The 57,671-nt window shown below is 67.5% G+C and carries 53 protein-coding genes (1 of these 53 running past the window's edge); 17 read left to right on the plus strand and 36 right to left on the minus strand.

Going from position 1 to position 57,671, the window contains the following annotated elements; all coding sequences use genetic code 11:
• Positions 1-712: 712 nt before the first annotated feature.
• The 3 genes from IE231_RS08890 to IE231_RS08900 all read right to left on the minus strand — a co-directional run bounded on the left by IE231_RS08890 (position 713) and on the right by IE231_RS08900 (position 4,672).
• The gene (locus IE231_RS08890; protein ID WP_189693607.1) at positions 713-2,119 is read right to left on the minus strand and encodes a metallophosphoesterase family protein; all 1,407 of its coding nucleotides are present in this window, start codon (positions 2,117-2,119) and stop codon (positions 713-715) included.
• A complete protein-coding gene (locus IE231_RS08895; protein ID WP_189693608.1) occupies positions 2,116-3,282 on the minus strand; it encodes a hypothetical protein in 1,167 nt (388 codons plus the stop codon). The genes IE231_RS08890 and IE231_RS08895 overlap by 4 nt, the downstream gene beginning before the upstream one ends.
• A gap of 649 nt (positions 3,283-3,931) precedes the next feature.
• Positions 3,932-4,672 (minus strand): helix-turn-helix transcriptional regulator, encoded by a 741-nt coding sequence (locus tag IE231_RS08900; RefSeq protein WP_189693609.1) that lies wholly within the window; start codon positions 4,670-4,672, stop codon positions 3,932-3,934.
• A gap of 150 nt (positions 4,673-4,822) precedes the next feature.
• Between IE231_RS08900 and IE231_RS08905 the strand changes: the two genes are divergently transcribed.
• Genes IE231_RS08905 through IE231_RS08935 form a run of 7 tightly spaced genes read left to right on the plus strand, consistent with a single transcriptional unit; the run spans position 4,823 to position 11,558 of the window.
• The gene (locus IE231_RS08905; RefSeq protein WP_229866604.1) at positions 4,823-6,193 is read left to right on the plus strand and encodes an MFS transporter; all 1,371 of its coding nucleotides are present in this window, start codon (positions 4,823-4,825) and stop codon (positions 6,191-6,193) included.
• A gap of 40 nt (positions 6,194-6,233) precedes the next feature.
• Complete coding sequence (locus tag IE231_RS08910; RefSeq protein ID WP_189693610.1) at positions 6,234-6,626, plus strand: RidA family protein; 393 nt, start codon at positions 6,234-6,236, stop codon at positions 6,624-6,626.
• 27 nt (positions 6,627-6,653) lie between these two features.
• Positions 6,654-7,967, plus strand: coding sequence for a type III PLP-dependent enzyme domain-containing protein (locus IE231_RS08915; protein WP_189693611.1), 1,314 nt, complete (start codon positions 6,654-6,656; stop codon positions 7,965-7,967).
• Between the two features lie 28 nt (positions 7,968-7,995).
• Complete coding sequence (locus tag IE231_RS08920) at positions 7,996-9,564, plus strand: N-acyl-D-amino-acid deacylase family protein (RefSeq protein ID WP_189693612.1); 1,569 nt, start codon at positions 7,996-7,998, stop codon at positions 9,562-9,564.
• Between the two features lie 6 nt (positions 9,565-9,570).
• A complete protein-coding gene (locus tag IE231_RS08925) occupies positions 9,571-10,503 on the plus strand; it encodes a sugar kinase (protein ID WP_189693613.1) in 933 nt (310 codons plus the stop codon).
• Between the two features lie 18 nt (positions 10,504-10,521).
• Positions 10,522-11,151 carry a bifunctional 4-hydroxy-2-oxoglutarate aldolase/2-dehydro-3-deoxy-phosphogluconate aldolase gene (locus IE231_RS08930; protein WP_189693614.1) on the plus strand — a complete coding sequence of 210 codons (630 nt, stop codon included), beginning with the start codon at positions 10,522-10,524 and terminating at the stop codon, positions 11,149-11,151.
• Positions 11,152-11,153: 2 nt separating this feature from the next.
• Positions 11,154-11,558 carry a rhodanese-like domain-containing protein gene (locus IE231_RS08935; RefSeq protein WP_229866605.1) on the plus strand — a complete coding sequence of 135 codons (405 nt, stop codon included), beginning with the start codon at positions 11,154-11,156 and terminating at the stop codon, positions 11,556-11,558.
• 68 nt (positions 11,559-11,626) lie between these two features.
• Here IE231_RS08935 and IE231_RS08940 read toward each other — a convergent pair whose 3' ends face one another.
• The 17 genes from IE231_RS08940 to IE231_RS09020 form a co-directional block, all read right to left on the minus strand.
• On the minus strand, positions 11,627-12,079 hold the full coding sequence (locus IE231_RS08940) for a hypothetical protein (protein ID WP_229866606.1): 453 nt from the start codon (positions 12,077-12,079) through the stop codon (positions 11,627-11,629).
• Between the two features lie 334 nt (positions 12,080-12,413).
• Positions 12,414-14,129, minus strand: a complete 1,716-nt coding sequence (gene mhpA, locus IE231_RS08945; RefSeq protein ID WP_189693616.1) for a bifunctional 3-(3-hydroxy-phenyl)propionate/3-hydroxycinnamic acid hydroxylase MhpA — start codon at positions 14,127-14,129, stop codon at positions 12,414-12,416.
• A complete protein-coding gene (locus tag IE231_RS08950) occupies positions 14,105-14,887 on the minus strand; it encodes an HpcH/HpaI aldolase family protein (RefSeq protein ID WP_189693617.1) in 783 nt (260 codons plus the stop codon). The genes mhpA and IE231_RS08950 overlap by 25 nt, the downstream gene beginning before the upstream one ends.
• Positions 14,884-15,357, minus strand: coding sequence for a nuclear transport factor 2 family protein (locus IE231_RS08955; protein ID WP_189693618.1), 474 nt, complete (start codon positions 15,355-15,357; stop codon positions 14,884-14,886). The genes IE231_RS08950 and IE231_RS08955 overlap by 4 nt, the downstream gene beginning before the upstream one ends.
• A 10-nt stretch (positions 15,358-15,367) precedes the next feature.
• Positions 15,368-16,171, minus strand: a complete 804-nt coding sequence (locus IE231_RS08960; RefSeq protein WP_189693619.1) for a 2-keto-4-pentenoate hydratase — start codon at positions 16,169-16,171, stop codon at positions 15,368-15,370.
• Entirely contained in the window at positions 16,168-17,067 is a 900-nt protein-coding gene (locus tag IE231_RS08965; protein WP_189693620.1) for an alpha/beta fold hydrolase, read from the minus strand. The genes IE231_RS08960 and IE231_RS08965 overlap by 4 nt, the downstream gene beginning before the upstream one ends.
• Complete coding sequence (locus tag IE231_RS08970; protein WP_189693621.1) at positions 17,064-18,005, minus strand: 3-carboxyethylcatechol 2,3-dioxygenase; 942 nt, start codon at positions 18,003-18,005, stop codon at positions 17,064-17,066. The genes IE231_RS08965 and IE231_RS08970 overlap by 4 nt, the downstream gene beginning before the upstream one ends.
• Positions 18,006-18,104: 99 nt before the next feature.
• A complete protein-coding gene (locus IE231_RS08975; RefSeq protein ID WP_189693622.1) occupies positions 18,105-19,475 on the minus strand; it encodes an MFS transporter in 1,371 nt (456 codons plus the stop codon).
• A gap of 290 nt (positions 19,476-19,765) precedes the next feature.
• A complete protein-coding gene (locus IE231_RS08980; protein ID WP_189693623.1) occupies positions 19,766-20,326 on the minus strand; it encodes an HtaA domain-containing protein in 561 nt (186 codons plus the stop codon).
• A complete protein-coding gene (locus tag IE231_RS08985; protein ID WP_189693624.1) occupies positions 20,319-21,563 on the minus strand; it encodes an acyl-CoA dehydrogenase family protein in 1,245 nt (414 codons plus the stop codon). Before IE231_RS08985 ends, IE231_RS08980 begins: the two co-directional genes overlap by 8 nt.
• Before the next feature lie 128 nt (positions 21,564-21,691).
• A complete protein-coding gene (locus IE231_RS08990; protein WP_189693625.1) occupies positions 21,692-22,534 on the minus strand; it encodes a class III extradiol dioxygenase family protein in 843 nt (280 codons plus the stop codon).
• A complete protein-coding gene (ligA, locus tag IE231_RS08995) occupies positions 22,527-22,898 on the minus strand; it encodes a protocatechuate 4,5-dioxygenase subunit alpha (protein WP_189693626.1) in 372 nt (123 codons plus the stop codon). Before ligA ends, IE231_RS08990 begins: the two co-directional genes overlap by 8 nt.
• Positions 22,898-23,269: a hypothetical protein gene (locus IE231_RS09000; RefSeq protein ID WP_189693627.1), complete on the minus strand. Its 372-nt coding sequence runs from the start codon at positions 23,267-23,269 to the stop codon at positions 22,898-22,900. The genes ligA and IE231_RS09000 overlap by 1 nt, the downstream gene beginning before the upstream one ends.
• Entirely contained in the window at positions 23,256-24,608 is a 1,353-nt protein-coding gene (locus tag IE231_RS09005) for a Rieske 2Fe-2S domain-containing protein (protein WP_189693628.1), read from the minus strand. The genes IE231_RS09000 and IE231_RS09005 overlap by 14 nt, the downstream gene beginning before the upstream one ends.
• Entirely contained in the window at positions 24,605-25,591 is a 987-nt protein-coding gene (locus tag IE231_RS09010; protein ID WP_189693629.1) for a fumarylacetoacetate hydrolase family protein, read from the minus strand. The genes IE231_RS09005 and IE231_RS09010 overlap by 4 nt, the downstream gene beginning before the upstream one ends.
• Entirely contained in the window at positions 25,588-26,805 is a 1,218-nt protein-coding gene (locus IE231_RS09015; protein WP_236663542.1) for a VOC family protein, read from the minus strand. Before IE231_RS09015 ends, IE231_RS09010 begins: the two co-directional genes overlap by 4 nt.
• Before the next feature lie 127 nt (positions 26,806-26,932).
• Positions 26,933-27,619, minus strand: coding sequence for an RraA family protein (locus tag IE231_RS09020; RefSeq protein WP_189693631.1), 687 nt, complete (start codon positions 27,617-27,619; stop codon positions 26,933-26,935).
• Positions 27,620-27,835: 216 nt separating this feature from the next.
• Between IE231_RS09020 and IE231_RS09025 the strand changes: the two genes are divergently transcribed.
• The 5 genes from IE231_RS09025 to IE231_RS09045 are packed head-to-tail and all read left to right on the plus strand — an operon-like array spanning position 27,836 to position 32,736.
• Positions 27,836-28,459: an RraA family protein gene (locus IE231_RS09025; RefSeq protein WP_189693632.1), complete on the plus strand. Its 624-nt coding sequence runs from the start codon at positions 27,836-27,838 to the stop codon at positions 28,457-28,459.
• Positions 28,456-29,106, plus strand: coding sequence for an RraA family protein (locus IE231_RS09030; protein WP_189693633.1), 651 nt, complete (start codon positions 28,456-28,458; stop codon positions 29,104-29,106). Before IE231_RS09025 ends, IE231_RS09030 begins: the two co-directional genes overlap by 4 nt.
• Before the next feature lie 2 nt (positions 29,107-29,108).
• Positions 29,109-30,089 (plus strand): PDR/VanB family oxidoreductase, encoded by a 981-nt coding sequence (locus IE231_RS09035; protein ID WP_201896965.1) that lies wholly within the window; start codon positions 29,109-29,111, stop codon positions 30,087-30,089.
• Between the two features lie 23 nt (positions 30,090-30,112).
• Positions 30,113-31,156 (plus strand): amidohydrolase family protein, encoded by a 1,044-nt coding sequence (locus IE231_RS09040; protein ID WP_189693635.1) that lies wholly within the window; start codon positions 30,113-30,115, stop codon positions 31,154-31,156.
• A complete protein-coding gene (locus IE231_RS09045; protein WP_189693636.1) occupies positions 31,153-32,736 on the plus strand; it encodes an FAD-dependent oxidoreductase in 1,584 nt (527 codons plus the stop codon). Before IE231_RS09040 ends, IE231_RS09045 begins: the two co-directional genes overlap by 4 nt.
• Before the next feature lie 74 nt (positions 32,737-32,810).
• Here IE231_RS09045 and IE231_RS09050 read toward each other — a convergent pair whose 3' ends face one another.
• Positions 32,811-34,247 carry an MmgE/PrpD family protein gene (locus IE231_RS09050; protein ID WP_189693637.1) on the minus strand — a complete coding sequence of 479 codons (1,437 nt, stop codon included), beginning with the start codon at positions 34,245-34,247 and terminating at the stop codon, positions 32,811-32,813.
• A gap of 543 nt (positions 34,248-34,790) precedes the next feature.
• Between IE231_RS09050 and IE231_RS09055 the strand changes: the two genes are divergently transcribed.
• The gene (locus IE231_RS09055) at positions 34,791-36,035 is read left to right on the plus strand and encodes a cytochrome P450 (RefSeq protein ID WP_189693638.1); all 1,245 of its coding nucleotides are present in this window, start codon (positions 34,791-34,793) and stop codon (positions 36,033-36,035) included.
• 149 nt (positions 36,036-36,184) lie between these two features.
• Positions 36,185-37,231, plus strand: a complete 1,047-nt coding sequence (locus IE231_RS09060; RefSeq protein WP_189693639.1) for an ABC transporter substrate-binding protein — start codon at positions 36,185-36,187, stop codon at positions 37,229-37,231.
• Between the two features lie 56 nt (positions 37,232-37,287).
• Here IE231_RS09060 and IE231_RS09065 read toward each other — a convergent pair whose 3' ends face one another.
• From IE231_RS09065 to IE231_RS09130, 14 genes are all read right to left on the minus strand, one after another.
• Complete coding sequence (locus IE231_RS09065; protein WP_189693640.1) at positions 37,288-38,664, minus strand: MmgE/PrpD family protein; 1,377 nt, start codon at positions 38,662-38,664, stop codon at positions 37,288-37,290.
• Between the two features lie 301 nt (positions 38,665-38,965).
• Positions 38,966-40,138 (minus strand): ABC transporter ATP-binding protein, encoded by a 1,173-nt coding sequence (locus tag IE231_RS09070; protein WP_189693641.1) that lies wholly within the window; start codon positions 40,136-40,138, stop codon positions 38,966-38,968.
• A 19-nt stretch (positions 40,139-40,157) separates the two neighbouring features.
• Positions 40,158-41,915: an ABC transporter permease gene (locus IE231_RS09075; RefSeq protein ID WP_189693642.1), complete on the minus strand. Its 1,758-nt coding sequence runs from the start codon at positions 41,913-41,915 to the stop codon at positions 40,158-40,160.
• A 204-nt stretch (positions 41,916-42,119) separates the two neighbouring features.
• Positions 42,120-42,641, minus strand: coding sequence for a flavin reductase family protein (locus IE231_RS09080; protein ID WP_189693643.1), 522 nt, complete (start codon positions 42,639-42,641; stop codon positions 42,120-42,122).
• A 29-nt stretch (positions 42,642-42,670) separates the two neighbouring features.
• On the minus strand, positions 42,671-43,852 hold the full coding sequence (locus IE231_RS09085; protein ID WP_189693644.1) for an acyl-CoA dehydrogenase family protein: 1,182 nt from the start codon (positions 43,850-43,852) through the stop codon (positions 42,671-42,673).
• A gap of 15 nt (positions 43,853-43,867) precedes the next feature.
• Entirely contained in the window at positions 43,868-44,269 is a 402-nt protein-coding gene (locus tag IE231_RS09090) for a YciI family protein (RefSeq protein ID WP_189693645.1), read from the minus strand.
• A gap of 197 nt (positions 44,270-44,466) precedes the next feature.
• Entirely contained in the window at positions 44,467-45,699 is a 1,233-nt protein-coding gene (locus tag IE231_RS09095) for a multidrug effflux MFS transporter (RefSeq protein ID WP_189693646.1), read from the minus strand.
• 44 nt (positions 45,700-45,743) lie between these two features.
• Positions 45,744-46,952, minus strand: coding sequence for a cytochrome P450 (locus tag IE231_RS09100; RefSeq protein ID WP_189693647.1), 1,209 nt, complete (start codon positions 46,950-46,952; stop codon positions 45,744-45,746).
• 173 nt (positions 46,953-47,125) lie between these two features.
• Positions 47,126-48,175 (minus strand): ABC transporter substrate-binding protein, encoded by a 1,050-nt coding sequence (locus IE231_RS09105; RefSeq protein WP_189693648.1) that lies wholly within the window; start codon positions 48,173-48,175, stop codon positions 47,126-47,128.
• A gap of 160 nt (positions 48,176-48,335) precedes the next feature.
• Complete coding sequence (locus IE231_RS09110) at positions 48,336-49,793, minus strand: aldehyde dehydrogenase family protein (RefSeq protein ID WP_189693649.1); 1,458 nt, start codon at positions 49,791-49,793, stop codon at positions 48,336-48,338.
• Entirely contained in the window at positions 49,790-50,728 is a 939-nt protein-coding gene (locus tag IE231_RS09115; protein WP_255430066.1) for an NAD(P)-dependent oxidoreductase, read from the minus strand. Before IE231_RS09115 ends, IE231_RS09110 begins: the two co-directional genes overlap by 4 nt.
• Before the next feature lie 259 nt (positions 50,729-50,987).
• Complete coding sequence (locus IE231_RS09120; protein ID WP_189693651.1) at positions 50,988-51,596, minus strand: PadR family transcriptional regulator; 609 nt, start codon at positions 51,594-51,596, stop codon at positions 50,988-50,990.
• A gap of 106 nt (positions 51,597-51,702) precedes the next feature.
• Positions 51,703-52,287 carry a nitroreductase family protein gene (locus IE231_RS09125; protein WP_189693652.1) on the minus strand — a complete coding sequence of 195 codons (585 nt, stop codon included), beginning with the start codon at positions 52,285-52,287 and terminating at the stop codon, positions 51,703-51,705.
• 410 nt (positions 52,288-52,697) lie between these two features.
• Positions 52,698-53,411 (minus strand): enoyl-CoA hydratase/isomerase family protein, encoded by a 714-nt coding sequence (locus IE231_RS09130; RefSeq protein ID WP_306341563.1) that lies wholly within the window; start codon positions 53,409-53,411, stop codon positions 52,698-52,700.
• A gap of 342 nt (positions 53,412-53,753) precedes the next feature.
• Between IE231_RS09130 and IE231_RS09135 the strand changes: the two genes are divergently transcribed.
• Both IE231_RS09135 and IE231_RS09140 read left to right on the plus strand, forming a co-directional pair.
• Complete coding sequence (locus tag IE231_RS09135) at positions 53,754-54,407, plus strand: TetR/AcrR family transcriptional regulator (RefSeq protein ID WP_189693654.1); 654 nt, start codon at positions 53,754-53,756, stop codon at positions 54,405-54,407.
• Positions 54,407-55,120, plus strand: a complete 714-nt coding sequence (locus tag IE231_RS09140) for an SDR family oxidoreductase (RefSeq protein ID WP_189693655.1) — start codon at positions 54,407-54,409, stop codon at positions 55,118-55,120. The genes IE231_RS09135 and IE231_RS09140 overlap by 1 nt, the downstream gene beginning before the upstream one ends.
• A gap of 16 nt (positions 55,121-55,136) precedes the next feature.
• Here the strand turns inward: IE231_RS09140 and IE231_RS09145 are convergent, their stop codons facing one another.
• The gene (locus IE231_RS09145; protein WP_189693656.1) at positions 55,137-55,817 is read right to left on the minus strand and encodes an IclR family transcriptional regulator; all 681 of its coding nucleotides are present in this window, start codon (positions 55,815-55,817) and stop codon (positions 55,137-55,139) included.
• Positions 55,818-55,941: 124 nt separating this feature from the next.
• Here IE231_RS09145 and IE231_RS09150 point away from each other — a divergent pair, with 124 nt between their 5' ends.
• Positions 55,942-57,671 carry the 5' portion of a flavin-containing monooxygenase gene (locus IE231_RS09150; RefSeq protein WP_189693657.1) on the plus strand. The gene runs 253 nt beyond the window's last position, so 1,730 of the gene's 1,983 nt are visible here — the first part of the coding sequence; it begins with the start codon at positions 55,942-55,944; its stop codon lies off the right edge, out of view.

The raw sequence follows: 57,671 nt of genomic DNA on the forward strand, positions 1-57,671 counted from the left end.
CTACTCTTGTACACGGCAGCCCAGACAGCATGCTGAACACCGCCACCACGCCCAAAGTGGAAGACCCGCTATAGGAGATTAACGATTGGACCAAGCGGCGACGGGTGGCTGGTTAGCTGGCGCAGGCCAGACTCGCCCCTGGGAGGAGGATGCGATTACGGCTTGGCTCGCCGGGCAGTCGGGCCCGATCGCTTGTGGGCTCGATACCAGCCCGAGGCCAGCCTCAGGGGTTCGGCCTTCGATAGCCTTGACCTCGCAGAGGGCAAGTGCGATGTCGCCGCCCGTGGAAGCTCCAGCGACGTTCTGGTGCACAGGGTGAAGACCGGTGCCCGGCATGCGATCCAACTGGCCAGGCTGCTGCGCTCGGACGACCCCACAGTCGGGAGGAGCCCGCACGCGACCTTGCCGCATGCGCGAGACGACTGCCGCACGGACCTGATGCAGGCTCTCGAACCTGCTGCTGCGGCACGGCAGCGGCTTTCAGGGCCCGGCCGCCTGAACCGGCGCCCATGATGCACGTCTGTGTCGGGAAGGAGCAGCGTGCTTGGCCTCGACGGCGACGAGGATGGGCCTCGACTCGGACCACGAGGCGGTGCTGACGGTTGAGACCCACCGCGCAAGCCGTGACCCGGATCGACGCCGCGATTACCACCCGGCGTGCCACATGGCCATCCACCCGAAGTTTCGGAGGACTCTTCCTGTGCTACGGCGATCAAGCACAGAAGTCCCAAAGCAGCTTTGGCTTGATGACCGGCGTGTACCGAAATACACGGACTCGTAGTCGACCATCGTCTTGTGGGAGGTAGTGCGCGAATGAATTTTCCGGCATCTCTCCGCCGAGGCGATCCGCGCGAGCGCCCGCGGAACCTGCTCCCAGAATAAGAACATCAGTGCGGTTCCCGGGCGACGGCGTCGGTCCGTCCTCGCTTATCTCTGCCAGACGCGATGTGGTTCCTACAAAAGGAAGGTGTTGATGGCCGTGAAGGATAGCCCTTACACCATACTTCTGGGCGAACGAGATGATTTCTCCCGAATCTAAGGTCAAGCTCACTGGACGATCATCTTCCAAGAATTCCAGAACAGGTGCCGGCTGGACGTGATGATGGAGAACAAGGAATCCTGGGCAATCATTGGCTCTTGTCTTCTCGCTCATTTCGCGCATAACTGGCTCACTTCTGTCGCGTCCCACGTAGCCATAGTCCATGTTCGCTCGGGTACGCGGGCGAGACGAGTTTAGAACGCCGAACACAAGGCGCTGCGAATCGCCGCGGATAACATGTACGCGTTCCAAGCCTGTGTGACGATCATAGAACAGGCGAACCATGTCTCTATAGCACTGTTCGTTACTGAAATCTAGGTGCCTGTCGGGATCGTCGATCAAGATATCGTGGTTGCCGGGAGCAATAATAACGCAGGCTCTAGGGACCTTGAGCCTTTCGGCGAGGCGCTCAATAAAGAGACGCGCGCTACGCATACCCCCATCATCGCCGCGCGTCGTCAGGTCCCCCGACACGACGACAGCCAGCGGGGGTTCCTCGAGCGACTCCACAATGCACTCTAGGAGGTCATTCCTCTTCCTGATCCCCGGGTCATTCGTGAAGGCGAAATCGTCCCCGAAGTGGAGGTCGGAGATGTGAAGAATGCCCGAACGATTCCCGGGCACATCCACCTCCATGACATCAACGCCGTGCGTGTGATCGTTGTAGAAGAATGTTTCGTCGCCTTGAGGGACTGGTCCGAACTCGCGCGACCACTTTGCAGGTTCAACCTCGTTAATTGAGCGAAACTTCAGCCACATCGGCCATGGTCGATCCCGGTAATATTGCGGGGTCCTTTCGGGGTCCGGGGTTGGTATAGGAGTTGGTATAGGATCGGCAGCTTCGCAGGTGACTTCTTCGCATTCGGCGACATAGAACCTTTCCGCCTGCCGCTCGACGAGGCCGATTCGAGCTGGAGAATCCTGAGAACAGGAGGTGGCCAATCGGTTGATTTGACTACCGGGCCATGGTTCATGCTGCTTCTTCCACCAGCCCCAATATGCGTAGCCTTTATCGCTGATGACCTGCTGGTGCTCGCCGATGGTATCGAAGTCATAGTTTGAAAAGCGTAGAACGATCAATTCGATAGCTCCAGTTGAGAGACGACACGCTCGAAGACGTCTCGGTCTATGCGGTTCAGCGAGCGTGGATCGCGGCTTAGCAGCTGTTTCAAGGCGGCGGCATCTGAGCAGACGGCGGCGGTGTTCTCGGAGGTCCAGACGTTTGCGCGCTTTACGCGTTGATCGCGCCGACTGACAGTGTCGAGCTGGAAGGACTCCTCTGGTCCGAAGCCTGACAGCGTCAGATCGCCAGCGTCTGTGTTAGTGCTGCCGTGTTGCCCGCCGCGTACAGCTATAATTGAGTTGCCTATCCTGAAGTCGATCCATTCTTCATTGAGGGATGGAGTGCGTTCTGGGGCGTTGGCTCGATTGGCGTTCGATATTATGAGCAGATCGGAATATCGCCACGGAGAGGTTAGGACTACGCCTGATCGTTCTAGGGCTAGTCGTTCGAATCTGGGGGTTTCGTACGCCACACAATTCGGACGCACCGTCCATTTTCCTATTTTGGAGGCGGTCGCGGTGATTAGGGCTCGGTCTGCCTCTGCAGATGGCCGTGTGAGCGCTCCTAACAGCGGGATAAGAATCGTCCCACCGGTCTTTACCGCGCTAGAGGCTAGGCGCAGCCAGTTAGTCAGTGCTGGGAAATACCACGGAGGATCTAGTATCGCTGAATCGTACTGCGCGTCTAGCTCGACAGATTCGACTCTAGTGCCGAGTCGCACGTCCGCGTGTGGTTCCGACAGTCCGAAGCGTTCTCTTGCCCAAGGGCTGACGTCGATGAGGGTGACCGGGTCGCCTGCGCGGGCCTTAATCGACGCTACGGAGGGTGTTCCTAAGCAAAGGGCTCTTCCCGGGAGGTGCTCCGCGAGGGTGCTTGCCGTCTCATCGGTAAAGAACCATTCTGAAGTAGCGGGCGACGGGTGAGGTTTGGTGTCGGTCGCGCAGTCATCGGGTTTGGTCATGGCTATGTCAACGTGGGCGGAGCGGGCGGCGCGGAGGACGTCGGCCGGATACAATCCTTGGCTCATTCGAACTAGCCTGTCGAAGGTGACGTCTGGAATCGTGGTAGTCAGGTTTAGTACCAATGCCTGTGCCTGCTCCTCGTAGCGTGAATTCATCTTTAACCGTTCGCTCGGGGCCACTGATGTAAAGTCCTTCAGGAACGATGCGAACAGTTCCACCCTGGTTCATCGTAGGTCTCGACACTCGCTCGGGCGAGTGCAAGCGTGAACTAACTGCATTAGGTCGTGCGGGCGGTAGTGGCTAGCTCGATGATTCCGATGGCGGCATGTGGTCTGCCGTGGGAGTGGACGGTGTAGAGACGCTCCGGTCTTGGCGCGTTGGTGTGCTTCGCTGTTTCGGTGTATGGCGTTGGCGTTGGACTCTTGCCGTTGTGTAGCCTGTGCTCGCGCGGGGTCGTAAGCACCGCCGCGCGATGCTCCAGACCAGCTCGTTTCCCCTCTACGTCTACCCGGCGGAGCGGTGCATGGCGCGCCTGCGGGACAGGCTTCGGGGGTGCGTGGCGGTGCGCCGGCTAAGTCTGGGTTCAATCCTGATCCGGATTATGGACGAGTTTGGGATCCTCTGGGTGTTCATCGCCGTCGCGGGGATCGCGCGGCTCGGCAACAGCGTGACCGAGGCAAACGCCGACCACATGGCCGCCAATGCGTAGAGGCCCCTTCTGGCGGTCATCACGCGTGTGGCCGAGGAGGGGCAGGCCCAGCGACGGCTGTGACGCCGCGCTGGGGCCCCTGTTCACGGCCCGTTCGTGGACTTCGAGCTGCGGTGCTACCGGGCGCAGGGCCTCGGTGCACGGCGGCTGCGGCGCCGTCACGCGTCCGCGCCGTGGTTCCGCGCCTCATCCAGGTACGAATACGCGGTCACCCGCGAGATCCCGAGCCGTGCCGCAATCCGGTCGATCCCCTTCCGCATCTGCAGCACGCCCTGCTGGTCGAGCTTGGTCAGGATGGCGATGCGGTCGTCGCGGCTCATCTGGTCCACGGGCTTGCCGACCTCGCGGATGGCCTCGGTGACCATCGCGTCCATCACGGCCACGAGGTCGCGGCCGAAGAACTCGTTCGGCTGCTCGGGGGAGTCGGACGCGGCCGCCGGTAGCAGGCCCTGGAGGAGGGACTGCAGGCGCTGGATCGTGCTGACGTCGAAGTTGATGCAGAGGGCGGCGATGATCCGCCCGGCCGAGTTGCGGAAGTACACGGAGGAGCACCGCAGCTCGCGCCCGTCGGCCGTGAAGCCGCGGTAGCCGAACGCGTTGTGGTCTGCGCCCTGGTTGTGGAGCACGCCCGCGCCGAGGCTCGACGACGGGCCGCCCACCTCGCGCCCGGTCACGTGCCCGTTCTCGATCGCGGCGATCGTGTGGCCCAGGTCCACATCGGGCGCCGAGAGGTCGTGGAGCACCACCTCGCACGTGGGGCCGACGGCGGCCGCCATCGCGTGCATGGCCGGGCGGAACACGGCGAGGATCTCGTCCACGGACTCATACGTTCCCATGCGGGCGAGCGGGTGGTCCGCCGCCGGCTGGGCGGAAGTCAGGGTCATGTCTACCTCGCTCATGGGTCAGTCCTACGCGCCGCGACGGCCATAGACAAACTGTATTAGCCGTAGACAGACTGTTCAAGAGGGTGCTAGCTTCGTCACCGAAGGGCGGAACGAGTCATCGCCCGCACTCACCGCATCTGCACACATCGGGGCAAGGAGGCTCTCGTGGCACAGGCATACCAGGTACCGCAATCGGGGTGGCGCTCGATCTCAGCGAAGCAGCGCCGCACGGTCGCTGGCGGCGCGATCGGCACGCTCATGGAGTACTTCGACTACTACCTCTACGGGCTGGCCTCGGCCACAGTCTTCCCCGCGGTGTTCTTCCCGGGCGACAACCCCGTGGTCGGAACGCTCTCCTCGTTCGCCAGCTTCGCGTTCGGCTTCCTGCTCCGGCCGATCGGCGGCCTGGTTTTCGGCCACATCGGCGACCGCATGGGCCGGAAGACCACCCTGATGATCACCGTCATCGGCATGGGCATCTCCACGGCGGCGATCGGCCTGATCCCCTCGGCCAGCACCATCGGGATCGCGGCACCGATCCTCCTGCTCTTCTTCCGGATGCTGCAGGGCCTCTTCGTCGGCGGCGAGATGGGCGGCGCGGCCGCGCTCGTCGTCGAGCACGCCCCGGCCGGCAAGCGCGGACTCTACGGCGCGCTGCTGATCAGCGGCGCCGGCATCGCCAACGTCGCCTCGGCCGGCCTGATGGCGGCCTTCGGTGCCGGGCCCAAGTCGTTCTTCATGGAGTGGGGCTGGCGCGTTCCCTTCCTCCTCGCACTGGTCCTGGCCATTGTGGCGATCGTGCTGCGGTCCAAGCTGGAGGAATCCCAGGAGTTCAAGGAGCTGTCGGCGAACCGCGAGTCTGCTGGCGCCAAGCGGAAGTCCCCGCTCCGCGAGGCCTTCCGCCACCCGAAGAACGCCATCCTCGGCATCCTGATCGGCCTTCCGCAGAGCATCGCCGGGTACATCGTGCTGACGTTCGGCCTCGCCTACATGGTCTCCAAGGGCACCCAGGCTCAGGTGGGCTTCATCGGCACCATGATCGTCGGCGTCCTGCAGATCTTCGTCGCGCCGATGTGGGGGAGCCTCTCGGACAAGATCGGCCGCCGCAAGGTCTACATCGGAGCCTGCATCGCTTTCGCCCTGCTCGTCTACCCGACCTTCGCGCTCTTCAGCACCCAGACCGCGATCCTGATCTGGCTCGGCATGATCGTCGGCTTCGTGATCCCCGGCGTGGCCATGCAGGGAACCCTCCAGACGATGCTGGTCGAGATGTTCGACGTCGAGGCCCGCACCACCGGGGTCAACATCGGCTACCAGATCTCGAACACCATCGGCGGCGGCTTCGCCCCGCTCATCGCGACCGCCCTCTCCGCCGCCTTCGGCAGCGTGTGGCCCGTGATCATCTACGTTGCGGTGATCGCCCTCATCGGCGTCATCGCCACCGCCTACGCCTCCTTCCGGCCGGACACCGAGGACGCAGGACGGCTGTACGACTCTGCAGCCGAGGCAACCGCAACCGAGCCCTCCAGCCACTAGACCCAACTACTGAGACTTCACCAGAGAAGAGGAACACCTTATGACCGTCACGACCAAGACCGCCTTCCGCACCACGAACGCTCCGCAGCCAGCCGGCCCCTACAGCCAGGCGATCGAGGCAAACGGATTCGTCTACACCGCCGGTTTCGGTCCGCAGGACCCGACCACCGGTGCCGTCGCGGACTCGGTCGCCGAGCAGACCCGCCAGGTGCTGCGCAACATCCAGGCGATCCTCGCCGAGCGCGGCCTCACGCTGGACGACTGCGTCAAGACCACCGTGCACCTCGCCGACCTGGCCGACTTCGCCGCCTTCAACGAGGCCTACCAGGAGTTCTTCTCCGAGCCCTACCCGGTCCGCACCACGGTCGGCTCGCAGCTGGCGAACATCCTCGTCGAGATCGACGTGGTCGCCGCAGTGCCCGAGGGCCGCTGAGCACCGCCTGAGACTAGAAGGGAAGACATGCCAGGCCAGCTGCGACTGGGGGAGCTGGGCGATACCCGCCTCTCCGCACGCGACAAGGGAATCCCGGCGCGCGCCGTCGGGATGAGTGTGGCCGAGTTCCTCGCCAGCGGGCCGCGGCTCTCGGAGTTCTGGACCCCGATCGTCGTCCTCCACGACGAGCTGCTCAGGCACAACGTCGACGTGATGGCCCAGTGGTGCGCGGGCCGCAGGCTGGAGCTGATGCCGCACGGCAAGACCACCATGGCGCCCTCGCTGTGGCAGCGGCAGCTCGACGCCGGGAGCCTCGGCATCACCCTCGCGACCATGGGCCAGGTCCGCACCGCGCGCAGCTTCGGCCTGGCCTCGATCATGCTCGCCAATTCCGTGGTCGACGAGCGCTCGCTGGCCTACCTCGCCGGCGAGCTGGCGGACCCGGAGCTCCGCTTCGTCTGCTGGGCCGACTCGATCGCGACGCTCGAGGCCATGGAGCGGGGGCTCCGCCGCGCCGACACGCCCCGCCCGGTGGACGTGTGCGTCGAGCTGGGCGCCCCCGGTGGGCGCACCGGGGCGCGGACGCTCGCCGAGGCGCACGACGTCGCGCGGCGGGCTGCCGCTTCCGACGTCCTCCGCCTCGCAGGGGTCTCCGGCTACGAGGGCGCCCTCGCCCACGACCGGTCGGACGAATCCCTCAAGGCCGTGCGCGCCTATGTGGAGCGGCAGGTCGAACTGCACCAGGCACTGGGTGATCTGTACGACAGCGAGGGCGACCTCTACGTCACCGCGGGCGGAAGCGCCTACCCCGACGTGGTCGCTGACGTGTACGGCGCCGCGATGGCCGACGACTCGCGCACTGGCGATTCGCGCACGCGGTGGACGCTGCGCAGCGGCGCCTACATCACGCACGACGACGGGTTCTACCGCCGGATCTCCCCGTTCGACGAAGGGAGCGCCCGAGCCGCGACCCCGACAACGGAAAGCCGACTGCGCTCGGCGATGCGCGGCGTCGCCCGCGTGGTGTCCCACCCCGAGCGCGGCCTGGCGCTGCTCGACGGCGGGAAGCGGGACTTCCCGTTCGACGAAGGGCTCCCGGTGCCCCGCGCCGTTGCGGCCGACCTGGACGGCGAGTGGGCGCCCCTCACGGACGCCTCCATCCTCGCCATGAACGACCAGCACAGCTATCTGGGGCTGGCGGGCGACGACGTGCCGCTCGGCTCGGTCGTCGCGCTGGGGCTCTCCCACCCCTGCACGACGTTCGACAAGTGGCGCTACCTGCCCGTCGTGGCCTCGCAGGTCGACGACCGCGTCGTCGACCTCGTCCAGACCTTCTTCTGATCCATCTCTCCACTGAAAGGGCGCACGAATGCGGTTGCTCCTGCGCGGCGGCACCCTCGTCGACAGCACGGGGATGCGGAAGGCCGATATCGCCGTCGAACGCGAGCTGATCACCGCGATCGGTGAGATCGCCCCCGAACCCGGCGACGAGGTCCTCGACTGCGCGGGGCGGTACGTGCTGCCCGGATTCATCGATGCCCACTCGCACGCCGACGGCCTACTCGAGGACGAGGCGGTGCAGCGGGCCCTGCTCAGGCAGGGGGTGACCACCGTGATCGCCGGGCAGGACGGGGTCTCCTATGCCCCGGGGGACGGCGCCTACGCGAGCGACTACTTCGCCGCCATCAACGGCCCGCACCCGCGCTACGCAGGCGGCGGCGTGGCCGCCTACCTCGCCGGGGCGGACGGCCGGTCGCGGCTGAACTCCGCCTACCTCGTCCCTGCCGGGACGGTGCGCTGGGAGGTCTGCGGGCGCTCGACGGCCCCTGCCGACGAGCAGCAGCGCGCCGCCATGGCCGCCCTCGTCGAGGACGGCATGCGCGACGGCGCGGTCGGGCTTTCCACCGGGCTCGACTACGCCCCCGGGATCTTCGCCACCACGGACGAGATCGCGGCGCTGTGCGCGCCGGTGGCCGAGGCCGGCGGCGTCTACGTCACGCACATGCGGGGTGGGTACGAGGCCAACTCCGCCGCGGGGATCGAGGAGATCGCCCGCATCGCGGAGGCCTCCGGCGCCCGGGTCCACATCTCGCACTTCCACGCCCAGGCGCACATCGTCGCCGCGCAGCTCGAGGCGCTCGCGCGCGCCGGCGTGGACGCCACCTTCGATGCCTACCCCTACACGCGCGGCTGCACGCTGCTGGCCATGCCGCTGCTGCCGCCGGACCTCTCGCTGCTGCCCGCGGAGGCCGTCGTCGAGATCATCAGCGACCCTGCCCAGCGGGACCTCCTGCGCCGCGAGTGGTTCCCTCGCGTGGAGCGCAACGCGAGCCTTGGGCCCGAGTGGCCCTCGATGATCACGCTGGCACACATCGCCGCCCCCGAGTTCGCCTGGGCGCACGGCCTCACCCTCGAGGCTGCCGCCGCCCGGAACGGCTGCGATCCCATCGACTTCGCCCTGGACGTGCTGGCCGCCTCCCGCCTGGAGGTCAACGCCATCATGGCCGTGCGGCACGAGCGGCCGACCTCCGAGCTCGCGGCCATCTTCTCCAGCCCCGGCCACATCGGCGGCTCCGACGGCATCTTCGTCGGCGCCCATCCACATCCCCGGGCCCGCGGGACCTTCGCGCGCTACCTGCGCGAGTTCGTGCGGGAGACACCGACGTGGTCCTGGCCCGAGGCGGCCGGTCACCTGTCGGGGGCGCCCGCTGCGCGATTCGCTCTGGGCCGCCGGGGGAGAGTGGCGCCGGGCTGGGTCGCCGACCTCATCGTCGTCGACCCCCAGACGGTCGCGGACGCCGCCACCTATGAGGAGCCGCTCGGCGAAGCGGTGGGCATCGACGACGTCCTCGTGGCCGGCCAGCCCGTGCTCGCGCGCGGCGCGCTCGTTGACGGCGCGCCGGGACGCGGCCTCAGGCGCGAGCAGATCGGAGAATAGGGAGTCATGCTGTACACCTCGAACCCACGCCTGATCACCGTCGGGGAAACGATGATGATGGTGACTCCCGCCCATGCGGAGTCCCTCGCGACGGCCGACGACGTGCGCCTCCACCCGGGCGGCGCCGAGTCCAACGTCGCCTGCCACACCGCTTATTTGGGGGTGCATTCGGCCTGGGTCAGCGCCGTCGGCGACGACGTCTTGGGACGCCGGATCGTCCGGTCCATTGAGGAGCGTGGCGTCGACACGCGCTGGGTCACCTCTGACCCGGGGGCGCCCACCGGGGTGTACTTCAAGGACCCCGGCCACGGCGTCCTGTACTACCGGCGGGGGTCGGCGGCGTCCCGGATGAGCCCTGACACCCTTGCGGGTGTCCCGCTCGAGGATGCGGAGGTGGTGCACCTCTCGGGCATTACCCCGGCGCTGTCCGCGACCTGCGCGGCGCTGGTCGACGCCGCGATCGAGCGCGTGGCTGCCAGCAGGGCGAGGCTGAGCTTCGACGTCAACTACCGGCCTTCCCTCTGGCCCGACGGCGAGGCCGCACCCGTGCTGCGCGAGCTGGCCGACCGGGCCGACGTCGTCTTCGTGGGCCTCGATGAGGCGCAGGCCCTGTGGGGCTGCACGACGCCGGAGGACGTGCGGGCCCTCCTGCCGGGGCCCGGCAGGGTCGTGGTCAAGGACGGCGACGTCGGGGCCACCGAGCTGGGCAGGGACGGGACCGTGTTCGAGCCGGCGATCCCGACCGAGGTCCTGGAGGCGGTCGGCGCCGGCGACGCGTTCGCCGCGGGGTACCTTGCAGCCGACCTGAACGGCGCGGGCGCCTCCGGTCGGCTCCGCGCCGGGCATGAACGGGCGCGGCTGGTCCTGCTCTCGATGAGCGACTTCGTCGCAGATCCTCCCGCTGCCGCCGCGGCAGCGCTCACGCAGTCCACCGATTGAAAGGACCGACCCTTGGCGATGATCGACAACTCTGAGTTCAGCAGCATCTTCGGCGGGGCGCCGCTCATGGCGATCCTCCGCGGCATCGGGGTGGAGAGGAGCCTCGCTGTCTCGACCACTGCCTGGGACCTGGGCATCGACGTGGTCGAGCTGCCCATCCAGACCCCCGACGACGTCGAGGCCCTGCGCGTCGTCGCCGCGGCTGGGCGCGAGAAGGGCAAGGTCGTGGGTGCGGGCACCGTCGTCACGGCAGAGCATGTGCAGCAGGCGATCGACGCCGGCGCCCACTTCACCGTGAGTCCGGGGTTCGACGTCGAGGTTGTCCGTGCCTCCGCGGAGGCCGGGCTCCTGCCGCTGCCCGGCGTGGCGACGCCGAGCGAAGTCCAGATCGCGCTCAAGGAAGGCCTGACTTGGCTCAAGGCCTTCCCCGCCTCCGTGCTGGGCACCGAGTGGATCAAGGCGATGAAGGGCCCCTTCCCCGCGGCGAAGTTCGTCACTACCGGTGGAATGCACGCCGGGAATGCGGCCGATTTCCTCGCCGCCGGCGCGAAGGTCGTCGCGGTAGGATCCGCCCTCGAGGACCCGAACCAGCTCCCCAAGCTTGCGGCACTGATGGGGACCTCCGGCCGGCCGGTGGCGGCGGAGTAGCGGTGGTCTCACGGAGCGACCTGCTGGCGTTCGTGGAGGCGAAGCTGGCCTATGAGATCGACGTCGTCGCGGCCGCCGAGGCGCAGGCCGACGGTACCGCTCTCATCATCGACACCCGCAGGCGATCATCGTGGGACCAGGGCCACGTTGCCGGCGCCCTGCACCTGCCCAACGATGATTTCGACGATCGCATTGCGGGTCTGCCGTCCGGCCGAACCCTCGTCGTCTATGGGTGGGGCCCCGGCTGCAACGGTGCCACCCACACCGCCCAACGGCTGCTGCTCAAGGGCTTCGACGTCCGCGAGATGATCGGCGGGTACGAATACTGGGTGCGGAACGGGTTCGCGGTGGAGCGTGCAGACGGAGTGAGGAAGGCGGCGCCGGACCACCTCGTGACCCACGTGTGAGGGGTCCAGCCGGTACAGGGCAGAAACCCCGGCAGGCCTTGGCTCACCGGGGTTCCCCTGCCGTGGTTCTAGCTCTTCTTCAGCTTGACCGTCGTAGTTGTTCCCAGGGCGGAGACCTTGTAGCTAATGGCCCCACCCTCGTACGTGAAATCCTTCGTGGCATCGGAGGAGGCGAGAAGCGCGGAACGGGTCGCTTCGACATCGCGCGTCGAGGTCCACGCGTTGGGTTCTCTGGCGTCCGTCGGCGCCTTGTACGTGCCGACCCAATAGGTCGAGGTCGTGTTGCCGCCGTCGGAGACCCACTCGATCGTCATCTTGTCACCGGTGATAGTGGCCTGCTGATAGGACGTCTTATTGGCGAAATCTTCCTGCTTCCAAGAACCGCTCAAAACGGGAGGCTTCGGCGCTTCTTGTGAGGGCTGGGGGCTGGCAGTGGCGGCAGTGCTGTTTGCGGTCGTACCGCTGCATCCGGTTAGGGCGAGGATGGCGGCAAGCGCAACAGGAGCAATATTTGTCTTCACTATCGCATTCTCGCGTGCGAATGACCTCATTTAACCCAGTTCCCGCACTGCGTTGATGTGAATAGCGTCACGCCACCACCCTTGGCCGCCGCCGCCACTCAGCGGCGAGCGCAACGGGCAAGATGAGTGGCAACGGCGGCTGGCCAGCGGTCGTTCGCTCACGGCTGGTTACGAGGGGCCGCCGTGCGATGCGTCCGGCTCCAGCGTGTCCCGGATCTGCAGGGCGAACCGTAGCTGCGCGCGAAAGAACTCATTCGGCTGATCGGCGCGGCGGAGCCGATTGCTGGTTGCCTCCAACCGGTCACGATCTTGAGGGCCAGCAGGGCCTGAAGCCTCAGCCGACGGGTGCAGCTTCGGGGGCCTCGCCGGCTAGGCCAGCGAGACTGGTCGCCTCTGGCCCTCGGGCGAGGTCGGCTGCTGCCGGCCGAATGACGCGGGCTGCGGCGAGGACCTTCTGCAGGGTCTCGTCGAGCTCTTGAGCCAGACATTCGGCTGCAATCACATGATCGGGTCTGACCACAAGCGCGGAGAACGGCCGAACATCGAACCAGCGCTTCACCTCCCCTGCAGGGTCACCGACGACGGTGACACCGGCGGCCGCGTGCGAAGTCGCCCAAGGGAGCTGCGCAGCGGGCACGACGTGCACGAGCGTGGCGCCGAGGACAGGCAGCAGCTCGGCGGTGGAGCAGGAGATGAGCGCGGCCGGGTCGTTGTTCCACACGATGACGCGCCAGTCGGTACCGGTCGCGTCGTCGAGCAGCTTCTCGGCACCGTCCGCAGTGCGCACCACCGGCTGTGGGAACAGTGTGCCGACCGAGAGGGGAGAGTCGGCGGTGACCGGCACCGATTTCGAGTGCGGGAGCGACGAGGGCACGACGACGCCGCGTTCGTACTGCGGCATCGGCTTGAAGCCCTGCGACGAGACCTTTGCCTTGAGCTTCGGCAGCTTGGAGATCACTGCGGCGCTGAGGTCGCGCGCGGCCGAGGCCAGGCGGCTCTGGTTCGTCATCAGCCGGGACATGTTCAGGGACAGGCCGATCATGGCCGCGACATGGTCCCGGCGCTCCTGGTCGTAGGTGTCCAGAAGTGTGGCCTCCGCACGGCCGTCGACCACGGCGGCGAGCTTCCATCCGAGATTGACCGCGTCCCGGATGCCGGAGTTCCAGCCCTGGCCGGCGACGACGGGCATGACGTGGGCGGCGTCACCGGCCAGCAGCACTCGACCCTTCCGGAAGGTTCCCGCGATCCGGGCGTTGAAGGTGTAGACCCTTCGCCGAATGATGTCCAGAGAGCTCGGATCGGAGACGTGTTCGGCGAGCATCTCGTGGACGAAGGCATCCGTTTCCGCACGGTCTTCCTCGCCCGGGAGGACATTGAACTCCCAGCGGCGGATGCCGTGCGGGAGCGAGAGCGTGGCCCACCCGCGCTTCGGGTCGCCACCGAAGACGGCGTGGGGCGTCCCGATCGGGTCGTTCGCGACGTCGATGACCAGGCCCGGGGTCTTGCGGGTCTCTCCCTCGAAGGTGATGCCGAGCGCTTTTCGCGTGCCTGAGCTCCCGCCGTCGGCCGCCACCACCCATTTCGCGCGCACCGCGCTCTCCTGGCCGCCGGGCGTGGAGTACTGCACGGTCACGCCTGCGCCGTCCTGCCTCACCTCCGTCATCCGGGTCTCGAACTGGACCCGGACGTTGGCGAAGCGGTCCAGGCCGTCGAGCAGCACCCGGTCGACGAGAGGCTGGACGAAGCCGTTCCGTCTCGGCCAGCCGAAGACCCGGGTTGTCGGGTCGATGACACCGATGACCTTTCCCCGTCCATTGACCATGCGGATCTGCTGGTCGGGCACCGTGTGCGGCAGCACCTTCTCGACCAGGCCGATGCCCTGCATGACCCGCATGGCCTCGTCGTCGATGCCCACCGCTCGCGGGTAGTCGATCAATTCGCGGCCCGCCTCGAGCACGACGACGTCGATCCCACGCAGCCCGAGCAGGTTGGCCAGAGTCAGGCCGACAGGGCCCGCCCCGATGATCACGACGTCGGTGTCGTAGCCCATTGTTCGCTCCTTAGCGCCTTGATGGCAGACCGTGCCATGGTGTTCAGAAATACGAGGTCGATGCCGAGGCCGACGTAGTCGACCAGCCCGTCGTCGAGGAGTTCCCTCGCATACTCCGCGGAGGCGCAGTAGATTCCGAGGGTGAGGCCGGCGAGGCGCGCCTTCGCGGACAGTTCGATGATGGCGTCGCGCACCGGACCGTCGGCCCAGTCGCCGCGGCCGGGAAGTCCGTAGCTCACGGCGAGGTCCGCTGGCCCGATGTACACCGAGTCGATTCCCTCGACCGCGAAGATCGCGTCGGCATTCTCGAGTCCTGCGCGTGTCTCGATCTGGACCACCGCCGAGACGGCGCGGTTGCCGGCTGCTGTGTAGTCGTGTCCCGGGTAGAGGGCGGGGCGGGAGGGGCCGAGGCTGCGGCTGCCCAGTGGTGGGTATTTCGTGGCGGCGACCAGCCGGGAAGCTTGTTCCGCCGTCTCCACCGTGGGTGCGATGATGCCGCGTGCACCGGAGTCCAGGAGCCTTAGGATCGTCGCGGCCTCGATGGCGCCGACCCGGGCGTAGGCGTACTCGCTCTGCTCGCGGGGAATCGCGCGAAGCATTCGGCACGCGTCGTCGAGTCCGATCTCGCCGTGCTGCAGGTCCACGATCACGCCGTTGTAGCCGGACGCCAGCACGAATTCGGCGACGGCCTGCGAGGCGAGCGCCTGATGCAGCAGCGCAGGGGGGTGCGGCCCCGATGTCAGGCCAGCCTGCTTCACCGTGGCCCCGCGTTTGAGGCGTCGGCGAGGCGCTTCGCGTGCGCTGCCGCGTTCGCGCCTCCGAAGACCGGGACGATCTCGCGACGCGCGAAGCACCACCCGCCGTCGACCTTGCGGTACTGCTCGCGGAACTCGCCGACGCTCGCGGGCTTGAGCACGTCCTCGGCGGCATCGCGGAAGGTCAGGTACGCGACGGTGCCGGTGAGAATCCCGTCCTCCCAGGCCAGACGGATCCCGCCGATGAAGTGCCGTCCGACGACGTCGGTCTGCTGGGCACGCTTTGCTCCCCAGGCCCTGATCGCCTCGCGGCCGTTCATGGTGCCCAGCGGTCCTTCGGTGACGGCGTCCTCGGCGTAGAGCTCCCAGGTGGTGTCGGCCTGGTTGTGGTCGAGGCGGTAGAGCAGTTCGGAGATGAGTTGCTCGATCTCGATTCGGGTCTCGATGTCGACGCCGTATGTTCTCTCTGTCATCGGTGTGTCCTTAGCTGTTCGAGTCGAGGGTCGCGGTCACGCGGCCCAGTCCTGTGATGGTGGCGATGCACTCGACGTCGGCTGGCCACGGCTCGATGTAGCCGATCGAGCCGGAGAGCAGCAGCTCGCCGGCGCGCAGAGGCTGGCCGATCCGCAGTGCGGTCTCGGCGAGCCACTTGACCGCGTTGATCGGATCGCCGAGCACGTTGCTGCCGATCCCGCGGGTGATCTCGAGGCCCTCGGCGGTGGTGATGACCATCTCCGCAGCGGTCAGGTCGACCTCACCGTAGGCGTGTCGCTCCTCGCCGAGCACCAGCCCCCCGCACCCGGCGTTGTCGGCGATGGTGTCCACGATCGCGCCGACGTTGCCGGGGAAGCGGAAGTCGACGATCTCGAACGCCGGGGTGATGTAGTCGATCGATTCCCTGATGGCCTCGAGCCGGGGGTCGAGGATGTCCTCCTTCAAGGCGAATGCGACTTCGGCCTCGATGCGCAGGAAGTTGAAGCGCGACTGGGCCAGTCTGGCGCCCGAGGGGAACACCATGTCGTCGTGGATGATCCCGTAGTCCGGCTCGAAGACGCCGACGCGCTGCTGGACGAGCGGGTTGGTGAGCCCGACCTTGCGGCCTGCGCGCTTCACGCCGAGTTCGGCCTCGCGACGGGCGGCGACGATCTCGGAGATACGGTAGGCGGACTCGAGGTCGTGGTCGGGCAGGCGGGGGCTGACGTGGTCGATCGTGTACGTCCCGCGGCGGGCGAGGTAGATCTCGTCGGCGATCTCCTCGATGGTCTGCTCGCTCGCTGTGCTCGTCACCCTTTCCTCCTCAGGAAGTCGAGCGTGTGCTCGTTGAAGGCATCGGAGCCCTCCCACTGCGGCCAGTGGGCGGCGTCGGTCACGAGCAGGTACTCGCCATCGGGGATGGCCGCCGCCAGCTGCTCGCCGACCTCCGGGCCGCCCGTCGGCTCGTGGTCCGTCCAGACCAGCAGCGCCGGCACCGGAATCGCCGCGTAGTCCTCGACGGTGACACGGTTGCGCCAGCGCGTTTCGGGTTGGCGCAGCACGGAGATGTGGCGCATGGATTCCTCGAACCCCGGCTGCGAGTAGATGGCCTGGCGGACCTTCACCAGCTCGTCGGTGATCTTCTCCGGGTCGTGGATGACGACCTGGAGTCGCTTCCTGACGTTGTCGTAGCTGGGGTCGGCGACTGCCTGTGCGCTCACCGACTGGGCCCGGTCGACCCGCTGCTCGCCCACGACCCGGCCACCGGGAGCGCTCAGGACGATGGTGCGCAGGCGCTCGGGATGATGGGCGGCGAACTTGATCGCGATCCAGCCGCCGAGGGATTCTCCGATGAGGTGGACCTGGTCGAGGCCGAGGGCGTCGAGCAGTGCCAGCAGGTGTGCCTCGTACTCGGGGATCTCGAGATCGTGGTCGCTCAGGGTCGTGAAGCCGTGCCCGGGGTAGTCGTAGCCGATGACGTGGTAGTGGGCTGCGAGGGCGCGGATGTTCTGCGTGAAGGCCTCGATGTGTCCGCTCGTGCCGTTGAGCAGCACGATCGTCTGCTCGCCGTGGCCGACGTGCAGCACACGGGTGCGCCACGCTCCGACCTGGACGTATTCCAGCCGGTGGGGAAGATCCGCCACGGCCTCCCAGAAGGTGACCGGCTCAGGGGCCCGGTCTGGGACGGGGGCGTAGGCCGGGGCGCTCATGGAGCCACCGTGATCGCGGCCTGGATGCCGAAGCCGGCGCCCCAGGTCTTCACCGGCCAGTAGTGGTCGACGGCGACCTGGTACGTCCCGGCGGTGGAGAGCGCGGCATAGGCTGCGATCCAGCTCCGCATCTCATGCGCGGCCGATCCACCCTCGGCCAAGAACCAGTCGTTCGCCCAGCCGTCCACTTGGCTCAGGTCCCCAGAGCGGAACGTGTCCAGGAGCAGCTGGTCCCACTCCTCGTTCAGGGGATCGCTCGGGGCATGGCCGTCGGCGATCGCCTGAATCCCGTTGACGATATTCCGCTCGCGTTCCAGTCGCTCCTGGCGGGTGGGGGCGTACGCGATCAGACGCTCCTGCATGGTCCCGGGAGCCCCCTCCCATCGGGGGATCGGCGGGTTGTGCGAAATGCCCCCCGAGGCGACGAAGAGCACCCGCTTGTCGAGCGCCTGAGCCGCCTTGCCGAAGGCCTCGCCCATCTCACGGACGCGGCGCATCGGGGTCAGCGGCATGCCGAGCGAGTTCACGAAAACCGGGACGATCGGCTGGGCGAAGTCCTTGCCGAACACGAAGTCGAGCGGCTGGACGACACCGTGGTCGACCTTCATGCGCTCCGAGCGGCCGATCTCGATCCCCTGCTCGAGCACGTGGGCGTGCAGGGCGCGGGCAGCGGCGCTGTCCACCGGGAGTGGGCCCTCGGTGGTGTTGTAGTCGCCGACGCCCTCAGCTTGGGCGCCCACCGCCCACGGCGTGATGAGCGAGTAGAGCTGGCCATTGAAGTGGTCTGGGCCGAAGACGACGACGACCTCGGGATCGTAGGCCTTCACGAAGGCCCTGACCTCGTCGATTGCAGACTCGATCTCGGCGAAGGTGCCGCCACCGGGGTCGACGTTTCCGAAGGACGGAGCGTGGGACAGTGCTGCCACCGCTAGTGTCATGGCATTTCCTTTCAAGAACTAAGTCTCTAGAATCTAGGTTCTAGAAATGGAGACCTTCCCTTCCGGGCGCCCTGGAACAGGACGCCCGGAAGGGAAGTGTCACTTGGTCGGTGAAGTGAGTGGCTCGCTTGCCGCGCCGGCGCCCTCCGACGCCGTCATCCGCTTTCGCTGCGCGGACTCCAGCGCGCTGAGGCCGACGATGGTCAGTGCCGAGACGACCAGCGGCAGCGCGAAGACCACGAACACGGTCGGCACCGGCATGTGGGCGTCGAACGCGGCGCCGGCGAGGATCGGCGAGGCGATGCCGCCGGCGCGGCCAGCTCCGGCGACGATGCCATAGCCGGTGGCCCTGGCCAGAGTCGGGTACAGCTTGGGGATGATCTGGTAGAAGCCCGTCACGCCGGCGCTGAAGAAGAAGGAGGCCGCGAAGAGCTCGATCAGCGAAGCCGGCAGGTTGGTCTCGATGAAGCCGAACAGCGCGAGGCCGGCGGCGCCGACGATGAGGAAAGCGGGGGTGAGGATGCGCGGGTTCACACGGGTTGAGATGAAGCCGAACACCAAGGCCCCGATGATTCCGCCGAGGCCCAGCGACAGTGTGGTCGGAGCTGCGAGCGCCGGGTTCTTCGTCGCAGCGGCGAGGGTGTTCGGAGCCCAGCTGTTGGCAAAGTAGAACACGAGGAGGAAGGAAATGTAGCCGATGATCATGAGCAGCGTCTGGCCGACCAGCTGCTTCGAGAAGACGGTGCGCAGGGCGCTGCTGCCCTCGCGTGCCGGCAGCTGATTCTCGGGCAGCCCGGGCAGGGGATCGTGGCCCATTCGGGCGAGTGTGCTGTTGAGGCGCTCGAGCGAGCCGGGCTTCCGCCGCGCGGCGAGCCAGGCGATCGACTCGGGGAAGAGCGCGACGGCGAGCACGATGGCGATGACGGACAGCGCGACGCCGACCCAGAACGCGAACCGCCAGCCCTGGACCGGCAGGAGCGGTCCGATGATGACGGCGCCCAGCACGGCTCCGATGTTGATGGCGGCGGAGTAGACCGCCATGACCACTGGGTATACGCGCCGGTTCGAGTACTCGGCGGCGATGACGCCGACGACTGAGATGAGTGCACCGACACCGAGGCCGGTCACGATCCGCGCCCACATCATGCCTGCCATATCGGTCGCGAAAGGCGAGGCGAGCATCCCGACGGCGACGATGACGGTCCCCACGATCGCGATGCGCCGCCGGCCGACCTTGTCGGCAATGGGTGCGACGATGACCGAGCCGACGACCATGCCGATGAGAGCGCCCGAGAGCACCACGCCGATCATGCTGGCCGAGGAAGTGAACTCCTTGGTGACGTAGGGGGCGACGAAGGCCATCATGGCCGCGTCGTAACCCTCGAGGACCGTCAGCACGATGGCGGTGACGACGGCGAGGATTTGGAACCGGCTCATCTTTGAACCGGCAATCAATTCAGTGACCTTCATGGGTGCCTCTCTGCACAAGCCCGCTCGTTCGACGCGGCGTGCTCAGTGCCGCCTCTTCGCGGCCGCGCTACAGCCATACGCTAATGCGGCGTCTCGGAGCGATTGGTTCTGGGACTGCGGTGTTATTGATGGCCAGACTGCCTACGTTCGTTCTAGAATCGGCATTCTGGATTGATGCGACGGTATAACGTGGGTCACACGGACGTCAAGGGTCTCGAGACGCTGCGGTGCGGGGGCGGATCCGGGATCGGTGCGGCGAGCATCGCAGCTCGCCCCTTCCGGCTACCGGATCAGCGCCCGATTGGAAGTCTCAGCCATAGCGGATCCATTCCTGTACCGGGTCGGTAGTGCGACCCGAAGAACCGGGCACCGGCCTCGTCAAGCGCGACGGGCGCCGCATCCCAGACGAGAGTGCCTTCAGTGAGGCTCGGCTCGGGCAGTGCCACGGCGCCGAGCGGGAACAAGGACCCGTCAGACTGCTCGGTGTACAGCGTGGCGCCATCGCCCACAACATGTACGCGGAGGTTGCGCAGCGGCACCTCCAGCAGTCCGCCATGTCCGAGGAACCTGGCCCCACCGCCGAAGCACAGCCATTGCCCGCCGTTGCCCTCGTACGTGCCGAGGAATCGAAAGCGGATGAGCCCTTCCGGGCTCATGACAGCGCCTTCCGTCAGGTCGATGGACCCGTCGGAGAGCGAGCGGATGTACGTGACGAAGCTGGCCCGCACGCCCCAGATGAGGCCGACCGGAGCCTCGGGGGAAGCTGCACGATGATCGAGCGGCTCCCCGTTCTCTCCCCGGTCGCTCACCTGCGCGGCGTTGAAGGCAGGAAGATGTTGTCCCTCAGGCACGGACGGCGGGTCCCGTCCCGGTGCCTGCCACGGCGTTGACCCCTGTCACGGCGCGCCCGTAGGCAACCGATGCAAGGTCCCAGGTGAACGCCACGTGTGATGCGGCAGTGTTGACATCACGCCACCATCGCTGCAGCGGTGCGGAAAGGTACACGCCGCTGCCCCCGGCCGACTCATAGAGCTCGTTGACCGCCGCGCGCAGCTGCTGCGCCGCGAACGCCAGATTCCTGCTGCGCTGCGCCCGGTCGAGCGGGCTGAATACGGTCCCCTCGGGTGCGCTGTCCGCGACCCGGGCATCGTTCAACAGCAAGCTGCTCATCGCATCGAGCTGTGCCGCGGCATTCGCCAGACGCACCAGCGCCGGACCGTTCGATGCCTGCTGGAGTGAAGAGAGCGAAGCGAGACGTCGCGACGTTGCTGCGATGAACTCCGCCAGTGCACCCCGGGCTGCGCCCACGACGGCGCCGACAAGCGAGAGGGGCCAGACGGAGTCGTAGGCCAGGCGGTACAGTCCGCCGGGGTGCAGCTCCGAGCCCGGCGCGCGGCCGCTGCCGAGGTCGGCGAAGCGGACGGCACGATGTTCCGGGATGAAGGCGTCCTTGATGACGATCGACTTGCTGCCGGTGCCCTTCAGGCCGACCGAGTGCCAGTCGTCGATGATCTCCAGCTCGGAGGCCGGGACGAGCATGTACCACTGCTCACTTGTTCCGTCATCCTCGGTGACGGTGCCGCCGAGCAGGACCCACTGCGAGTGGTCGATGCCGCTGCAGAAGCGTCCGCTGCCGCCGCGCCAGCGGAAGCCGCCCTCGACGCGCTCCGGCGGCTGGCCACCGAATCGGATGAGCGACGCGATGCGAGCCCGCGCGTCGGCAAACACCTCGGCCTGCGCCTCCTCCGAGAACAGGGCGACGAGCCAGGTGTGTCCGGCGAGCACGCCGTAGACCCAGCCGGTCGAGGCGCACGCGCTCGCGATTGCCGTCTGCACCTCGAGGAGCGTCGCGAAGCCGAGCTCCGATCCGCCCCAGAGGCGCGGGGTGACTATGCCGAACAGGCCGGCGTCGGTCAGCTCCCGTATCGTCTCCTCGGGGACCATGCGGTCGCGTTCGGTTTGCTCGGCCCGCGCGGCGATGCCCTCGCGCAGCCTCTCCACGGCCGCCAGGGCCTCTTCGCGACTGGCCAGGATCGGCGGGGCCGCCTCGTCGACGGCGGCGTCGACCGTGTCAATGTTGCCGCTCATGATCAGCGTCTCTCCTCATCGAGTGTGCTGGCCCGCACCGGTGAGTGGGGCCACTGCGCCGGCGGATCGGCCGCCGCGCGGGTGTACAGGTGTCGTCGGGGCGCTCGGATGCGAGCATGGGATGCCGTTCACCGGTTCGTCATCGCCACCACTCCCGCTCCCGTGCTGGAGACCGGCACGTGGTAACCGCTGAGCACCGCGTCGACGTCGGTGTTCATGATCCCGCGCATGACAAGCCACATCACGAGCTCCGCCCCTTCGGAGCCGGCGAGGCTGATGTAGTCGGCGTTGGACAGGTCGGCGAGCTCCTCGGGGGCGGTCACGATCCTGTCAAGGAAGCTCCGGTCGAATTCCTCGTTGATGTGACCTGCGCGCGCGCCCTGGAGCTGGTGCGACATGCCGCCCGTGCCGATGACGGCAATCCGCACGTCCTCCGGGTAGCTGCGCAGCGCGCGTCCGATGGCCTGGCCGAGCTGGAAGCAGCGGCGGGCGGACGGGGTTGGCTGCTGCACCACGTTGACCGCGATGGGGACGACCTTTACGGCAGAGGCCTCGGCACCGAACAGCACGCCCATTGGAATCCGGAACCCGTGGTCGACCGCCATCTGCTGCGCGACGGCGAGGTCGAAGCCCTCAGGTACGACCGAGTCGATGATGTGCCACGACAGGTCCGCGTCGCCGGGGAACGGCGGCAGCGATGCGTCCACGCCGTTGCCCTCGTCGGCCGGCGGATACTCCTCGGCCGCTCCGACGACGAAGGCCGGCACGAGGCCCAGGGACATCTCCGCGCCGTGATCGTTGTAGATCAGGACGGCGACGTCGGCCTGCTGCTCGCGCATCCAGTCGCCCGCGTCGAAGAACGCCTGGACGCCCGGTCCCCGCTCCGCCGGCGTCCGCGGCTTCTGCGCGGCGAGGAATGGCGCGAGGGCCGGGACATGAGAGATGCCGATCCCGGCGACGATGTCAGCCACGGGGATTCCTCCCGCCGTCCTTCATCATGGTTGTGTACTCCTCCACGGTCTGGCCGGTCATGGCGGCGACCACCTCGGGCACGTGCTTCCCGTCCCCGACGGCGATCTTCACGACGAAATAGATGTTGCCGCCGAGCTCGACCATGCGAGCCCAGTCGCGACGCCGCACGGCATCGCGCTGTGCTTCGGTGAGCCGGAAGCGCTCCATGAAAGCCTCCTCGTCGGCGCGGAACGCCGCACGCTCCGCTTCGTCGTTGAGGGCCGCCGACATCAGGTTCAGTGCGAGCCCCTGCCGGGAGCGCCGCCCGTCGAACACGTAGGTCCCGGGGATGTCGGAGAAGGTGATGCGGTCGGTCTCGCCCATCAGCAACCCAGCCCCGCTCCGTCGACGGCAGCGATCGGCTCGTCCAGCCTGGGGATCCACTCGGTGCGCTTGGCGCGCTCCAGCAGCTCCTCCGCGCTGAGGTCGTGCACAACGTCGCGGTGACGCGGGCGCGGCACCGGCTTACCGGCGGCGACCCGGTCGACCAGGTACTCCGTCAGGTAGCGCTCGAGCTCGACGATCGCGTCCCACGCCTTCGGGGCGGTCACGGAACAGCCGTCCAGCTCGGGGCAGCTGGCCCTGCGGACCCAGATTCCCTCCGAGTCCGGCAGCGCCTCGACGTATGTGATGTACGGCGTGGTGATGAGCTGCCGCAGCGTGATCTCGTTGGAGACTGCCTCAGGCCTTGACACCGGGAACATCCTCGTCTTCGAGCACAGGCATGACCGACGCCCACTCGACCTCGCGCGACCACTCCTCTTCCGCGTCCATCGCGCGGCGCGCGCCGACGTCGAACGGGACGTCCTTCTCCACGAGCAGCGCGGGAGATCGCATGTAGAAGATGTCGCCGTCCATGTGCGCGTCGACCTCGCCGCCGTCCTCGAGGTGCTTCGCGAGACGCATCATCACACGGCGTGCGCGAATGATTCCCATGTCGCTCGTGCCGAGCTGCTCGGTGCTGCGGTCGGAGATCGCCCCCATGCTTGCGGCGACCGCGTAGTCCTGCTCCACGATTCCGCGGATGCCGGAGTACGTGCCCGAGCGCTGCAGCTGACGGTCGATGAGGAAGTCGTTCTCCATGTTCCGCACGGGCTTCGACGTCCCCTTGATGAGCTCCGGATGGATGGTCCCGGTCTCGAAGTCGTACTTCTCACCCTCAGTCAGCGGACGTTGCGGGATGTAGTCGATGCGGTAGAACTGGTGGTCCGTGTCGCCCATGGGGACACGGAAGTTGCACCGCTGCGTGCCGCCGACCTCCCCTGGGATCATCGAGACGGACGGGACGATCCACTGCGTGATACGCCAGTAGTAGTGGTCTCGGCCGCCGTCTCGACGAGCACCGATGGTGAGCCCGTGCGGCGCCTCGATGACGAAGAACTTCGGCGCCTTGTCACGCGCCCACAGGTAGCGCAGCGCCTTGTTCGAGTCGAAGAACTTGCTCGACACCTCGAGGTCGGTCTTGCCGACCTGGCCGTGCAGGAACGCGGTGTGGCTCGAGTCGATGTCGCCCTCGACGGACTGGAGGTAGTTGGTCTCCAGCGTCACCTTGGTGATGTGGCGGTGGCTCTCCGGGACCTGCGCCCACTCGAACTTCGGCAGCTCGGGCATCTGCTCCGGATCGCCGAGGTATGCCCAGATGATGCCGCCCATCTCCTCGGTCGGGTAGACGACCGTCTTGACCTTCGTGTGGAAGTCGCTGGACGCCGGCTCGTTCGGCATGTCGACGCACTGGCCTGTGAGGTCGAACTTCCAGCCGTGGTAGATGCAGCGGATGCCCTGCTCCTCGTTGCGGCCGAAGAAGAGGCTCGCACCGCGGTGGGGGCATCGCTCCTGGATGAGGGCAGGGGTGCCGTCGGTTGCGCGCACCGCGACGAGGTTTTCGCCGAGGAGCTTCACGCGCACGGGTGCTGAGTCGGGAGCCGGGATCTCCTTCGACAGCAGGGCAGGCTGCCAGTAGCGCCGGAACAGGTTGCCCATCGGGGTTCCCGGGCCGGTCTGCGCGAGGAACTCGGTGTCGTCTTTGGTCATCATGGCTTCATTCCCTTCTGCTGCGCGCCTCCGTGGGCGGAGGCGACACCATCAAGCGATTCATCGTGGCGGTGGCGGACGGTGTTGCGGATACGCCCGAGCCCCTCGATCTCCGCGACGATGACTTCGCCGTCCTGGAGGAAGCGCCCCTTGGGGTTGCCGACACCGGACGGGGTGCCGGTGGCGATGAGGTCGCCGGGGCGGAGCGTCATCGAACGCGAGAGGTAGGAAATCTGCTCGGCGATGTCGTAGTACATCCACTTCGTCGACGAGTCCTGCATCAGCTCGTCACCGACCCAGAGCTTCAGTCGGAGGTCCATCGGGTCAGCGACGGCATCCGCCGGAGTCAGCCACGGACCCATCGGGAGCCCGGTGTCGAAGCTCTTGGATGTGAGAGTGTCCGCTCCGAAGGGCTTGAACACATCCATGCGGGCCAGGTCGCGCGCCGACAGCTCGTTGAGCACGACGTACCCGGCGATGTGGCTCTCCACGTCGTCCGGGGCGATGGCGGAACCGGCCTTGCCGATCACCACGCCCAGCTCGATCTCCCAGTCGAGCGCGTCGGACAACACGGGCGGGAACACGTCGGTGTCGGGGTCGGCCACCGACTGAGGGGCTTTGAGGAACATGTACGGACCGAAGGTCGACTCCTTGGGGACGATCCTCTTTGCACTCATCTCGGCGACGTGGTCGGCATAGTTCGACGTGGCGCAGAAGATCGCTCCCGGCCGCGGGACCGGCGCGTGCAGCCTCACGGCGTCGAGGGCCAGCGCATCCCCCGGGACGGCATCCGCCATGGCATCGAGCCGCGCCCGCATGGCATCCCAGTCGTCGATTACGTCCATGGGGGATGCCGCGTCAATCTCGGTTCCGTGTCCGATGTCGATGACGCGGTCGCCGACGAGGAGTCCGGGCCTGGGGGCCCCGCCGTCAATGGAGTAGTTGAGCAGTCGCCAGGCTACGGCATTCTCCACGTTGCCGGTCATGACCACGGCCCCATGAAGACCTCGCCGTCGAAAAGTGTGCCGCTGTCCTCGATCGTCTCGGGCCAGGTTGCCGGGTCGCTCGTGATCGCGGCGGCACGTCCGGCGCTGCGCTCACCGGCCCATCCGACCTGCTCCATGCCGAAGTACAGCTGGATGAGGTGACCGTCCGGGTCCTTGATGTGCGCCGCGTAGGCGATCCCGGGGAACAGCTCGCCGGGCAGCTCGACGAATTCGATGCCCTTGGCCTTGAGCCAGTCGACGGCGTCGCGGAGCTGACGGTAGCTGGCGACCTTCATGCCGAAGCTCATCAGGGTGGTGTCCTCGCGCAGCCCGAGCACCTCGCGAAGGCCGATGTCGTACACCGCCATGCTGTGGTGCTCGGCGTTGACGCGGAGGAACACGGCGCGGTGGCCCCGGTAGTCGATCTCCTCGGTGACCGTCATGCCCATGACGTCGCGGTAATACGCGACCATCGCGGCGACGTCCGGCGTGAACAGGCGGACAGGCCCGATCCCGGTGACTCGGAACGGACGCTGCAGGTAGACGCCGTCGACGACGAACGTCTCGTCGTACGCGTCGATCGAGCGGTGGCCGGCGCTGATGTCGATGCCCGCGGCGATCGCGTCGTCGACCTCCTGCTGCTCCGACTTCTGCGGCAGCTCGGGGACGACGTGGAAGCCGCGCTCGCGCATCGGTCCCGGCTTTGACTGACCGCTCCAGCCGACCTGCTCGATGCCGTAGTAGAGCTCGTTGACGTGCCAGTCGCTGTCGAACAGGTAGACGTGCCAGTTCGACCCCGGCATGTCACGGCCGGCTCGGATGATCTCCTGCTTGTTCTCCTTGAACCAGGTGTGACCGTCGACGACCTCCTGGAGGCTGCCGACCTGCCAGGTGATCTGGTTGGTCGTGATGCCAGCAGGAGTGGCAGCGCTGCCGCCCATCTGGTCGCGCACGCGCTTCGGGAAGATGACGAGCGAGTGGTGGTCGCTGCCGTAGCGGAGGAAGTAGCCCGTTCCTCCCGGACCCTCGGCAATGTGCTTCTTCTCGGGCGGCAGGATCTTCGCGAACGGAAGCTCGTCGGAGAGCTTGAAGCCGAGTAGTCGAGTATAGAAGTTATACGCTTCTTCAATGTTGTAACAGTTCACTCCGAAGTGACCTAGACGGCGGATCCGAAACGGCCGATCCAGGAGTACACCCCCGACGTCATACTTCATGCCACGCACCAACTCTCTTGAAAGATTCCCAGCATCCGCCCATTCCCATCGGCCTCATGCGCGGAAGCACGAGTTGTGAGCAGCGCTGTCTCATGCGACCGATAGTAGCGCATAACTTCACCACTTCTCAATCAATTTTCGTCAACGTCGCAGCCTGCGTCGCGAGTACCTGAGCGGGGGTCGGGAGGTGGTAGATCCCGAGCGTCGTCTCACCGGCCCGCAGCCGCGCGAAGTACTCTGCTTCCGTTGCCTCGCGCTTTTCCCCGAGCGCGACGACGTCGTCCGCCTGCGCGTCCGGGATGACAACGACACCGTCCGCGTCCCCGACCACAAGGTCGCCGGGCTCGATCTGCACGTCGCCGATCGTGATCGGGACCCCGAGGGAGCCAGCCTTGCGCGGATCCTTGATCGTGCCTCGGATGCAGCGACGGTCCGCGAACACCGGGAAGCCGAGGGTGATCATCTGCTGCGCGTCCCGCACGCCGCCGTCGATGACGAGGCCGCCGAGGCCGCGCGCCACCGCGGCGACGGCCATGACCTCGCCGAAGTAGCCGAATTCGCGCGCGCCGCCCGTGGACACCACGAGGACGTCGCCGGGGGCAGCCGCGACGATGGCGTGGTGCAGCCACAGGTTGTCGCCTGGCGGCACGGCAACGGGGAACGCCCGGCCCGCTACCGGGAGGGTCAGGGACATCGCCTGGATGCCCGAGGGCAGCGATCCGATCCGTCCGGCCGCCTCATGCAGCGTCGCCGCCCCAAGGGCGCCCGCCCGCGCCGTTCGTCCTGCGTGCCCTGCGGAATTGTCGATGCTCATGGCCACTGATCCTTCCGGCGCGGACTCCCGGCCCCGCCTCCTTGCAAACTCTCTGAAGACTCGGCTACAGTAGCGCATAAATTCATCTCTGTGTATCGCTGCTCACAGCGAAATGCGGCGAGGTTTGCCCTTGTTTTCACACGTCAAAGGAGCGGTGTGATGGTTGATGAATCACATGAATGGACTGCACAACTGCGTGAGCTAGATACCTGTGTCGTGTCGGATGCGCTGGACGCTCTGGGCCTGCCGGGCGCGGTGTCCGACCTCATTCGACTGAGCGGTGACGCCCCCGTCGTCGGGCGCGCCGTCACGGTCGACCTCGTCAGTGCAGAGCAGGGCCCAGCGGCCCCGAGCACACGGCATCTCGCGACCGCGGCGGTCGCGACGTCCGGACCAGAGGAGGTCATCGTCGTCGCGCACCCTGGCCTTCCATGCGCCGGCTGGGGCGGTCTGCTCACGAAGGCAGCCTCGCTGCGCGGCATTGCCGGCACGCTCGTCGACGGTCCCGTACGCGACGTCGACGAAAGCCGTGCGCTCGGCTACTCGATCCTCGGCCGCAGCGCGACGCCAGTCACCGCCCGCGGTCGCCTCGTCGAAGACAGCTGGAGCGAGACGATCACGTTCGCCGGCGTCCGGGTGGCCACGGGCGACCTTGTCCGCGCCGACGGCAGCGGCATCGTCTTTATCCCCTTCGATCGCGCCGCCGAGGTCATCGAGCGGGCCCGCCAGTTCGCCGCGCGCGAGTCGGCCATGTCGGCCGCTCTCGACCAGGGCGAGGTCATCACAGCCGTCATGGGGGCGTCCTACGAGGAGCTCGCCGGAAGGGTGGCCCACTCGTGACCACCACCCTCGTCGAGCGCCTTGGTGCGCTGGAGACACCTTGCGTCAGCGACGCCCTCGACCGCCTCGGCATCGACGGCCAGTGCGCGGGCATCATGCCCCTCGACAACAACTTCCGTCTCGTCGGCCCCGCCTTCACCGTCAGGTACGTCTACGCGGACGAGCGCGGTCGCAGCGTCGGCGACTTCATCGACGACATCCCGACCGGCACGGTCGCCGTAATCGACAACCTCGGCCGTCTGGATGCCACCGTCTGGGGCGATCTGATGACGACGATCGCGTCCCAGCGCGGCCTCGGCGGCACGGTCATCGACGGCGTCTGCCGTGACCTCGATCGCGCACTGGAAATGGACTACCCGCTGTTCACCCGCGCGCATTGGATGCGCACGGGCAAGGACCGCGTCCGCCTCGACGCGCTCGAGGTGCCTGTCACGATCGGCGGCATCGGCGTCAACCCGGGCGATCTGCTGCTCGGCGACATCAACGGAGTTGTCGTGATCCCGGCCGACCGCGCGGAGGAGGTCATAGAGACCTCCGAAATGATCCGCGACGTGGAGGACGAGATTCGCGCCGACATCCTCGCAGGCTCCTCGCTGCGCGACGCGCGCGCCCGCGCCGGTTACCACCAGCTCCAGACCAGGAGATGACAGTGGACAACACCACACCCCTTTCCCTGCTCGTCCGCGAGACCCGTTACGAAGCCGACGGCGTCGTGTCGGTCTGCTTCGTCGACCCCACCGGCGCCGACCTGCCCAAGTGGAAGGCTGGCGCCCACCTGGAGATCACGCTCCCATCGGGACTGGTCCGCCAGTACTCACTGTGGAGCAATCCGGATGACCCGCAGCACTACCGCGTGGGCGTGCTGCGCGAAGACCGCGGACGCGGCGGTTCCAAGGAGATCCACGACACCGGACTCGTCGGCCGCACCTTGACCGTCAACGGCCCGCGCAACCGGTTCGAGCTGGTCGACGCCCCGCGGTACATCTTCATCGCCGGCGGCATCGGTGTCACGCCGCTCGTGCCGATGCTGTCGCGGGTCGCGCGCAGCGACGCCAACCCGGAGTGGTCGTTCCACTACGGCGGCCGGTCCCGTCGGTCGATGGCCTTCACCGGCGTCCTCGAGCGCCTCGCCCAGTCGGGCCGTGGAGGCACGGTGAACTTCGTGGCCGAGGACAGCGATGGCATCCTCGATCTACGGGGCATCCTGTCCGCCGCGGACGGGGAGACCGCGATCTACTGCTGTGGTCCGGGCGGACTCATCACCGCCGTTGAGAAGCTCTGCGAGGAGCTGGGCCTTCCCGGCCTGCATGTCGAGCGCTTCGGCGCCGCGCCCGTCGACGAGTCGGTCGCCTCGGCGGAGAACACCACGTTCGAGGTCGAGCTGTCCACGACGGGCACCACCGTGTCCGTCGGTCCCGACGAGAGCATCCTCGAGTGCGTCCGCTCGATCGTCCCCGGGGTCCCCGCTTCGTGCGAGGAGGGCTTCTGCGGCACCTGCGAGGTCCGCATCCTCGCCGGACAGGCCGAGCACCGCGACCAGATCCTCACCCAGGCCGAGCAGGACGCCAACGAGACGATGTTCATTTGCGTATCCCGCGCGAAGTCGCCACGCCTCGTCCTCGACCTCTGACACCCACCTATGGAGACATCCCTGTGATCATCGACATCCACGGCCACGTCAGCTCGCCCGCCGAGCTGTACGCGTACCGATCGATCCTCACCGCCGGCCGTGGAGCGCACGGGCGAGCAGGCATCAAGCTCAAGACGGAGGCCGTGCTGCGCGCCGCCGAGCGCCACGTCGGGCTGCTTGACCGCGTCGGCACCGACGTCCAGTTCATCTCGCCGCGTCCGTTCCAGCTCATGCACGCAGAGAGCCCAGCCAAGATCGTGGACTGGTGGACCCGCGCCACCAACGACGCAGTCGCCGCCCAGGTGGAGGCGTTCCCGGAGCGGTTTCGCGGCGTCGCGGCGCTGCCACAGGCCGTGGGCACCGAGCCGGAGGCATGGCTCGACGAGCTGGAGCGCGCCGTCCTCGAGCTCGGCTTCATCGGCGTACTGATCAACCCGGACCCGGCGGAAGGCCAGGAGCTCGGCATCCCGCGTGTCGGCCACGAGTGGTGGTACCCGCTGTTCGCCAAGCTCGAGGAGCTGGGCGTGCCCGCGCTCATCCACGCGGCCGGCTGCCGGTCGGACCGCGAGAACTACAGCGAGCACATGATCACCGAGGCGAGCCGCACGGCCATCTCGCTCGCGAACTCGCGGGTGTTCGAGCACTTCCCGAACCTGTCGCTCATCGTCTCGCACGGCGGCGGGTCGGTCCCATACCAGGTCGGCCGCTGGCGCGCCGCCCGGTATCTGGAGTACACGCAGGTCGAGGCGTACGACAACAAGGACGGCGAGGCACCCCCCGAAATCGAGTCGTTCGACGACAGCCTGCGCCGCCTGTACTTCGACTCGCTCGTGCACGACCGCAAAGCCCTCGCGCTGCTCGTGCAGACCGTTGGCGCCGACCGCGTCATGCTCGGCACCGAGGTGCCGGGTAGCGGCTCGCCCATCGACCCGCTGACGGGCAACCAGTACGACGACCTCACGCGATCGATCCAGAGCTACGACTGGCTCGACGAGGCAGACCGCGCGCTGATCCTGGAGGGGACCGCACGACGCCTCTACACGCGTCTGCCGAGGAGCGGGCGATGACGGATGATCGGGCCGCCCGGCGGGAGCCCCCGCTGCACGGAGTCCCCGGGCGCTGGGACGACGAGGCCGACCTCCTGATCCTCGGCTACGGCGGTGCGGGCGCGTCCTGCGCGGCTGTCGCGGCGGAGACCGGAGCGGACGTGCTCGTGCTGGAGAAGGGCGCGATCGGCGGCGGCAACTCCGCCTGCATCGCTGGCTCGCTCATCCTGCACTCGGACGACGACGAGCGCGCACTGGAGTACCTCGACTGGCTGTGCGGCGGACAGACGGAGGCGGAGGTGCTGCAGGCCTTCATCGACGGCCTCGCCGGCATCCCTGAGTTCCAGTCGCACCTCGGCTTCCCGATGAAGGAGGACCCGAAGCCGTACCGCGCCGACGGGTTCTACCCGGAGTGGCCGGGCGCCCCTGGCGCCGGCGGCATCCTCGGCCACAGCGTGATCACGGCCCCGGGCGGCGACGCCCTGTGGACCGCGATCTCCCGGCTCGCGGAGAACCGCGGCGCTCGGGTGCGGCTGGAGACGCCGGCCGAGCGGCTCGTCCAGGATCCCGACACCGGGGAGATCCTCGGCGCGATCGCCCGGACGGCGGACGGCCGTCGCATCGCCGTGCGCGGCCGCAAGGCGACGGTGCTCGCTACGGGAGGCTTCGAGTTCAACGACGAGATGCGGCGGCAGTACCTTAGCCACGCTCCCGTGAAGTTCCTCGGTTCGCCCCTGCTCACAGGCGACGGGATTGCCATGGCGCAGCGCGCCGGCGCGAAGCTGTGGCACATGAGCTCTGTCTCGGGCCCTCTCTACTGGGGCGTCGAGGTCGAGGCCGGTCGCGTCTACGTGACCTACGAGTTCATGCGCGCCGCCCGCTTCGGCTATTCCTCCCCCGTCTTCACGGAGGCCGGAAGCCTGATCTGGGTGGACAAGAACGGCAAGAGGTTCCACAACGAGACGGTCGAGATCGGCACGCTCCGGCACGGCTACGCGAACCGTGAGGAGTGGTTCCAGATCGACCCGGACACGGCGGAGTTCACACACATCCCGGCGTTCCAGATCTTCGACGAGAAGGTCTTTCGTGCCGGTCCCGCGATGACGACGCTCAACTCGCGTACGCCGCTGTGGAGCGCCGACAACATCGCCGAGCTCGAGAACGGCTGGATCATCAAAGCCGACACCATCGAGGAACTCGCCGAGAAGTGCACCTTCGCGGCGGACCCCGGCGCCTACCGCGGCGGTCACATTGACCCCGAGACCTTGGCGCAGACGATCCGCGACTACAACGCGGCATGCGCGGCGGGCCTCGATGAGGAGTTCGGCCGGAAGGACTTCCTCACGCCGCTGGACTCCGGTCCCTTCTACGCGGTCGGTCCGATGGTCCCGACGTTCATCAACACGCACGGCGGCCCGAAGCACGACGCCGAGCAGCGCGTGCTGGACACGAACGAGCAGCCCATCGGGCGGCTCTACGCGATCGGTGAGTGCGGCTCGATGTGGGGTCCGTACTACAACTCGATGGGCGACGTGACGGAGTTCATGATCTCCGGCGCCAACGCCGCCCGCAGCGCACTCGCCCTCGAACCGCAGGGCTGAACAGTAACCACGAAGGCCGTGCCCCGAACGGGGGCACGGCCTTCGTCGTCTGTCGGCTCAAGCGACGGCGAGAGTCATCGCGTGCCCGAGAAAAGCCGCGAGTGATCCGCGGGGCGATAGTCGTCCCGCGGCACGAGCTGCTCGGCGAGAAGACCGACGTCCGGCAGTGCGTCGAGGTTCGCCACCATCTCGATGATGCGGTCGGCGCGCGCCTCGCCCAGGACGTCGCCGGCCAGGGCGCGGAACTTCTGGACGACGTGGTCCTCGTCCACGGGGAAGCGCGACGAGCCGCGCGGATGGCTGACGTACGCGGCGTGCACGTCCCCGTTCACGAGGGCGATGTCCACCTCGCACGGGCCGTCACCGTCGAGGCGCGCCTCCGGGGCCAGGCGCTCGCAGACCACCTTGTCGGCGACCTCCAGGATGCGCGGGTCATCGAGGCGCGCCTCGATGTAGTCGCGGAAGCCGTTCGCCCCCGCCACGAGCCGGAGCCCGATGCCGAACGCCACGCTGAACTGCGACGAGATGACGTCCTGCGGCCGTCGGATGAGGCCGACCGCGTCGAACTCCCGCGGATTCTGGCGGACCGCGATCCGGGCGATCTGCTCGGGCCGGATGTCGTTCGCCGAGACGAGGTCCGAGACGGCGTCGAGCACGGAGTGCTGTCCACCGCAGCAGCAGTGGAGCTTGATCCCCGTGCTCGCGCCCAGGAAGTCCTGGCCGAGACCGGCGGTGATGAGATCCGGCGCCGGGGTGTCGGTCACTGCTCGAAGGAGTCCGCGCTCGCCCTCGATCGCCCGGACGGGCGCCGTCACTCCGGCACGCGCGAGTCCTACGGATTCGAGACCCATCTGCGCGCCGTACGCTCCGTGGAGGCGCTTCTCCGTGCCCCCGGAGACAGCGAATTCAGAGACGCCGCCGGCGCGACTCGCGCAGATCGCGAGGGCATGCGTCGTGACGTCGACGTCGAGCCCCTCCAACACCGCCGCGGCCGCGGCCGCACCGAACGGTCCGGTGACCGAGGTCGAGTGGTAGCCACGGTCGGTCATGCCCACGCCGCCAAGCGCCACGCGGATCATGATCTCGTACCCCGCGGCGACCGCCGTCAGGAACTCCCGACCTGATGCCGAGAGCTGCTGTCCGAGCGCCAGTGCCGACGAGACGACGACGGTGCCGGGGTGGCTCGTGGACGCCATGTCCGTGTCGTCCATCTCGAAGCCGTGCGTGAACGCCGCGTTCGCGAAGGCGGCCAGCTCCGGCGCGACCTTCGCGCCGTAGAACGCCACCGTCGAGGGGCCCGCCGTGTCCCGCGCGCGCACATACGCCCAGATGTCCCGGGACCACGGGAGAGTGGCGAAGGCGAGCTGACACCCGAACGTGTCCAGAACGTGCAGCCGCATGCGGGCCAGGACCGCGGCGGGCGGCGGCTGATCCCCCAACCCGACAACGAACTCCGCGATCCGCCGACTCACCGCACCTGCCGCCTCATTCGTCCGCACTTCGTTGCCCATCGGGATCCTTCCGGCCGATCGAACCCGCCGACGAGCAGGGCGACGAGCACGGCGGGATCCACCGCACGCCGATCGACCGGAGCGCCGGCGGGCATGCTGATGCAAGCCGGACCGCCACGCCTCATTGGGCGATGAGTCGGCGACTTCAAGGGAACTTGTTCGCTTCTTACACGTACCGTAGCGAGTCTCTTGTGTTTGCGCCAGTGCTCGCTGCGCACGCCGTCGGCGTCACTCGTCGAGTCCGGTTGCGCGCGCACCAGGGCGGAGAGGTGCGCCGCCATGATCTCCCGCGTGGTCCCGAAAACCGTGACAGAGCGCGGGATTCATTTACGGCACTCGCCAGCGGACAGGTGGGCCGTCAGTGACGTTGTGCCCCGCTGCGGCATTATCCGAAATCAAACCTTTCCCATTGGCAACTCGCGGTGCTATATTCCGGAAAGCAACGCATAAATGCGCTAGTTAAATTTCACAATGATGTGATAGCCGAGAACCGCCTCGCCGACACCCGGTGACGGCGGGGCGGCCGGGAAGGAAGACTGCACGTTGACAGCACATGACTACACGAGCCGACTGACCACCGTGGATGAATCCGACTTCGATCCGATGACGCCGGAATTCATCTCGCGTCCCGTCGAAGCGCTCGACGATCTCCGCGCAACCCGCCCGGTCGCCCACTCGACCAACTGGGGTGGATTCTGGGCGCTGCTGAATCGCGACGACGTGGTCGCCGCGGGCCGGAACCACGGCCAGTTCCGCAACTTCCCGCGGCACGTCGTCCCGGGCAACCTGACGAGCAACACCCGCCCCCTCATGCACGTCGACCAACCGGAGCACACGGTCTATCGCACGCCCATCCAGGAGGTGCTCAACTCGGAAGCACTCCGCGCGGAGGTCGTCGATGTCGTCCGGGCCCGCGCCCGCACCCTCGTCGCGGAACTGGTCGCGAACGGCTCGGGCGACCTCTGCCGTGGCTACGCCCAGCCCCTGATGGGGGAGGCCATCGTCTCCGTCTTCCACATCGAGGACGTGACGGGGGACGAGTTCGACGACGTCGTCCACGAGTACACGACGTCGGGCCAGAGCGCCGCCGTCGTCGGCCGTGACGAGGACCGCGACAAGATGTTCGCCTACAACCGCTGGATGGAGGATGTCGCGCAGCGACTCCTCGACGATCGCCGGCTCGCGCCCCGTGACCCGGCGACCGATCTGGCGACCGCCCTGGTGGCACTGGAGGCGGACGGACGCGCGCCCGACGAGGCGAAGCTCATCGGTGCGCTGCGCCAGCCGTTCGTCATCGTGTGGCTCGCGACCTCGCACGCGCTCGCCAACATGTTCCTCCGGCTCCTCACCGACCGGGGCCTCCAGCGTCGCCTGCGGGAGGAGCCTGATCTGATCGCCGCGTCGGTCGACGAGTTTCTGCGCATGGACCAGCCTCAGCTGGGCTTCGCGCGGACGGCGAGCGAGGAGATCGAGATCGGCGGCCGCACGATAGAGGCCGGCGCTCCGGTCGCCCTTGTCTTCCCCGCGGCCAACCGCGACCCGAAGTACTTCGACGACCCGCACACCTTCCGCATCGGTCGCTCGCCGAATCCCCACCTGGCCTTCGGCGTGGGGATCCACTCCTGCCCGGGGCACAAGATCGCCAAGGCGATCGTGGAGGTGGCGCTCACCGAGCTCATCACCGGCACGGGCGACCTCGACCTGAGCGTGGACCGCGCGGACCTTCCGCTCGAGCACTGGCCGTTCCACGCTCCGCTGGCTCTGCCCACCGAGGTCGGCGCGCCCTAGAGGGCGTCTGCGGCACTCTGCTCCCAACGCCGCCGTCCGCCGCGCTCGTCCCGCAACGGCCTGTCCGTCCGCGGGCATCCGAGTGCGTCCGAAATCCTGTCCATGCAGGGTAGACGTCGACCCTGCCTTCACCCAGACGAAGAGGTCTCATGAAGTACGCACGCTCGGCATCCATCATGTTGCTCGCGGTCGCATTGGCCGTCACCGGCTGTTCGGCGTCACCTGCCGCCCCCACGGCCGCTCATACGGCCGCCGCCACGCCCGAAGACCTCGTTGCCGCAGCGCAGAAGGAGGGCTCCGTCCGGGTGTACTCCTCGCTGTCGGAAGGCGACCAGAAGAAGCTCGCCGCAGGATTCCAGGAGAAGTACGGCATTTCGGTCGAATCCCTGCGTCTCGGCGGGACGACCCTGCCGACCCGGTTCGAGTCGGAGACGGCGGCGGGAAGTCCGTCGGGTGACGTCCTGCTCTCCACCACGCTCGACTTCCTCCTCAAGGCGACCGACGAGGGTGCACTCGTCCCCTTCACGGACAGCGGCGTCCCCGCGATGCTGAGCGGCCTCCCCCCAACCGCCGAGCTCAACCAGTACGCCGGCATCCCTATGTTCCAAGTGCTCTCGACGGGGTTCATCTACAACACCGGCATGGTGTCGCCGGCCGACATCCCGACCTCCTGGCAGGACCTCGTCGCCTCCCCGCTCGCGGGCAAGACCTGCGCCGTGTCCCCGGACACGTCCGAGTCCCTGATGGTCTTCATGGCATCGCTGCGGAACGCCGGAGGGGACGGCGTGCTGTCCAAGCTCGGCTCGAAGATCGCGCGGTGGTACCCCAGCGTCATCCCCATGAACGAGGCGGTCGCCTCCGGGGAGTGCGCTCTCGGCCTCAACAGCGCGGAGTTCTTCGCCCACGCGATGAAGGCCAAGGGCGCGGCGGTCGAGTTCGCCGCGGCCCCAACCGCTGTCTACCCGGTCGTCGGCGTCGCGGTCGCCGGCGCGGCGCAGCACCCGAACGCCGCGCGCCTCTTCATGCTCTACAGCCTTTCGTCCGAGGGTGGCGCCACGGTCAACGACGTGTCGATCGGATCGTATGGGGCGATGGACGCCGCGAAGTACCCCGCCGGGTTCTCGGTGCTCAGCCCCGCCGACCAGAAGGCAGCGCTGGGGGAGTCCGCGGACATCATGAAGCTGCTCGGCCTCTGAGCCGGACCGACGAAGGCCGTGCCCTGAACCAGGGCACGGCCTTCGTCGTTGTCGGGTCAGTCGACGAGCAGGTCGACGAGCGTCGTCACATCGTCAACCCCCACGAGTTCGTCTACCACGCGACGCACCTGCTCGGCTCGCTCGTCGCCGAGCACGGGCGCGGCAAGCGTCGTGTACTTCTCGTCCAGCTCGGTCTTGGTCAGCTGGTTGTCGCCGCGGCCGCGGGCGTGGTCGAGCACCGCGGTTCGCTCTTCTCCGCCGGCCAGTCGGACACGGACGTCGGACGTGAACCGCCGCGCGAAACCGTACTCCTCGTTCGCTGTCACAGTGACCTTGTCCATGACCTTGACGAACTCCGGGTCCGCGAGGCGGCCAGGGATCGTGCCTTCGGCGGTGTCCCCGATCGCGACGACGCTGCCGCAGCGCAGGGCGCTCGCGATGAGGTAGCGCAGGTTGAACTTCGCTGCCGTGCTCGTCGTGATCCCGTCTGCCGGCCCGCCGACGGTCTGCGCGCCGAACGGGAACAGTCCCACGTCAATCCGCTCGATGCGGTCCATGTCCGTCACGTCCCGCGTCAGATCCAGCACGCTGTCGAGCGCGGAGTGGGAGAACCCACAGGCCGCGTGGCGCTTGCGATCGGGCCGCTGCAGCTCCCACCGCGTGCCGAGGTCGCGGGTGAACTCATCCGCATTCCACACCTCCGCCGCGCCCGGGAGCCATCCGCCCTGTGGGCTGAAGAACGAATCGGGCGCCGCGGTGAGACCGTGCGCCGCGTACGTCGCCGCGGTGTAGCCGCACGCGCTGGGCCAACCGCTGAACAGCATGGGCTTGAGCTCGCTGCCGCGCATCACCGTCACGTCCAGAGCGGAGGCGATGAGGTTGAAGGACACGTTTGCGGTGTCGAGCATCGTCTGCGGGTCCGCGCCCATGAGACGCGCGGCCGTGAACGCGCTGCCGAACGTGTTGAGTGGCGACGTCATCCCCACCGGGAACTCGCTGGCCGGCCTCTTCGCGTCGTAGTACACGTCGTGCAGACGGCGGGCCGTCTCGGCGCCGACGACGACGGCGACGAGCACATCGGCACCGTTCACCCCGTGGTGCTCGCCGTAGGCAAGGGCCAGTGGGATATTGGCCTCGTTCGCGTGCACGGACACGTTGTCGGCAAGTTCGGTGAGGCTCGAGGTGAACGCATTGATCCGTGCCGCCGCGGGGACGGAGAAGCGATCGCCGCGCACCAGCACGCGCGCCTGGCGGGAGTCGTCCATCGTCCGCTCCGCCGCGATGAGACGGGTGACGGCGTCGTCGCGCGACGCCGCGACGGTGACGCCCAGCAGGTCGAGGACACACCACGCGGCCTGCGTGAGGACTTCGTCCGGGATATCGTCGATGGTGAGCGTCGCCGCCCATTCCGCGAGATCGCGGAGCTGCGTCATAGTCACAGTTCTTCCTCCTCACGACGCCGCGGGCGCTGCCCCGGGGTGGGGCTGCCGCTAGCGTCTCGTCAGCGGTTCCGCGCCAGTTCAGGCGCTGCTCGGGGACTGGTCATCTGCTGGATGGCCTCGGCCGCCGCGCGATATCAGCACGAGCGGCACCGCGATCAGCGTGGATGCCGCGACGACGCGTCGGCGGTGTCCCGGCACGAGCGCCGGAACACCGCCTTTCTTCCCGTGGACGGCGGTCAGCGGGGCCTGGAGGCCGCCCACCGCCCGCCCTCGGAGGCCGTCGCGCGGGGAGTCAGCCCTGCGGGAAGGCGAACACGTGGCGCGGGGCTACCTGAACCCAGACATCGGTGTCCAGCGGGGCGTCGAAGTCGACCTCCACGCGGGCTTGGTAGATATTGTGGTCGTGCGTCAGCACCGCCTCGGCGTGCGTGCCGGCGTGCATGATCTTGCGCAGGCACATCCGCCACGTGTTCTCGCCGACCGGACGCTCGGTGTGGATGCGCACGTGCTGCGGACGGAACATGACGTCGACCGCCTGTCCGGGCTCGACGTCATCCGACGGTCGTGCGCTCACGGTGCCGAACGCGCTCTCCAAGGTCACCGCGGTTGGCGTGGCCGACGTCACGGTGCCCGGGAGCGAGTTGCTCGATCCCACGAAGGCCGCCACGTAGCTGCTCGAGGGGTTCTGGTAGATGTCCTGAGGGGCGCCGACTTGCGCGATGCGTCCGCCGTCGAGCACAACGATGCGGTCCGCGAGCTCCATCGCGTCCTCCTGGTCATGCGTCACGTAGACCGCGGCGAAACCGTATTTGCCCTGGAGGCTCGCGAGTTCGACGCGCAGATCTTTGCGGACCTTCGCGTCGACGTTCGAGAGCGGTTCGTCGAACAGCACGAGGGCGTTGCCGTCGACGAGCGCGCGGGCGAGCGCGACGCGCTGCTGCTGGCCACCGCTGATGTGGTGCGGGTACTGCGTGAGCAGGTCGGCGATGCCGACGACTCGCGCGATCTCCTCGACCGCGGTCGCCGTCTCCGCCTTGGAGATGCCACGGCGCCGGCTCTTGAGCGGGAAGGCGATGTTGTCGAACACGGTCATGTTCGGCCACAGCGCGTACGACTGGAACACCATGCTTATGCCGCGGCGACGCGTCGGAATGTCGATGCCCAGTTCGGCGCTGAACATGGGCTGGCCGTTGATCTCGATGGTGCCCTCGCTGGCGCTCTCGAGACCGCCGATGCAGCGCAGCAGCGTCGTCTTGCCGCAGCCGGACGGACCCAGCAGGACGATGAACTCGCCGGGCGCGATCGACAACGAGATGTCGTCGACGGCAGTGACGATCTGGCCGTTCGCACGGGTGAACTGCTTGCGCAGGCCCTGGATGGCCAGCAGGGGCTGGTCAGGGGCGGCGGCGGACCAGCCGGCGGTCGTGGTCGTCATCGGCGTCTTGGTGATCGGTTCAGTGGTCATGGCAGCACGGATCCTTTGACTAACGCTTTCGAGAACGGGTGGTGGAGGCCTGGGTCCACCGGCTGCTCCGGCGGCCGATCCAGACCGCGCCGAGCACGGTGATGGAGGAGACGACGGCGAGCGTGAAGGACAGGGCCGAGGTAGTTGCGTATGATCCGTACCTGCTCTGTTCCAGGATCTGGAAGCCGATCACCGGGTTGTTGGCGCCGGAGAGCATCGACGACGCCGTGAGGTCGCCCACGGAGCGGACGAACACGGCGGCCCAGGCCCCGACGAGGCCGGGGATGAGAAGTGGGAAGATGACGCGGAAGAACGTGCGGCTCTCGCTCGCCCCGGACATCCGTGCGGCCTCCGTGAGTGAGTTGCCCACGCCGGCGACGGCGGCATCCGCCGACACCGAGGCGTTCGGCAGGCTCAGCGTTGTGTAGGCGATCAAGAGGATGGTGAGCGTTCCGCCAAGGTGGAACGGGGCGCCCGTGAACAGCAGCACCATGCCGACCACGAGCACGACGGTTCCGAGCGTCGCGGGCAGCTTGATGCCCGCGTCAACAAGTCGGCCCGTGAAGGAACCGGCCCGCGCGACGTAGAGGGCGATGATCGCCGCGATGAGCACCACGATCGTCGACGTGAGCAGGCCGAGGCCGAAGCTGTTCCGCAGGCCCGCGAGTGTGTACGGGTTCGAGAAGATCTTCGCGAACTCATTGAAGGTCAGTCCCTCAAGCGAGATCCCGCTGCGCCACGTGCCGGCGAGGGAGACGTAGATCAGTGCGAGTGCCGGCAGCAGGATCGTGACGGCGGAGTACACGATAACCAACAGGCGCGCCGGCGTACGCCACCTTCCGAGGTCCACCGGAGCAGTCTTGGCACCCTTGCTTCCGACCGTCGCGTGCTTGCTCGCACGGAGGATGCGGGACTGGATGAACCACGCGATGAGCACGACGGCCGTGATGATGAGGCTGAGGCCGACCGCACCTGGCCGGTTTGCGGGATATGAGAACGCGAGGAGCTGGACGATCCGCGAGGCGAGGACCTCGATCCGCGCCCCCGTGCCGATCATCAACGGGATGTCGACCATCGAGAAGGAGACCCAGATCCAGAGGAACGCGCCGGCCCCCATTGCTGGGAGGACCGCGGGGAGCGTGACCCGGAACATCGTCCGGATCGGACCGGCGCCGAACATGCGCGCAGCCTCCTCCAACCCCGAGTCCATCATTCGGAGCGCGGGCGCGATCATCATGTACGTGAACGGCACGCCGTAGACGGAGAAAACGATGATGAGACCGGCCCAGCTGTAGATGTCCAGTAGCGGTGCGGCGTCGATGACGCCGAAGAGCGAGAGGAACCCGCGCCATGCCTGGTTCACATACCCGGCCTTGGGCGCGAACAGCAGGATGTAGCCGAGCGATCCTGCCACGGGCGGGAGCAGGAAGCTCATCAGCGGCAGGATGTCGGAGAAGATTCCCATCCGGGCGTTCGTCCGCTCATTGAGCCACGCAAGGCCGCCGCCGATCAGGGAGGCAATAATCGTGCTGGCGCTCGTGATGATCGCAGTCGCGCCGACGAGCTGCCACGTGCGCGGATCGGTGAGAACGGAGACCGCGGGCGACCCTTGGGCAACGAACATGCTCACGATCACTGTTCCGACGGACGCCACAGTGATCGCGATCATGACGAGTGCGAGGGTCAGGGACATCGCGGCGAAGGGGGATGGGGCGCGGAAGCGCCTGCGCCGCACGGAGCGGATCCCGGCGCCGGCCACCGTCGACGTGTCAATCATCAGCACCTGCCGCGGGAGTGCTGGTGCCGGTTTGGGAAAGGAGCGTCTTCATCAGTGACCTCTTTGTCGTTGTGAAAGAAATTCTCAGCTAGTGACGCCTAGGTGGCACCACGGCTGTTCTCCCGACGTTCAGGGTATCTACCGCAGTTATCTAGCGCAATAGTTGCCTATTTACTAGAACCTCTGGATGCGGTAGCCGAGCGGTCACCACCACCCGCCGGCCACGTTCCAGCGTGCCGTCCACTCGCCCATGTCAGACAGCGCGTGGTAGCTGCCGCCATGGAAGATGAGCGGATCGCCCGAGACGTGCTCTGCCGTCGTGACCTCGCCCACGAACAGGACATGGTCGCCGACCACGTGTCGGTCCACGACTTTCGCCGCAATGTGGGCGATGGCGCCCCGGATGAGCGGGATGCCGTCGATCTCGACGAACGGCTCCTCGAGGCCCTCCGCAGGGCGCCCCGCAAAGTGCCTGCTGAGGAACGCCTGCTCGAAGCCGAGCACGCTCACGCCATAGGCGCCTGCCGCGTCGATCGAGCCGATCATCTTGGATTCGCAGCGCACCGAGATGACCACGAGCGGCGGCTCCAGGGACACCGACATGAAGCCGTTGGCCGTCATGCCGTGCGTTTGACCCTCGGACTGCGTAGTGATCACGGTCACCCCGGTCGCGAAGCGACCCATGACGTCGCGGAAGCGACGTCGGGTCTCCGTATCTGCCGTCATGCCCTCACCCCTGTCTTCTTCCGCAGGCCTCAGTAGCTGAGGTTCTGCGGGGCACGGCCCATGCCCAGAGTGAGCCGGCCGTAGTGGTCGTAGTTGGTCTCTGGATTGAGCGAGATGTGCGTGCTCGCGAAGTGCACGTCACGCCATGCGCGCTGGATCGGATGCGAGGCTCCGAACACGGCCGAGCCGCCGATGGCGACGAGCGCGTCGATCGCCTCGACCGCGAGCTCCACGGCCCGGGAGTAGTCACGCATCGCACGCGCGCGGTCGTCCTCGGTCGGTCGGACCGGTCCGATCGCTGTGTCGAGGATGCGGCGCAACATCAGCTCCGCCGCATCGATGCTGGCGGCGGCGCGCGACAGCTTGACGCGCACGCTCGTGAAGTCGCGGACCGCCGCACCGCCGGCCGCGACGCGGCTGGCAGTCCAGGCGACGAACTTCTCGTACACCCCGCGCGCGGCGCCGAGGATCGGCACGGAGAACGTCAGCGACGAGTACGACTTGAACGGCAGCGCGTACATCGGGTTGTCGTGCACCTTCGAGCCGGGGGATACGCCCTCGTTGAGGTCCGCATAGGCGAGCACGCGGTGCTCGGGGACGAAGACGCCCTCCGTCACGATCGTGTTGCTGCCGGTGCCCCGCATGCCGACGACGTCCCAGGTGTCGAGCACCTCGTAGTCGCTCACCGGCATGAGGAAGAAGCGCCAGTCCGGACCGGGACCGGACCCCGGCACGAAGCCGCTCACCATGGCCCACGTGCTGTTGTTGATCCCGCTCGTGAACGGCGAACGGCCGGTCACGCGGTAGCCGCCCTCGACCGGCTCGATCTTGCAGACGGGCGCGATGGAGGCTGCGATGACGACGTCGGGTCCGTCCCTCCACACCTCCTCCTGCGCCGCAAGCGGGAACTGCGCGATGTAGTGGGGGTGGTGCATCGCGAGGCTGGCGATCCACGCGGTGGACATGTCCGACTTGGCGATCTCGTGGACGATCTCGAACCAGGTTTCGAGGCCCAGCTCCGCGCCGCCGAAGGCGGCAGGAACGAGGACCCTTGCGACGCCGGCCTCAACGAGGGCGGCCACGATCTCGGCCGGGACGCTGCGGTCGCGGTCGCCTTCGGCGGCCCGCTCCGCGATCGTGGGGATCAGTGCCTTGACGCGGTCGATGACCGCCTCGGCTGTGACGTCCCGCTGTGCGCTTGCAGTGGTCATGATGCTCCTTGCCGCCTAGTCGTTGAGGTGTGCGGGGTACTGCGGCGCGCCGTCCAGCCCGCCGCGCTGAGTTGAGAAGTCGAGGGAGACGTTGATGCGTCCCTGGTTGAGGGCCCATTCGTCGATCGTGAAGACACGTACGCCGTGCTTGTGGAGCGGCTCCTCGGCCGCCAGCCTGGTGGCCTCGGCGAGGCTGGCCGCCCGGAGGATGTACAGCGCGCGTGGGGTGGGTTTGCCCTCGCGCTTGTAGGGTCCCGCCGCGAAAAGGACGCCGTTGCGCTCCCATTCGATGAGGCGGCGGAGGTGCTCCTCGAGGTATGCGAGGCCAGCCGCAGGGTCGACACCCTCGGCGGGCTCGCTGTGTACGACGTAGAGCGTGCGTCCGAGCGTGCCGGAAAGCATGTGCTTCGCTTCCATGTCACTCCGTTGTCGAGATAGATGCGTTGGGTCCGGTTGGAGGTTCCGCACGTCCCACAGACATCTTGGCATGAAAAGAACTAATGCGCTACTGATAAGGGCCAAGTGCCATCTTCGTAGGCGTTATTTCAGTCAGAAGCTGTGGTGTCAGCAGCGAGTGTGTACTAGAAGTCTGCGTTAGACGGAATGTGCCGGGCTCAGGCTGCGACCGGGTCCGGGTCGGCTGGCAAGCCCCACCTGGCCCGCATCGCCATGCCGATCCACCACGCCCCGACCGCTGTCACGAGCATGGTGAGGGCCATCGAGAGCGCGCTGACGCCGGCAAGCGACACGAGCGGCGGCACGAGGGCCGCCACGCCGAACTGGCATGCTCCCAGCAGCGCGGCCGCCGAACCCGCGGCGTGTGGGAACGGTGCGAGCGTCAACGCGGTGATGTCGGCGTTCGAGGCGCCCGCGGCCAGCGGGACGAGAAGCACGGCGACGATCACGAGTGACAGTGGCGCATGCAGCACGACCGCCACGAGGTATGCGACCGATCCGACGAATGCGATCGTGAGCAGGAGGCGCAGCACGGTCTCCGGCCTCCATCTGCGTAGCAGCAGCACGTTCGACTGGTTCCCGAGCGCCATCATGAGCGCGGCGACGCCGAACAGCATGCCGAACTGCTGGGCGGTCATCCCGAAGTCGTCGACGAAGACGAACGGGCTCATGATGACGAACGTGAAGTACATCGCCGACTGCACGACGCCCAGGGCGGCGAACGACAGGAAGTAGTAGGGCGCGCGGAAGAATCCATGGATCACGGCGAGCTGAGCGCGCAGATCATTGTTCTGCCGACGCTCGACGAGCAGAGTCTCCCGCATGAACAGCACGCCCATGGACATCACGACGGCGCCGAACGCCGCCAGGGCGAGGAACAGGCCGCGCCAGTCCGTGAACAGGAGGAGCTGTCCGGCGAGGGATGGCGCGACAACGGGAGCGAGTGCGGTCACCATCGACATCTGCGAGAGCACGCGGGCCGTCGCCTGCCCCGCGTAAGAGTCCCGCACGACGGCCCGGGTGATCACCCACACCGCCCCGCCGCAGACCCCCTGCAGCGCCCGGAAGACAATGAGCGTCGCGATGTCGGATGCGAAGGAGCACAGCACCGTCGTCGCGATGTAGGCCACGAGGCCGAGAATGAGCGGCGCGCGGCGACCGTGCCGGTCGCTGAGTGGACCAACCATGAGCAGGCCGACCGCGAGTCCCGCGAAACCCGCGGAGAGGGCGAACTGCGCACCGGACAGGCTGGTGTGCAGATCGTCCGCTAGTTCTGGAAGGGCCGGGAGGATGAACACGCTGGTGAGGGGCGAGAGCCCCGACAGGGCGGCGAGGAGAATGAACCCCCCGACGCCCAGCCCGTGCCTCCCGTGTGCCTGGCGCGAGTTCACCGCGCGAGTGCGGGATGCGCCAGCGTCGTGAGGCAGGCCACGGTCTACCGCGCCTGGACCGTCGCGGGAAGGGACAGCGACGCTCGGAAGGGCCAGTGCTCGTTCGGAACCTCGGAGACCGGGATCGAGAGCTCGAAGTCCGCGGTGCCCGCAAGGAGTTCCTCGATTGCGGTCTGCACCAATCCCCGTGCGATGCTCCTGCCCGGGCAGCTGTGGATGCCGTGGCCGAACGCGAGGTGCGGGTTCGGAGTGCGGCCGATCATGAACGTCTCCGGGTCCTCGAATGCCTCGGGGTCGCGGTTGCCCGCCGGGAAGACGAGCGCGATCGCGGAGCCGGCCGGGATGCGGCGTCCGCCGAACTCGAGGTCGACGGTGCTGGAGCGGGCGAAGCCGATCTGCGGCTGGTCCATGCGGAGGAACTCGTCGACCGAGTCGGCGATGAGCTCTGGCTCGGCCCGCAGCTTCGCTGTGAGCCCGTGGTCGGTGAGGAGACGCCGGAAGATGTTCGTCAGCGTGTGCGCGGTGGCCAGCCACACGATGACGAGGGGCTGCCGCTGCGCGCCGAGAACCTTCTCCTCGTCGACGAGGATGCCGGCCTCCTGCGCTTGGACGAGCGCCGTGGCGAGGTCGGTCGACGGGTCTCGCGGGTTCTCCCTGCGGTCGTCGAGGAGGTTCTTCGTGATGCTGAACATCCTGGCGCTCGCGTCCTGGGCGAGCTGCGCCGCACGCACCTGGCCTCCGATGACGTAGTCGCGGATGGTCCGGTCCATCTCGTCGCCCGTGACCTCTTCGATGTTGAAGATCGATGTGATCGCGAAGCCCATCAGCGGATCGGCGTACTCGGTGGCGAGGTCACCCGAGCCTTCCGAAGCGATCTTCGCGACAAGCTCCTTGGCGCGCTGACGCACCTCGGACACCACCCGGTCACGCAGTTCGTCACTTCCGAGGACCTTCTGGATGACGTCCTTGTAGATCGTGTGCTCTGGTTGGTCCGAGTGCATGAGCGGGCGGGTGTTGCCGGCAAGCCCGTGCGGCACGGTATGCAGGATCGAGTTGATCAGCTGCTCATGGTTGCGCGCCGCGTTGACGAGGTCGGCACGGCGCGTGAGCGCCCAGAATCCCCCGAACTGCGAGGAGTACGCGACCGGCGATTCTTCGCGCAGCCGCTTGAGCTCCCTGTGCTGGTCCGCCGTGAACTCGTCGGCCATCGGGTCGAAGTCGGATTCGGGCGAGAGTGTCTCTTGGTCCATCATGTGTGCCTCCGCAGGCGTCGTCGATCACGGGTGACTGAGGTCAAGCTAACGCACTTTATCTCTTCTTACAACGGAATGAGACCGGCGTGGACGGCCTCTGGGGCGCGCCGCGCGGGCACGATCCTGGCGACAGCTGGACCGTGCCCCCGAGGGTCGTCACGCCGAGTCTCGGATCAGAGACCGAGAGCCTTGATGACGTCCGGCGTAGCCTCATGCACGCGCTGGAAGTCGTCCGGCGTCGGAGCCGAGAACCCGGCTGGCAGGCGGGCCATGTCCCAGGGTCCGATCGAACCGGTGTCCGGGTTGTTCAGGACCGCGTTTCCCTCCTTGCTGAGGAGGTATTCCATGAACAGGCGTGCGGCATTCGGGTGCTCCGCCTTCGCCGCGACGGCCGCAGAGACGAGCGGCGGGACGCTGGAGGGCGCCGTGGCGAACTCGACCTTCGCCCCGTTGCCCTGCATGCCTGCGACGAAGAACTTCGCGCTGAACAGGCCCAGCTGGCATTCGCCCACCGCGACGGCCTCGTTCATTGCGATGACGTTCGGGTACCACCGACCGATGTTCTCGCCGAGCTTCTTCAGGGCGTCGGCCCCTTCCTTCTGGCCGACGGACCAGAAGGAGTGGGCGACGTTCACGGACGTGCCCGGGTCGACGGCGCAGTACCGGCCCTTCCAGCTAGGGTCTTCCAGCGCCGACCATGTCGTCGGAATCTCGCTCTTCCTCACCTTGTCCGTGTTGTAGATGAAGCCCGTGTCGAGTACCTGCACGCTCGGCGCGTCGTAGTCACTGAAGACGGCTTCCTTGGGGAGGTCGAGAAGGTCGGCCACGCCCGACTTCGAGTACGCGACCACCGAGCCGGCCTTCGCGGCGGTCGCGAGGTACTGCACGTCGACCACGACGATCATGTCTGCGCTCGGGGAGTGGGCCTGGGTCTCGGTGTCGAACCGCTGCGCGAGGGTGTTGCCGCCGAGGCGCAGGGCCTCGACCGTGATGCCGTACTTCTTCTGGAAGTCATTGGAGAGGGCCGTCATTGACGCCTCCGGGATCTGCCCGTAGATGCGCAGCGTGCCTTCCTTCTTGGCGGCCGCGACGAGCGCGTCCAGGTTTCCGGCCTCGACGGCGGCCGCGGTGCTCGCGGGCGTCTCTGCCGCGGCAGTGCCGCAAGCCGTGAGGGCGAGCAGCGCGACCACGCCGACGCCGATGGCGGACAGGATCTTGTTCATGGTGACTTCCTTGTCAGATCATGCAATTGTTTGTGACTCTCATACGACTCCGCGGGGACGACTTGGGCGTCGTTTGGTGCCCGGGAGAAGACTTGGGGCGATGAATAGAAGGTATCGGCTCTAGCTAGCTAGCACAATAGTGCGCTATATGCCGAGTTCATCAACTCCGGAGCACGATGCCCGCCGGCTCCGTGAAGGCGAGCATCGCGTGGATACCGCCCTTGCGGCCGAAGCCACTGAGCTTGCGACCGCCGAACGGCATCTCCTCGATGCCGTTGCCGGCGCTCTGCGGCGTGTTGATGCTGACGACGCCGGACTCCAGCCGCTCCGCGATCGAGAGCGCGCGTGCGCTGTTCCCGGAGACGACGTAGTTCACCAGGCCGTAGTCGCTGTCGTTCGCGATCGCGACCGCCTCGTCGTCCTCGGTGATCGTGATCATCGAGATGACCGGACCGAAGATCTCCTCACGGACGGCCGCCATGTCCGGCGTGCAGTCGACGAGCAGCGTCGGTGCGGCGTAGAACCCCGGTGAGACGTCTGGTCTGCTACCGCCGACGGCCGTCGTCGCCCCCGCTTCGCGCGCCGAGGCGATGTAGCCCTCGATGCGGTCGCGGTGACCGCCGTTGATCACGGGGCCGACGGTCGTCTGCGGGTGGTCGCCGGGGCCGACGACGAGCGTCTCCGCGACGGCGGCGAGCCGACGGACCAGCTCGTCCCGGACGGACTCGTGCACGATCGCGCGGGTCGGCGCGCCGCAGATCTGGCCCGAGTGCATCCGCCACGTGAGCGACAGGACGTTCACGGCGATGTCGAGGTCGGCGTCGTCGAGCACGATGCACGCGCCCTTGCCGCCGAGTTCGAGGAGCACCGGCTTGAGCTGCGCGGCGGCGGCCTGGGCGATCTCCACACCCACCGTCGGGCTGCCCGTGAATCCGACGCCGTGCACGCCGGTATTGCGTACGAGCTCGCGCCCGATCTCCGGATCGACGGCGTTGACCGTGTTCACGACGCCGGGTGGGAAGCCGACCTCGGTCGCGATCCGGGCGAGTTCCAGGGTCGTCAGGGGGTCCTGCGGGGCTGGCTTGATGATGACGGTGTTGCCGGCGGCGAGTGCCGGGCCCGCCATCGTGGAGGTGTTCACGAGCGGGGCGTTGTACGCGGCGATGACGGCGACGACGCCGACCGGCCTGCGCCGCGCGACACCGGATACGACCTCACCCATCGACACGCGCGGCGCGTAGTTCTCGGAGAGGTCGAGGTTGGCGCGTTCGCCGAATGCGCGGAATGCCTCGATCGCGACGTCGAGCGTGCGCCCTGCCGAGCCGTTCTGGACCCCTCCCATCTCGGCACCCAGCCACGGCACGAGGCGTCCTCGCTCCTGGTCGAGCCGGTCGGCCAGCGCGTGGAGCAGTCGCGCGCGCTCCCGCCGCGGCGTGGCAGCCCAGGCAGGCGCGGCCGCGTTCGCGGCGTCGACCGCGGCCTGGACATCGGCAATCGTCGCCTCCGGGGCCTCGCCGAAGGGTTTCTCCGTGGACGGGTTGACGACGACGTATGTCCCCCCGCCAGCGGCGACGTCCTCACCGCCGATGTGGAGCGGAACCACGACCAGCTCGCTCACAGGGTGAACTCCTTCGCGTCGCCGTCGTGCATGACCACGCCGGCGCGCTCCTCCTGGAGGCTGAACACGACGGCGGTGTCCTTGTCGCCGTGGCCACGGCCGACCATCTCAACGGCGGACTGCTCGACGAGGTTCAGGACGGGCAGCGGCACGTTGAGGTCACGTCCCAGCGCGTTCGCGAGGGCGATATCCTTGCGCCCAAGGTTGAGCGCGAAGCCCGCGGGGTCGAAGTTGTGCTTGAAGGCGACGCCTGGGAGCATCTGCGACAGGATGAGGCCGCGCCCGTACGCGCCCTTCGACAGCATGCCGTGCAGCGTCTGGTGGTCGACGCCTGCCTTCACGCCGAGGCTGAACACCTCAGAGAGCAGGCTCCACGTGCCGAGCGCTGTCGCGTTGTTGACGAGCTTCGCGACCGCACCCGCGCCGAGGGCGCCGATGTGCAGGATCTCCGTCGCGAGGTGCTGGAGGACAGGTTCCACACGCGCCAGCTGTTCGTCCTCCGCACCCACGAAGATCACCAGCTCGCCCGCTCGGCAGTGCTGCGGTCCACCGCTGACGGGAGCGTCGATGACGTCCACGCCCTTCTCGGCGAAGCGCTGGGCGAGTGCGCGGATGAGGACGGGGGAGCTGGTGCTCATGTCGACCCACGCGGACCCCGGGCGCATGCCCTCGAGGAGCCCGCCCGGGCCGGCCGCGACCTGTTCCACCTGCGGCGGCCCGGGGAGCGATGTCAAGATGACATCCGCCTCGGCGGCCACCTCCGCGGCGGTGTCGACCCAGCGGGCCCCTGCTTCCAGAACAGCACCCGCCTGGTCCTTGCTGACGTCCGTGACGACGAGATCGACGCCACACTCGAGCAGCCGCAGGGCCATGTTTCCGCCCATCCTGCCCAGTCCGATGTAACCCACACTCATGTGCATCCTCTCCTTTGAGATGCGCGAGGCCGCACTGTCTCGCGCCGACGAGTCGCAGACCCGAGTTCAAGCATAGGGCGAAGCTAGCGCATCTTGCTAGTAGCTATGAGCGTGAATCCGTTCGCTGTCGATCACGCGTCGGCACTGGTCCGCAGGCGCGCGGGAGCAGCTCAACAGCGGAATGTCGTGGGATGTCGATCATCGACGAGACAGGCCGTCCCCAGGCCGCCGGATGCGGCGGCCATCGACGGCAGGGATGTGGACTCTTTCTATAGGCGCATTAGTGCGAGTCGGGTCCAGAGGCGGCAGCCCGGGCGGCGAGCACCTTGAGCGCTCGCTCGATCCACTTCAGCCGCGCCTTCGTCAGCGCGATGGTGAGCTCGATGCCCAGCTGCCGCGCGAACACGTCTGACGAACCCTCGTCGACATCCCCGTAGGAGTCGTTCAGCGTGCGCAGTGACGCCTGCTGATGCTGGAGCTGGCTGTGCCACTCGTGGCGGGCGCGGACGAGGAACTCCTCCGCCTCCCCTGGAGGGAACAGCTCAAGCGTCCAGATACGGAGGAGGAACTCCTCCTTCGTCTTCGAGAAGTCGATCGGGGAGCACAGCCACTCACGCAGCGTGTCGAGGCCCCGGTCAGTGATCGTGTAGAGACGGCGCTGAGGGCCTGACCGGCCCTTCACGATCTCGCCCGCCGTGAAGCCCCCGGCCTCCAGCCGCTTGAGCTCACGGTAGATCTGCGTGTCGTACGCGTGCCAGCCGCGGCCGAGCGAGGACTGGAAACGATCCTTCAGATCGTAGCCACTCGCCGGCATGCGGGAGAGGAGTTGCAGGATCGCGAAGCCCAGGATACTGGGCGCGTCATCCGCCGAACGCTGAGCCTTGTTCACTTCTTCGACTGTAGTAGTCAAAGGGGAGCCACCGATCTTTTCTCTGATTTGGACGATTATTGCATTGTGCCCGGATCGCCGTGGTTGACGGATCCGGCGCTGACGTCTAGTCCCTCGCGAGGACGAGGTCCGCCAGCGGCAGGCGCTCGCGCGCCGCCCCTTCCCGCTCGGCCAGCTCTGCGTCGAGCCAGCCTGCCGGCGCCTGCCGCCCGACGGCGGCAACGACGAACGGCTCGTGCACCGCATCGAGGGCGAGGCTCGCGGCGAGGGCGTTGCGATCGAAGCCACCCATCTGGCGCATTCGCAGGCCGAGCGCCTCCGCCTGCACAGCCATGTGGCCGACGGCCTGCCCGAGATCGTACTCGGCGAACCGGAGCGCGCGTCCCTGTTCGTCGGTGCGCATGAGGACGCCGACGACGAGGAGCGCGGCGTTCGGTGCCCACGCGGCGTTCCGGCCGCTCAGCGTCGCGGCGATCCGCTCGAACAGCGCACAGCCGCGACGTCCTACGACGAAGCGGCGCGACTGGCCATTGCGCGAGGACGGAGCCCACCGGGCGGCCTCGAGGAGCGCGTCGGTCTCGGCCGTGGACACCTCGTGCAGACGATCGAACGACCGCGGGCTCCACCGCTGCAACAGCAGCGGTGTCAGCGAGGGGGGCGTCGTCGCCGCTTCGCCATCGCTGTTCGCCATTGTGCGGGCAGCATGATTCGGTTCCACCGTGCGTGCGCACATGACACCCTCCCTCCACATTCTGCTAGCTTAGACCTGCTAGCGCAGAGATGCACTATTTGCGTGCGTTCCCCGCACTCAGGCGGCGCTGAAGTCGGTGGTCACCGCGCGCCAGCTCGCCGCGATGCAGCCGATCGAAGCCGTCGGAGAGGTCGGTCAACCTCGGAATGCCGAAGGTGACATGTGTGGACCTCCAGGAACAAGGGCCGCACGCCGAGCCCCTCGAGGCCGAACCGCGCCCGGGCGCGGGCTTCGGCTATGACGCGGCCGAGCGCTTCACGGCATTCCCGAGGCCACTGACCCCGTATTCGCGCTTGCGAGATGCGCGAGTGCCGCACTGAGCGGGCCGAAGCCTGGGCCTTCGAGTGCGCTCAGGCCGTGGTCTGCGAAGTCGTGAAGCGGGCGCTCCAGTCATCGCGAGCGGACCGCAGCAGTGCCGGATCGAGCGCTGCGAGCGCGAGGGCGCGCGCTAGCGCGCGCCCTCCCACCTCGCCGGCTCCCACGGCCTCGCTCGCCAGCCCGAGCGTCACCGCCGAGGTGGCGTTGAGCGACTCGCCCGTGAGCATGAGCGCCATCATGCGCCGCGGTCCGATGATCCGTGCGAGTTCGGCCGCCACTGGCCGCGGGTAGGTCCCGCGAAGCAGCTCGGGCACGAGGAAACGGGCGTTTGGCCCGGCCACGACATGCATGCAGGCGGTCACGAGATGGACGCCCGCGCCGATCGCGCGGCCGTCAACGGCCGCAACCCAGGCCAGCGGCGAGCGCTCGATCTCGTCGATGAGGATGGCTCCGGCGGGCTGCGTCCCCGGCACCCGCACTGCAAGCGGATCACGGCCTGAGCAGAAGGAGGAACCCTCGGCGGCAAGGATCGCCACGCGAACACCACTCTCGAGGAACAAGTGGTGCACATCCCGCGCTTGCCCGACGAGTTCCTCCGATAGGACATTTTCCCGTGAAGTGTCGGCAAGTGTTAACACGCCTACGCCGTCCACGATCCTTGATTTCACAACAGCCGCCATGACGCCTCTTTCGCAACTCTGCAACTCTAACAAACTACTGCGATAGTGAATCCCGACAAAGCGCATCGCAGCGGAGGGTCGTCACAGTTCACAGCGGGGATGGCTTTCGCAGGGGGCCGAATAGCTGTCGCGGTCTGTGGGGTGAAGTGAGGTGCGGAACGCGAGCGGCTGGCTTCCCTGTCTCCTGTCCTGCGGCGCTATTCGCGGGCCGCTACAGTGCCCTGAGCAAGTGCTGCGCAGGGACGGCCGGAACGCTCGGGGCTCGCTAGGCGGAGCCATTGTCCAGGTCGCACGTGCTGCTTCCCTGAATTATAGAATGGGCATTCTGGATTGATGTGACGGTATATCGTGGGTCACACGGGCGTCAAGGGGTTTGAGGGTCGCAGGCGATCCGGGAAGGTGGTGGGCATGGGCAAGCGCAGGAGTGTGCATCACACGACGCCTGAGAACGAGAGGGCGATCCTGGACGCGGTCCTGGGCCTGGCGGTTGAGGCGGGGTACGAGGGGACGACGATGTCGGAGGTCGCGCGCGTCTCGGGGCTCCCTATTGGCTCGGTGTACTGGCACTTCGAGAACAAAGAGAAGCTGTTCGTCGCGCTGTTGGACTACTGCTTCGGTCTCTGGCGTGATTCGGTCGGCGGGCGGAGCCAGCGCGAGTTGCTGGGCAGCTCGATCGCGGGCGCGGCGGCCCCTCGCTCGGATCCCGCCAACGCAAAGCGCGCGTTCTGGGTCATCGGCCTGGTCTTCGCGCTCGAGAAGCGTCTGGAGGACAACGAGGCGCGCCAGAAGTACCTTCAGATCCGTGCGGACATGTTCGAGACCGCCTTGGGTCAGGTGGGCGGACAGTTCCCGGCGGAGGCCCTCGGGGCGGACCCGGATTTCGCGCGGAAGATCGTGGCCTTCGGCCGCGCGCTGACGGAGGGGTTCTACGTATCGGCCTCGGCCGGCGATGACGTCGACTTCAAGGAGCTCGCCGAGCTGTCGACTCTGGCGGTCGACCTGCTGACCGAACACTATGCGAAGCGCGGCGCCGAGGCGAAGTCGAAGGAGGGGGGATCCTGATGGCCGATCCTGGGAAGGTCGCGATCGTCGTCGGCGGCGGATCCGGCATCGGTGCGGCGAGCATCGCCGAGCTGGCCTCTTCCGGCTACCGCATCGCGGCGCTGTCGCCCTCGGGCCGGGCTGCGGCCCTCGCGCGAGACCTCGGGGGCGTCGGCATCGACGGTTCTAACCGTTCGGTCGACGATCTCCGTGAGGTTGTCGAGCTGGCGGTGTCGACTTACGGCCGCGTCGACGCGGTCGTCAACTGCACAGGCCACCCGGCCAAGGGCAAAGTGCTCGAGCTGAGCGATCAAGACTGGCTCGACGGCCTGGAGCTCTGCCTGCTCAACGTGGTCCGCATGGCACGCATTGTCACCCCGCACATGCTGGAGGGCGGGGGCGGGTCGATCGTGAACATCTCGACGAGCTCGCCTTTCGAACCGAACCCCGCCTACCCGGTCTCGGCAACCATCCGCGCCGGCCTTGCCTCCTTCGCCAAGCTCTACGCGGACGAGTACGGCCCGCAGGGCGTCCGCATGAACAACGTCCTGCCCGGCTTCACCAAACCGGACCCAAGCACCGTGCCCGCCGAGTGGACCTCTCGCATCCCTCTGCGCCGTGCTGCCAGTACGGCCGAGGTCGCCCGCGTCGTCCGCTTCCTCGCCAGCGATGAGTCGAGCTACATCACCGGCCAGAACATCCGCGTCGACGGTGGTAGCTCGCGGGCGGTCTGACCGGTCCACCGCACGGTCATGCGCCAATCCTCCGCGAAGACTCGAGCAGCGGCTCGAGTGCGCCGTCGAGTAGCTCCTCCCGCAGCGTGATGACGGCCAGACAGGCGTTGGGACGCAGTCCATCTGAACCGATCGGGACTGCCAACGCATACGCGCCCGGTTCAACCTCACCGGCAGTGCGGACCCAGCCTCGCGAGCGCGCCTCGGTCAGGATGGCGGGGTCGTCTGGGCGGGCAGGGTGGAGGGAACGCAGCGCCCACGTGGCGGCGCCATGGTCGAAAGGGTAGCTTGCACCCTCGCTGAGCGAGAGATGGAAGCCCGCCGAACGCGGGGCCTCCACCAGGAGTGCGTAGGCTGCCCCGGCCTGCTCCACGAAGAGGGCGACCGTCACGCCCAGCCTGTCGCACAGGCGCCTGACCTCGGGCAGCGCTTCCTCACGGAAGACTGCCACACCGTTGCGCGCCAACGGGATCAGGCCTGCACCAGCCCGATACCGCCCATCGCCTCCGCGCGTGATGAGCCCGCCCTCTGAAAGGGTCTGAAGCAACCGCGAGGCGACGCTGCGGTGGATGCCCAATCCAGCCGCCACTTCCTGGATCGAAAGCCCGGAGCGCGACATTGCCACGGTCTTGAGCGCCTGAATTCCGCGGGCCAGCGTCTGCGACCCCTGCGGGGCTGAGCGCGAGTTCTCGGGCATCCTCACAGCGTATCGGCGCTCCTCGAGTCGCTTGACAACGCGATCCATCGACGATCACTATTTACTCACAGTTCGAAGTAAATGTGCATTATCTACACGAGTGATGCCGGACGAGGAGGCTTCAATGACGATTCCCGAGGCGATCGGCACGCTCACAGACGCAGTCGACGATGTGTACTGGCGCGACGAGTACCAGCCGATCACTGAGGGCGATGCGTTCCTGCAGCGCATCGTCCACGAGGCTGACCTGCCGTCGCTGCTCGTCGCGCTCGCCGCCGTCACAGGAGACTTCCAGATCCTGCGGCCCGGGCTTCGGCCGTCATTCCCGCCAACGGACGTCGTTCCGGCCCCGCACGGCGGACTGGGTGTCGAAGCGCAGGCGGAGGCACGCGACGTGGCCCTCACCGCCCTCAAGCGGGTGCGGGACGATCGCCTGACCACGCCGCGCCGCCTCGATGCGGCGGAGACGCGCATCCTGCTCGACTTCCTCACCAACGGGGCGAGCGATGCGGACACCGAGCTGCTGACCCACGAGCTGGACCTCGCGCCGAAGAAGCTCGGTGCCCCTGACTGGACGTTCGAAGAGGTCTCCCAGGGCCGCGAGTTCAAGGTGGCGGTGATCGGCACGGGCATGTCCGGCATCGCCGCCATGTACCGGCTGAGCCAGGCGGGCGTACCGTTCACGGCGTTCGAGAAGAACCCCGATGTCGGCGGGGTGTGGTGGGCCAACACCTATCCCGGCGCGCGCCTTGACACCCCGACCTTCGCCTACAGCTACTCCTTCGCCCAACGCGCCGACTGGCCCAGCGCCTACGCCCGAGGAGAGGAGATCGAGGAGTACGCGCTCGAGATCGTTGAGCGAGCGGGCCTGCGCAAGCACGTCGTGTTCGACACCGAGGTCACGGCTCTCACGTGGGACGAGGAGCGCGGGGACTGGGAGGTCGTGACGCGGTCGGGGGGAACAGACACCGTCCAGCGCTTCAACGCCGTCATCTCGGCAGTCGGCCAGCTCGAGCGGCCGAACATCCCCGAATATCCGGGGCGCGGCGACTTCCGCGGCGCGCAGATGCACTCGGCACGCTGGGACCACGGGGTGGATCTGGCCGGCAAGCGGGTCGCCGTCATCGGCACCGGCGCCAGCGCCTATCAGATCGTCCCGGCCATCGTGGACCGCGTCGCGCAGCTGACCGTCTTCCAGCGATCGGGCCCGTGGATGGTCCCGGCGCCGAACTACCACGACGCGACTCCCTCGGCGCTGAGCTGGCTGTGCGAGCACGTCCCCTACTACGGGCAGTGGTTCCGCCTCTCCGGCTTCTTCCAGTCCGCCACCGGCCGTGCCCACACTGTGATCGCCGCAGCCGGCTGGGAGCGCGAGGACTCCGTGTCTCCCGTCAACCTCAAGGTTCGCCAGATCCTCACCGAAGTCATCGGCGCGCAGTGGAAGGACCATCCCGAGCTGCTCGCCACGGTGGTGCCGAACTATCCCCCGGGTGCCAAACGCATGCTGCGCGACAACGGCGTATGGGCCCAGGCACTCCAGCGCCCCCACGCCCAGATTGTCACAAGCGGCATCGACCATTTCACCGAGAACGGAATCACGACGGCAGACGGCGACTTCCACGAGTTCGATGTCATCATCTATGCGACAGGGTTCCTCGCCTCTGACTTCCTCGACCCGATCGAGGTCCGCGGTGCGACGGGCCAGACCCTCAAGGAGCACTGGCAGGGCGACGCGCGCGCATGGGCCGGTATCTCAGTCCCGGGCTACCCGAACCTGTTCATCGTCATGGGTCCGAACACGAACTACGTCGTGCACGGCAGCCAGCACTTCATGATGGAGTGCGGCGTCGAATT

Origin of the sequence: Sinomonas cellulolyticus (assembly GCF_014656475.1) — a bacterium.
GTDB classification, from domain to species: domain Bacteria; phylum Actinomycetota; class Actinomycetes; order Actinomycetales; family Micrococcaceae; genus Sinomonas; species Sinomonas cellulolyticus.

What these genes read in the sequence shown, in the direction of transcription:
- IE231_RS08900 (WP_189693609.1), bottom strand. Translation starts at nt 4,672, where the DNA reads ATGAGCGAGGTAGACATGACCCTGACTTCCGCCCAGCCGGCGGCGGAC.
- IE231_RS08910 (WP_189693610.1), top strand. Translation starts at nt 6,234, where the DNA reads ATGACCGTCACGACCAAGACCGCCTTCCGCACCACGAACGCTCCGCAG.
- IE231_RS08915 (WP_189693611.1), top strand. Translation starts at nt 6,654, where the DNA reads ATGCCAGGCCAGCTGCGACTGGGGGAGCTGGGCGATACCCGCCTCTCC.
- IE231_RS08920 (WP_189693612.1), top strand. Translation starts at nt 7,996, where the DNA reads ATGCGGTTGCTCCTGCGCGGCGGCACCCTCGTCGACAGCACGGGGATG.
- IE231_RS08925 (WP_189693613.1), top strand. Translation starts at nt 9,571, where the DNA reads ATGCTGTACACCTCGAACCCACGCCTGATCACCGTCGGGGAAACGATG.
- IE231_RS08930 (WP_189693614.1), top strand. Translation starts at nt 10,522, where the DNA reads ATGATCGACAACTCTGAGTTCAGCAGCATCTTCGGCGGGGCGCCGCTC.
- mhpA (WP_189693616.1), bottom strand. Translation starts at nt 14,129, where the DNA reads ATGGGCTACGACACCGACGTCGTGATCATCGGGGCGGGCCCTGTCGGC.
- IE231_RS08955 (WP_189693618.1), bottom strand. Translation starts at nt 15,357, where the DNA reads ATGACAGAGAGAACATACGGCGTCGACATCGAGACCCGAATCGAGATC.
- IE231_RS08965 (WP_189693620.1), bottom strand. Translation starts at nt 17,067, where the DNA reads ATGAGCGCCCCGGCCTACGCCCCCGTCCCAGACCGGGCCCCTGAGCCG.
- IE231_RS08970 (WP_189693621.1), bottom strand. Translation starts at nt 18,005, where the DNA reads ATGACACTAGCGGTGGCAGCACTGTCCCACGCTCCGTCCTTCGGAAAC.
- IE231_RS08975 (WP_189693622.1), bottom strand. Translation starts at nt 19,475, where the DNA reads ATGAAGGTCACTGAATTGATTGCCGGTTCAAAGATGAGCCGGTTCCAA.
- IE231_RS08985 (WP_189693624.1), bottom strand. Translation starts at nt 21,563, where the DNA reads ATGAGCGGCAACATTGACACGGTCGACGCCGCCGTCGACGAGGCGGCC.
- ligA (WP_189693626.1), bottom strand. Translation starts at nt 22,898, where the DNA reads ATGGGCGAGACCGACCGCATCACCTTCTCCGACATCCCCGGGACCTAC.
- IE231_RS09005 (WP_189693628.1), bottom strand. Translation starts at nt 24,608, where the DNA reads ATGATGACCAAAGACGACACCGAGTTCCTCGCGCAGACCGGCCCGGGA.
- IE231_RS09010 (WP_189693629.1), bottom strand. Translation starts at nt 25,591, where the DNA reads ATGACCGGCAACGTGGAGAATGCCGTAGCCTGGCGACTGCTCAACTAC.
- IE231_RS09015 (WP_236663542.1), bottom strand. Translation starts at nt 26,805, where the DNA reads ATGAAGTATGACGTCGGGGGTGTACTCCTGGATCGGCCGTTTCGGATC.
- IE231_RS09020 (WP_189693631.1), bottom strand. Translation starts at nt 27,619, where the DNA reads ATGAGCATCGACAATTCCGCAGGGCACGCAGGACGAACGGCGCGGGCG.
- IE231_RS09045 (WP_189693636.1), top strand. Translation starts at nt 31,153, where the DNA reads ATGACGGATGATCGGGCCGCCCGGCGGGAGCCCCCGCTGCACGGAGTC.
- IE231_RS09050 (WP_189693637.1), bottom strand. Translation starts at nt 34,247, where the DNA reads ATGGGCAACGAAGTGCGGACGAATGAGGCGGCAGGTGCGGTGAGTCGG.
- IE231_RS09060 (WP_189693639.1), top strand. Translation starts at nt 36,185, where the DNA reads ATGAAGTACGCACGCTCGGCATCCATCATGTTGCTCGCGGTCGCATTG.
- IE231_RS09065 (WP_189693640.1), bottom strand. Translation starts at nt 38,664, where the DNA reads ATGACGCAGCTCCGCGATCTCGCGGAATGGGCGGCGACGCTCACCATC.
- IE231_RS09070 (WP_189693641.1), bottom strand. Translation starts at nt 40,138, where the DNA reads ATGACCACTGAACCGATCACCAAGACGCCGATGACGACCACGACCGCC.
- IE231_RS09075 (WP_189693642.1), bottom strand. Translation starts at nt 41,915, where the DNA reads ATGATTGACACGTCGACGGTGGCCGGCGCCGGGATCCGCTCCGTGCGG.
- IE231_RS09080 (WP_189693643.1), bottom strand. Translation starts at nt 42,641, where the DNA reads ATGACGGCAGATACGGAGACCCGACGTCGCTTCCGCGACGTCATGGGT.
- IE231_RS09085 (WP_189693644.1), bottom strand. Translation starts at nt 43,852, where the DNA reads ATGACCACTGCAAGCGCACAGCGGGACGTCACAGCCGAGGCGGTCATC.
- IE231_RS09090 (WP_189693645.1), bottom strand. Translation starts at nt 44,269, where the DNA reads ATGGAAGCGAAGCACATGCTTTCCGGCACGCTCGGACGCACGCTCTAC.
- IE231_RS09100 (WP_189693647.1), bottom strand. Translation starts at nt 46,952, where the DNA reads ATGATGGACCAAGAGACACTCTCGCCCGAATCCGACTTCGACCCGATG.
- IE231_RS09105 (WP_189693648.1), bottom strand. Translation starts at nt 48,175, where the DNA reads ATGAACAAGATCCTGTCCGCCATCGGCGTCGGCGTGGTCGCGCTGCTC.
- IE231_RS09125 (WP_189693652.1), bottom strand. Translation starts at nt 52,287, where the DNA reads ATGGCGAACAGCGATGGCGAAGCGGCGACGACGCCCCCCTCGCTGACA.
- IE231_RS09130 (WP_306341563.1), bottom strand. Translation starts at nt 53,411, where the DNA reads ATGCGCTTTGTCGGGATTCACTATCGCAGTAGTTTGTTAGAGTTGCAG.
- IE231_RS09135 (WP_189693654.1), top strand. Translation starts at nt 53,754, where the DNA reads ATGGGCAAGCGCAGGAGTGTGCATCACACGACGCCTGAGAACGAGAGG.
- IE231_RS09140 (WP_189693655.1), top strand. Translation starts at nt 54,407, where the DNA reads ATGGCCGATCCTGGGAAGGTCGCGATCGTCGTCGGCGGCGGATCCGGC.
- IE231_RS09145 (WP_189693656.1), bottom strand. Translation starts at nt 55,817, where the DNA reads ATGCCCGAGAACTCGCGCTCAGCCCCGCAGGGGTCGCAGACGCTGGCC.